Here is a 57,671-nt window from a genome sequence, read left to right on the forward strand (position 1 = left end):
AATCATCTATGCTTTTAATTTTATTCATAGATAAATTTTTATCCACTTCTTTAACTGATAGTGTTTTATCATTATCTCTAACCTGTACATCCATATTTTCATAAAGCCCTCTAGATTTAACTACTACCTTATCTGTATTACTTTTCACAATTTTTGTATTAACATAATTAGTGTTTATATTTAACTCATCTACATCTATACTTTTTTCATATATTGTATTTTCCATATTCACTTGTTCATCAAAATCTTGTAATTTATTTATAAAATAAGGCATAGAGAAAAAACCTGACCAAACAGTTCCAATTAATCCTACTATAATTAAAACTATGGCAAATATTGATAGTTTTTTATTCATTATCTCTGCCTCCTTTATCTTCTTCCATATTTATATTTCCTTTTGACTCATTTGCATTGATATATATTTTTCTTGTTTTAATCCAGTGGTTATATGTTTTATAAGTTTTCTTCATATATTTAACTATAAATATGAATATTTGCCATGCAAGAATTTGAAATCCTATAAAGGCAATTGACAAAAAAATAAAGAAAAATGCTATTTGTGGTGCAGACCAAGAAAAACTAATCATTAGTGGTATTGCTATAAAAAAAGTAATTAAAGATAAAGATAACATGCCTGCTATAAATGCCATAAAACATACAACCATAAAAGCAGGTACAATTAATACTAAAGATAACAAAGTCAAAATTACTCTCACACCTTTATTTGATAATGAATTATTATTATTTAAACTGGGTGTTAACTTTTCATCTAAAAAATCTTTAAATTTAAAACAATATTCTTTCATTTTTCTTTTATATTTAATAAATATATCTTCTATTTTATCTTTTTTATTAATTTTACTTTCATCATCTTTGGTTTGATTAGTTAAGTCTCTAACTATTAATTTGGGTGAACCAAGAGCTGCAATAGTCTCCAAATCACTTTTTCCTTCTATTTCGCCATTTACAAAATACTCTTCATAGTCTCTTATTATGTCATTAATTTCATCTTCTGAAAAATCTTTTTTTAAATAATCTCTTAAAATATCTAAAAACTCTTTTCTATTCACAGTCTGTACCTCCTTCATCATTCAAAATCAAACTTACTGCACTTACAAAATCATTCCATTCATTAATCATTTTATTTAAATAATCTTTTCCAGTAGTTGTTATTTTGTAATATTTCCTAGCTGGGCCCTCATTTGATTCTAGTATATATGCCTCAAAAAACTCATCTTTTGTTAATCTTCTTAATATAGGATATATAGTCCCTTCATTAACATTAATAACTTTTGATATATTTTGCACTATTTCATATCCATACATATCCTTCTTACTTATTAGAGCTAGGACACATATTTCCAGTACACCTTTTCTAAACTGGGTATTCATATGTCTTCTCCTTTCAATTTTTTACAAATAAATTATTAACTATAACGCAGCTACTGTGTATAAAACAATACTATGTTAAACTTATTATTTGTTAATATTAGCATAGTACTGTGTAAAGCACAATAGATGTTTTATTAAGATTTACTTACAAAAAAATTACAAGTTATTTCACTTGTAATTTTAATCTTATTAAGTTAAAGTACATATCCTAAATAAAAATTATATGAAACAAAGAAAATAAAGAGCATTATTAAGAATCTTTCAATTGCTACTAAAAATAGTTCAACAATATTTAAATCAATTATTGATGTTTTAATAAAAGGTATTAAAAAACTCACACTTATACATTGAAGACTTATAAATAACCCTATCATTATCCTGCTTAAATAATAAGTGTTATTATTTATGAATTTTATCGCCAAAATGTTATTAAAAAAGTTTAAATTAACTATTTTAGATATTAATACACTGTTTGGAACATTGAGTTTTGTAATGATAATACAAATAAAGTTGTTTATTATACCCATTACAAAGGTTATATTATACACAATATTTCCTATAAAAAAAATAATTATAATTATAGGAATTAGGTCCATCAATATATATATTACATCATTTAAATATGCCAAAGATAAACTAATAAATTTTTTATTGGTTTTATTTTCATAATATTTTTTAACTGCTATATTTAGCTTATGCTTTTTACAATTAACATTTTTATGACCAGATTTAAAATAATAGCTTTGTTTTTTCTTCTTTAAAGGATAAAGCCTACTTATGATAACATTGCATATAACTAAAACTATCATTTCAATGATTAAAAATTTACCCATATTTATATCTATCTTGTTGCATAAATCACTAGTTAAACTTAATGATAAAACTGAGAAGTTTAAAATTGTAATCACACACTCTCTTTCTCGAAGTTTTCCAGCCTTATAAAGGCTATACGTGACAAAAGCCCCACATACATTATCTACTAAGAAATACACTAAAAAATTTAAAAATACCTTTCCACTTACTCTAAATAGTTTCTTCATAATTTTATGAGTAAAAGCTTCTGTAATTTCAACTAATCCATAATCTAATAAAAGCGGCATAAATAAAGATGCAATAGGAAGAACGATACTTAAATTTAATATTAAATCTTTTAAAATAAATATAAAACTGTCGTCTATAAAAAAAATTTTGCCTTTTCCAACTGATATAAAAACAAGTATTATTAGACTAAATATTTTTGTAAATACTAAAAATTTGTTTATGCTTGATTTGTTTACATTTATTATATTTTTCAAAATAGATAATGAAATAAAAAACAGAATGCTTATATTTATAAATATGGATGCTTTATTCTCTAAAAAATAAGACATATGATATAATAATGTTTGAGTTTGGTTATTAATTTTTATAGGTATGAAAAAAATAATTATGCCTATTAGTGAAAATACATATATTTTTATTTTTTTTAATAAATCTTTACCATTACGCGAGTTATTTTTATTATAACTACCATGCTTAATATCTTCCATAATTTCACCTCTTTTTCTATGTTTTACATAAGAGGTTAACTTTCCTTTATAATTTTAAAATTTATTATCAAAATCATTGTCATTGATTATAATTAAATACAAAGGTATAATACTATAAAAGAAACTTTCTTTTCGAGGTGATATTTTGAATGAAACAGAGAATAAAAAAACTATACTAATATTAACAGCTCAGTTTGGTGCTGGTCATATTAGTGCAGCAAAGGCTATAAAAGAATATATTCAAGAAGAAGATGATAATATAAATATTTTAATAGAAAATTTTATTAGTGCAAGCGTTCCTCGTATAAATAAACCTATGGTAAAAATGTACGAAAGCAATACTAAGTATGTTCCTGGACTATATAATTATTACTATTATATAAAAAAATCTTTTGATGCTAAATACGATATATCTTATAAAATATATATGCCAAAACTTGCTGAATACATAAAAAGCATTGATCCAGATTTAATTATTTCAACATTTCCATGTGCCGCAGCATGTGTAAATGATTTTAACTCAAAACATCCACACAAAAAAATACCGTCTATAACTGTAATAACTGATGTAGTAGATAGCTTAGAATGGATATTTAAAACAACGGATATGTATTTTGTGCCATCCTATGAAATAAAAAATAGATATGTACAAAAAGGCTTAGATCCTAGTATCTTTAGAGTTACAGGTGTTCCTGTAAGTAAAAACTTCATTTGCGATAAAAAAATGCGTAGTGATAAAGTTAGACTACTTCTTATAGGTGGCGGTCGAGGTTTATTTGATTTTGATGAAAGTTTTATGCACTGGCTTGATGATTACTTAAATGAATATAACGATGTACTAGATGTAACTATAGTCACTGGTAGCAATAAAAAACTATACGATACCTTAACTATAAAAAAACCTCTTCAAAATATTGATGTAAGAGGATTTGTTACTAACATGCCTGACTTATTAAAGAATTACGATTTAATGTTAACTAAATCTGGTGGCGCAACATTATTTGAGGCAATTAGCTCAAATACTCCAGTAATAGTAAAAAATCCAAAAGTTGGTCAGGAAATAGAAAATGCTAAATTTATCAGAGATAAGGGAATAGGTATTTTATATGATAACGATGAAGATTTAAAAGATTTAATAAAAGATTTATTAAACAATAAATTGGATTCAAGAGTTGAATTTATGGATGAAAATATTACTTATTTCAAAAAAAGCATACATCCTGATAAAATAAGTGATTATGTTTTTGAACTTCTTAAATAACAAAAAAATCATGTTTGCATATTCAAACATGATTTTTTAATGCTTTTATAAACAACTATTTAAAGGAATTAAAATTAATTACCTTTCCTTTTGTATTATCTTCATTACTTATTCCCTTATTATTTTTATTAATATTCAGCTTTTTAGATTCACAAACAACTTTTATAATCTTATAAATAATAAATACCGTAAATATTACACCTGCGCAATTTGTTATAAAGTTTAAATATGAATTGCTTCCCCCTCTATAAATTAGAATATTAATAATTCTTAAAAGTGATACTAATATTAAATTTGTTTCTATCATTGAACATATTTTATTAACTTCAACTAACATTGACTTTTTCTTTAATAACCTAATCATTGCCAAACTATTTCTATTTAAAGATTTTAATATATCCTTTAGTACTATTATACTAATATCTTTATTAAATACCTTTAGTCCTGGGATTATTAGCGCTAAAGATAAAAAGATACACGTATTATAAAAATATACATCATCTAGATCTGGATTTTTACTTGATAGAAAATAAGCAATTATTATAAAAAATATAACTAAACCAGTAAAATTCACTCTAATCTCTTTAATTCTAGTGTAAACTGAATAAACTATTGCAATAGCACACGAAACTTGAAAGGCAACTACTATGTTACTTATAAGAGTAGCATTAAAAAGTAATACAGGAACTACAATATATGCTAATATATCCTTTAACAACCTAGACTTCATACAACCCCTCCCCCATTCCTTCTGTAAGCCATTATTTTTATACTAAATTATATTAATATTACTTTCTATACATTAATAAATAAATCCTTTTTATTACACCATAAAATTTTCATTTTATACTAAATATTCTAAATTGTTTTAAAATTACAATAATTAACAATAAAAAAAGCAAAGACTTAATCTCTGCTTTTTTATTTATATATCATTGCTTATTCCATATAGTGGATTTATTCTCTCTTCATTAATTCTAACTTCAAAGTGAACATGATTTCCCGTTGAATTTCCTGTTGATCCTACCTTAGCAATAACTTGTCCTTTTTTAACTATTTGACCCACTTTTACTACTACACTATTATTGTGAGCATACAATGTTTTTTTATTATCAAAATGTTTTATTTCTACTACATTCCCATATCCACTTTTATAACCTGCAAAACTCACAATTCCATCATCACTTGCAAGAACAGACGTATTTTTTGGTGCAGGAATATCAATACCATTGTGAAAATTTATTTTTTTTGTTATTGGATGTATTCTATATCCATATCCAGAACTAATATACCTGTAATTTTCTAAGGGCCATTCTCCTTTTATGTAACTAGCATTACTATTTTTCAGAACTTCTTCTTTTTCCTCTTTAATTTCTTTTATTAATAAACTTTCACTATTTTCACAACTTATTAATTGTCTCTCAAAAAACATTTTAAAAAATTTAATTTGACTATATTTCAAAATATCTATATTAATTTTTTTTCCTAATAAACTACTTTCTATATATTGATTTTCATTTTTTAATATACAGTCCAAATCTTTTATTCTATTATTTAGATCTTCTTCTTGTTTTGTTATTGATATTAATATATCTATGTTATTACTTTGGCCATAGGAAATATTACTTTGAAAGCTAAACATTAAGCTTATAAATAAAAGAGTATTAATAGCTAATACCTTTAAATATTTATTCATTTTATTCCTCCTTTTCCTATAAACATTATTATTGACCAAGTTTAATTTTTTTATAATTCTATCTATAATTTTCATTTAAATTAAATAAAATATATTAAGGGCAAAGGGGGAATTTTTATGGATATAAATTTTAAGGATTATTTATCTCTAAGTATTTTTGTATTTTCATTTTTATATTGCTTACTTTACATACTTAGAGACTGCTACTTTGCAACACAAAATTTCCAAATGAAAAAATATATAAATAAAGTATTGCCTTTTTTTACAAAATATAATGGATTCTTTCTTATACTCACATTTATATTTTTAATTTTCAATCTTTATAATGCATATATTACAAAATTATTATTCTATATAATTGTAATGACTATTATTTTAAGTCTCATATTTATTTATATACCAATAAAAAAACTTACATCTACAAAATATTTGAGATTTTTATCTTATATTTTATTTATAGGTGTATTATTGATACCTCTAATATAGTTTTCTAATAAATAAAAAATACTGTGGACTTTTAATCCACAGTATTTTTTATAGTAGAGATATTTATATTAAAATATATTTTTTGCATAATCTACATATAAAGATTGAAGTATTTTCATATCATAGCTAAGCTCTTTTTGAAGATTTGACACCGTTTCATAATCTTTATTTTCTAAAGCTTCTATAATATTTGTAAATAGACATTTACTTGTTAAGGTATCTTTCATTACTTTTGTTTTTAACTCTGTAATTGCATTCCAATTTACTTCATCTAAAGCATCCATATTTTCTTTTGTATGTAATTTTACATAACTTCTTAATCTATCCATATGATCATGAATAATTCTAAATCTTAATTCTTTTTTCCATTTATCAATGGCACCTGTTCTAAAAGAGTTAATTATACTGTCACTAAACACATTTCCATTTTTTAATGATTTAAGTCTTTCTTCATATTTTTTAAAGTTTTGCATATTTTCATATACTGTCGCAGGTGGCTCACCAAATCTTATTCTTCTTTCTTCTTCATTGTAATGTTCAAACACATCATTTTCATCTCTATACACTCTATTTTTATCTAAGTAGAAACTTTCTTGTCCTAGGTCCTTAGATATTTCTTTTTCTAATGCTTTAGTTGTTAAATTACTTTTTGCAGTGGCTATAATTCCATCTAACATAGTTTGATAGCAACCTGCTATAACTAAATAAGCATTAGAAAGAGGATTCGGTGATCTAAGCTCAAACCTTAAAGTTTTAGGATTTTTTGCATCTCTCACAAGTCCAACAAGAACTGATCTATTTCTTGATGGCATTTCATAAGTATGACCAAGAGATGTTACTATACAAACAGGTGCTTCAAAACCTGGCACTAATCTTTCAAATCCGTCATTTGTACAAGTTGCTATTGGATTTAAAACTTCATAGTTATGAAGTAATCCCATTAAAGCTCCATATCCTATTTCATTTAAGTAGTCTTCTTTCATATTTTTTGGAGCAAATAAGTTTTGGATTTTTCCATTTTTTAACTTTACACTTGCACCAATATGAGCATGACCTCCACTACCTGCTACACCATATATAGGTTTAGCCTTAAAAGTTACTTCTAGTCCGTTCATTGTAAATATATCTTCTATTACTTCTCTTACTATTAATTGATTGTCTGCCGCTCTAAGTGGTGAATCAAACTTCCAAGACACTTCTAATTGTTCCATCGCATGATTTGTTTTACCTTCTATACTTATAGAACTTTGTATTCCTCCAACTTCTTTATGAGCCATTTCTGGACTTATTCCTAAGTTTTGTAATTTAATTAATGATTTTTCTAGGCAAGTTCTTATTATTCCATGAGTTCTTTTCCAATATTGCTCTTTTAAACTTTGAGATACCGCTAATTTTTCTAAATCTGCCTTGTCTTCTGGTGTATTCACCCAAAATTCCAATTCCGTAGCTGCTGTCAAAAGTATATCTTCTATATCATCTACACTTTCTATTCCTATGTTATTTATTAAATGCGGATATTCCTTAAATAAATCAAGCAAAGATTTTTTAAAATGTCTTTCAGCTTTTTGTAATATGCCTCTCGAACAAACTTTCTTATTATCATGAATTAAAAATGCTGGAATTTTCAGTGTTCCTATTGGTAAATTAGTGTTTTCATCTATATGTTCTAAATTATAATCAACATACCATTTTGAGTTAATATCCGGCATTAAATCTACCTTTGCATTATTTAACGTTGCTATATCATATAATTCAACAGAGGATCCATCTGTTTGTATTGCTGATTTTAAAAATCCTTCAACATCTTCTAAGAAAAACTCTATAGGAATTTTCTCGTCTGTTGCGTTTCCTCCTAAATCTACTCCAACTAAAGATACAAATCTTATATTTTTATGTCTTGACATTAACTCTTTAAATTCTTCGTCATTATAATTATTTTTATTAACATAGTATAGCATGTCATTAAAGTTTTTCATTTTTTATTCCCTCCAAATTTAGGTCAAATGTATTCCGTATCATTTTTTATTTCATCGCCGAAATAATTCGTAATTTCATTTATTTTATTATAAACAATTTAATAATTCTTCGCAATATATTTTTTATTCATATTCATTATATAATTAATAATAATATAAATAATATAAAAAGTTTAACTTTTTATTAATAATAGGTTATACTTAAAAATAGATATTATAGTTTATTTTAATTTTATATTCTTTAATTATAGTATTACACAATTATTATTTAGGAGAAAGATTTTATGGAATATATAGTTTTTGATTTAGAGTTTAATCAAGGATTTGATAGAAAGCTAAATAAGACAGTTTCTAATGAAAAATGCCCTTTTGAAATTATTCAAATAGGCGCTGTCAAGTTGGACTCTAACTTAGAAATAATTGATACTTTTAACACTTTTGTTAAACCTCACATATATAAAGAAATTCATCCCTTTATAAAAAAAATGACTAACATAACTAATGAAGATGTAAGAAATGCACCTTGTTTTTCTGAAGCTTTTAATATGTTTAAGTCTTTTATAAATAATGAAAACAATATACTCTGTGTTTGGGGCAGTGGAGATTTAAAAGAATTATATAGAAATATCAATTATTATAATTTATCTATTGATAATTTATCTAGCACTTATATTAATGTCCAACATCATGCTTCTGTTTACTTTAAAAATCCAAGTGGAAAAAGCATTGGTCTTCAAAATGCTATTACTCTTTTAGAATTAAATGAAGATAAATCTTATCATAACGCTTTAAATGATGCTTATTATACATCTTTAGTATTTCAAAATATTTTTAACGATGAAATAGAAACTAAAAAATATAATTTCGATAATGATGATAAAAAGATACCTGTTGCAAAAAGAAAAGTAAATTATGATAGTATTTTCGGTGAATTCAAAAAGATTCTAAATAGAGATTTAAACAAAGAAGAAAAAAAAATTATTCATCTGGCTTATAAAATGGGGAGAAGAAGTAAATCTTCTACCGAAAAAAATAATTTGAAAGATTAAAAAATCCTTCCTTTATTATTTGGAAGGACTTTTTATATTATTTGATTACTAATTCCACCGGACAGTGATCTGACCCTAATACTTCTGTATGTATTTTAGCACTTACTAACCTATCTTTTAGTTTTTCAGATGCACAAAAATAATCTATTCTCCATCCTGCATTCTTTTCTCTAGCCTTAAATCTATAAGACCACCATGAGTAGATATTTGCTTCATCTGGATAGAAATACCTAAATGTATCAATAAAACCTTCATTAATTAGCTGTGTAAATTTATTTCTTTCTTCATCTGTAAACCCAGCATTTTTTCTATTAGTTTTAGGATTTTTTAAGTCTATTTCTTTATGAGCCACATTTAAATCACCACATACTATAACAGGCTTTATTTCATCAAGTTTTTTTAGATATTTTCTAAAATCATCTTCCCATTTCATTCTATAATCTAGTCTTTTCAATTCACTTTGAGAATTCGGTGTATATACTGTCACCATATAGAAATCTTCAAATTCTAGGGTTATTACCCTTCCCTCTTGGTCGTGTTCTTCAATATTTATTCCATAAGTTACACTTAACGGTTCCTTTTTTGTAAAAATAGCCGTTCCTGAGTATCCTTTTTTCTTTGCGTAATTCCAATATTGGAAATATCCTTCAAGCTGTAAATCTATTTGATTTTCTTGTAACTTTGTTTCTTGCAAGCAAAATATATCTGCATCAACTTCATTAAAGAATTCCATAAAATTTTTACTCACACAAGCTCTTATTCCATTCACATTCCATGATATAAGTTTCATATTTTTCTCCTTTTTATTAGTCATATTTTAATCTATTTGCTATATCCTCTGATTTAACTGATGATACATACATACCAGTGCTTAATTCAAATCCTCCAAAGTTAAACTTTCTTGGGACAATATGAATATGTACATTATACTTATCTTTGTAATCTTTTTCTATATTTACAGGGTGAGTATGAATATATAAATTAAATGGACTGTTTCCATACTCTTCATATATTCTTTCAAATAATTTTTTTAATATAATGGATAATTCTTTTAGATTATCATCATTTAAGTCATAAAAATATGTATTACTTTTAAATAAAACAACCGTATCTCCTGTAAACCTGCAAACCTCAGGTACAAAAACTAAAAAATTTTCGCTATCATGTATAACCCTTTTTTTATTTTTAATCTCTTGTATAATAAGATGATTATACATATTTATACCCATTTTTTTATAAAATTCCTCACAAACTTTATATTCATTTTCTAAATCTGGAGGAATAAATGGTAGAGATAAAATTTGAGAATGAGAGTGCATTAATGAAGCTCCTGCTTCTCTTAGATAATTTTTAAATAAACATATATATTTAACATTTTCATCTTTTTTAAGCGAGTTAAACCTAGCTTTATACATTAGTAGCAAATTATAAAACTCTTCTTCTATCATATTATAAAAATTTCCGTTATGTTTATATGTATCTATTATTACCTCATGTTCTCCTTTTATTTCATTTAGAGGGTTCTCATCTATAATAGGATATTTATTCTTAACTGATTTAATTATCCATTTACTATCTTTATTTATGACATAAGTTTCATCAGATATATTATCTTCATTCCCTCTACAAAATGGACATGATTTGCTATACTCATTATTTTCAATGGTTTTATTACTTTTACTATTCATTTTATCCAATGGCCTATTGATTCTTTCTCTTGCAATAATAACTTTACTATTATTTAATGTATCCATTCCAAGCTCTTTCATTATAAACTCCTCTATCATATAGCCTTATTTATAAACTATTATTTTAAAAAAACACCTTACATAAATTATATTTTAACAAAGTTTCTTTGTAAATGCTTTATATTATTACTTTAATTATTATTGTACTATTGGAATTTCACCATATGCAATTAAAAAGATTGTATAAAAAATAATTAAGATATTTATTAAATTTTTTGGAAATATTTTTTTTTATAATACTGCAGTTTATTCGCCATTATGCTAAGATTAAGGTAGATTGAGATTAAATAATCAATTCATATGTTTATAAGGGGGAATATTCAAATGAAATTTTCAAAAAGACTTAGTTCAATGCAACAATCACCAATAAGAAAGTTAGCACCATTCGCTTCAGCTGCTAAGGCTGAGGGAGTTAATGTATACCACCTAAATATAGGCCAACCAGATATAATAACTCCAGAAGGATTTTTTAACACAGTTAAAAATTTCGACAAAAAAGTTTTAGAATATGCAGGTTCTCAAGGAATGCCTGAATTAATTGAAGCTATAAGAAAATACTACACTACATACGACATGAATTTTGCAAGTGAAGATATTATAGTTACTAATGGTGGTAGTGAAGCTTTATTATTTGCTTTTATGGCTGCATGTGATCCAGGGGACAATATATTAGTTCCTGAACCATTCTATACAAACTACAATGGTTTTGCACAATGTTTAAATGTTGAGGTAAAATCTGTTACTACAGTAGCAGAAAACGGTTTCCACCTACCTTCTAAAGAAGAAATCATCGCTAAAATAGATGATAAAACTTCTGCTATACTAGTTGTTAACCCAGGAAATCCAACTGGATGCGTATATACTAAAGAGGAAGTTCAAATGATAGCTGAAATAGCTAAAGAAAAAGATCTATGGATAATAGCTGATGAAGTGTATAGAGAGTTTGTATATGAAGGACTTGAGTATACAAGCTTTGGAAATATTAAAGAAGTTGAAGATAGAGTTATCATTATTGATAGTGTTTCTAAGAGATACAGTGCTTGTGGTGCCAGAATAGGTTCTATAGCTTGTAAAAATAAACAATTCATGGCTGAAGTAATGAAAGTTTGCCAAGGAAGACTTTGTGTTGCTACAATAGAACAATTAGGTGCTGCAGCTTTATATAATACTCCAAAATCTTATTTCAAAGAAGTTAATGATGAGTATAGAAACAGAAGAGATACTTTATATAATGAATTAATGAAAGCAGAAGGCGTTATATGTGAAAAGCCTATGGGTGCATTTTATATAGTTGCTAAATTACCAGTTGAAAATGCTGAAGATTTCGTTGCTTGGACATTAAAAAAATTCAGAAGAGATAATGAAACAGTTATGTGTACTCCTGCTGAAGGTTTCTACTCTACTCCAGGTCTTGGTAAAAACGAAATTAGACTTGCTTACGTGTTAAAAGAAGAAGACTTAAGAAGAGCTGGTCAATTATTAAAAGAAGCTCTAGAAGAATATTCTCAATTAGAAAAAGAAAAATCTGCTTTAGCTAATGCTTAGTATATAATTTTAAGCGCAATTAAAAACCATCTTACTTTTGTAAGATGGTTTTTTTATTAATTTAATTCTTCTTTATTTAGTATGTACTGAAGAGTTTCTAGAGCCTCTTGATATCTTAATCTATCACTCTCATCTAGTTTATATAGTTTTTGTTCTAGCTCATCACTTAATTTGCTAGTAAAGTTTATAGCTAATTTTTCCCCTTCTTCTGTAATAACTATCATGTATTTTCTTCTATCTGCTAAATCCTTTTCCCTGTAAACATAGCCTTTTTTAGTTAAGTCATCTATCATACTTGTTAGACTTCCTTTTTCTATATTTAGTTTAGCACATAGCTCTGTCATACTTATACTACCATGATTTTTTATGAATACTAAAGCTCTTAATTGCGTTTTATTTACATTGTATAATGCCGAATATTTCTTTAGGTATTCTAAGTAAAGACTTGAGTAAATTTTAGGAAAGGTTTTTGATAAAAAACCAATTGTATTTGTTACTATACCGTTCATTTAATCACCTCAGATGCTTAATTTATTGACTTTTTCCCACTTCTATAGTTTACAATAAAAATATTTGTAGTACAATACTTTTTGTAAATATCCCCCTTTTAATTTTCTAATATTATTATAGCTTACTATAATATTACTTTTTATGAAATTATTATATTAAAACTTATAAATATCCAGTTCAATTTAATTTTAGTTAAAATAAAATAAAGAGCCAATATGGCTCTTTATTTATAATTAGACTCTTAAGTCTACTTCTATACCTATACAATCTTTATAATCGCTTATAGCTGGCTCTAAATATTCTTCTACAAACTCTACAACTTGCTGAGGAGCTCTTCCTACAAAGTTCATAGGATCTAGTATAGATGTTATTTCTTCTTTATTTAACATTTTGAACGCTTTATCTTCAATTATTAAGTCTATTAAGTTATTGTTTAAGCCTTCATGCTTGACTCTGTAAGCCGCTTTCATAGATAACTCTCTTATTACCTCATGTAATTCTTGTCTATCTCCACCTCTTTTTACAGCTTCCATAAGTATATTTTCTGTAGCCATAAATGGTAATTCTTCATCTATATGCTTTCTTATCATGTTTTCATATACAACTAATCCATCAGTTACATTTATACCTATATCTAATATTGCATCTGCAGCCATAAATGCTTGTGGTATAGAAAGTCTTTTGTTAGCTGAGTCATCTAAGCTTCTTTCTAACCATTGTGTTGCTTCAACTAATGCTGGTGATATTGATTCAGAAATTATAAACTTAGATAAAGAAGCTATTCTTTCACTTCTCATTGGATTTCTCTTGTATGCCATAGCAGATGATCCTATTTGATTTTTTTCAAATGGCTCTTCTAATTCTTTTAAGCTTTGTAATAATCTTATGTCATTTGTCATTTTATGCATACTTTGTGCTATTCCTGCTAGTACATTTAGTACTTGAGAATCTAATTTTCTAGTATATGTTTGGCCACTTACTTTATAAGATTCTTTGTATCCCATTTTTTCACATACTATTTTGTCTAATTCTTTTATTTTATCTGTGTCATTTTCAAATAAGCTCATGAAACTTGCTTGAGTTCCAGTAGTTCCTTTTACTCCTCTAAGCTTCATATTTTCTAATCTATAGTTTAAGTCTTCTAAGTCTATTATTAAGTCTTGTGCCCAAAGAGTAGCTCTTTTTCCTACTGTTGTAAGCTGAGCTGCTTGAAAGTGTGTAAATCCTAATGTTGGAATATCTTTGTATTTTAAGGCAAAGTCTTTAAGATTATCAATTAAGTTAACAAGTTTAATTCTTATTAATTTTAATGCTTCATTCATTTGAATAACATCTGTGTTATCACCAACATAAGCTGATGTTGCACCTAAATGAATTATACCTTTTGCTTTTGGGCATTGAAGTCCATAAGCCTTAACATGACTCATTACATCATGTCTTACTTCTTTTTCTATTTTTTTTGCTTCGTCAAAATTTATATCATCTATATGAGCTTTTAATTCTTCTATTTGCTCATCACTTATGTTTATTCCTAGTTGTTTTTCACCCTCAGCTAATGCAATCCATAGCTTTCTCCAAGTTGAAAACTTAAATTGAGGAGAAAAAATATAACTCATATTTTTACTACAATATCTTTCTGTTAAAGGATTTGAATATATTGTGTACTTATTTTCTATCATTTTTTGCACCATCCCTAAATCTTTTTATTCTACAAAGATTATTATATATAATTCTACGAACAATAACAATACTTTTTATAATTTTTGTTCATATCATTTTTTGTTTAATTTAAAATTATCTTTGCCTAGTATGTAATCAATACTTTCACTATCAACAAAATTTAATACATGTTTATATCTTATAGCATAGTACTTATCACTCCATCCCAACTGTTTCTTTATATCTTCTTTATCAGCTCCAAGCATTAAAGAAATAGCTGCATATGAATGCCTTAAATCTTTTGCTGAGTATTGGGGCAATCCCGCCATATCAAAAGCTTTTTTTACTATTAATCTTACATTCCTATCTGTAATAGATTGACTTTTTTGTGTTGTAAATATGTAATCCTCAGAAGGTATTATTATTTCACTAAGTCCAGAATAATATCTATAACTTTCTATCAGTCTGAAACAATATGGATGAAGTTTTATAACCCTTCCTTTTTTACCTTGCCCAAGTCTTACATAAAAATTATTTTCTTCATCTACAATTAAGTCTTTCCATTTGACTCTTACTAATTCATTTAATAAACATCCTGTTGTAACTAGAAATACCATTATTAACCTATCTCTGGCATTGAGCTTATCTAGAGAATCTATTAGCTGATTTATTTCTTGTATACTTAGCACATCTTTTTTACATTTTTCTCTTGTAACTATTGGCTTTTTAACAAAAGTAAATGGATTCAGTTCTATATATTTTTCTCTTTTCATAAAAGCATAAAAACTATGTAAATAACTAAAAATCTTCTCACTAGTTGATGTGGCATATTCATCTTCTACAAAAGATATAAAGTCTCTACATTCATTTTTTGTTACTTCTAGTAAGTCTTCAACTTTTGTTTTCTCTTTGAATAAAATTATTTTACTTAAATAGTCTTTTTTTGTTGCTGGTGTCATTTTTATTGAAAATAATTTAAATATTTCAAATTCTCTCTCGTTCAATATATAACTATTATCCATAAGGTCTCCTTTCATTATTATTTTAATCACTTTTTGACTTTATATATTATTAATTTATTTAAAAATAATTAAGAAGCACATAAGTGCTTCTTTAAGTCATTACTTATTTACAGAATTAACTAGTATATTAATTAATTCACTGGATTTTTCATTAAAAGTAGTTATAAACGTTAAATATTCACTAGCTCTATTCATAACCATATATATTTTATTAAGATCTCCTATAAAGTCATTTACTTGATAGTCTTGATCTTCCTCATTTATAGTTTGATTATACAGCATTTCTAATTCGCAAAATACAACTGCCTTATATTCCAAACTTTTAATAAAGTATAAATTCGATATCGTTATACCACTTTTTTTACCATATTTAGTTAAATTATCATCTCCAACAATATATGGAATACTTACATCATCCAATGCTTTTTTAAGAAGATATTGAAAATATATTGTTTTTCCATTTTTCAATTTCTTTTTGTTATATGGAAATACAATAGCTATATCGCTGTAATTTAATCCTTTGTTATTTACAAGGTATTCAATTTCCCATAATATTGAGTTAATTTGTTCTTCTAAATCTTCCACTTTTACAATTTGAGCTGAAATTCCGCCTTCCACAAGAATATCACCAGGTATATATATGTCTCGATTTACATTACTTCTCAAATCTTTTATATAATCATTGCTATTTCCACAAAATTTATTAGAAAATTCGATAATTGATTTTTTCTGTCTATAGTTTTTTGTAAGTAATATTTTTTCATCAAAGTCAACACACTCTAAAGGGCTTTTAAATATATTTACACTATTATATATATTTAAAGATTCACAATAATACATGTTGAATATATGTTTCGTTTCGTATAAAAATTCTTGAATAAATTCAATATCTCTTTTATCAAAACTTTCACTCTCATCTATAAATATACCTTTAAACATTTTTTTATTTTTTATAACATTTTTAGCTTGTTTTATCAAATTATTAAAAGTTTTTTCATAATCTTTTTTTAATAAACCATAATCTAGTATTAAATTGTACTTTTTAGATAATTTAAATACAAAAGATGAAATTGTATGTATCTCTAGGTTGTTATTATCTTTATATAATAGTTTAAGACTTTCTCTAAGTTGATTACAAAGTTGTTTCGTATGAGTAAAAATTATAAAATTATGGTGTGGATATATACGTGCTAATTTTATTGCTCTACTCATCATAATAGTTGTTTTACCACTACCCGTAGGGCCTTCTATTAATATTTTTCCATAATTAATAGAAAGTGACTTTTCTAATTGTTCGTCTGTAATCATAGTAGCACTATAATTGTAATCCCCTTGAGAAAAAGTTATTTTTTTAAACTCTTTGTTAATATGATAAGCTCCATTTAACTCATAGTATTCTGGACATATATCTAAAATATATAAATTTAACTCTATTTCATTATTTTCTTCCTTTAAATAATTGTCCATTTCTTCCCTATTATTAATTATATTTTCTAATTTTCTCTTATCTATTATATTGTGACTAACAAAATCTTCTAAGCCATATGTATCTTCTATATCCACATAAGGCATGACAAATACGTAATTAAAACTAATATTATTATGAAACTGAGCCATTTTCAATTTTAACAACTCATATTCTTCGTTCATTACTTCAATTAACTCTTCATCTAATATACAAAATAAGTCTTCACTTGTATCCATAAATTTGACAAAAAGTATTTTATTATTTTTTATATATAACAAATCTGTGTTAATTCCTCTAAAAGGAGTAACCTTTGGCACTACATTTGTATTGTCATAGTTCTTTTCGTAAAAAATTTTTTCAACTTCTTTTACTTTTAATGCATCTAATTGTGAGTTAATATTAATATTTTGTCTCAATTTGCATTCCCCCTTTATAGTAATTATATCATTTAAACATATATTTTACTATATTATCAAATATATACATTTTATTATAGTAAAATTCATTTTACATAATCATCCAAGCAGTTGCTATACTTACTGTATAAAGTAAGTAATGTTTTACATATATTTTAATTAAAAAAGGAGAGTTAAAACTCTCCTTTTTATTATTTAGCATATTCTATTGCTCTTGTTTCTCTTATTATACTTACTTTTATTTGACCTGGGTATTCAAGCTCGTCCTCAATTTCTTTGGTCATCTTTCTAGCTAATAAGTGAAGTTCTTCATCATTTACACTATCAGGTTTGACCATTATTCTAATCTCTCTACCAGCTTGAATTGCATAAGATTTTTCTACACCTTCATAAGAGTTAGCTATTTCTTCAAGTTTTTCTAATCTCTTAATATATGCTTCTAAAGTCTCTCTTCTTGCACCTGGTCTCGCTGCAGATATAGCATCTGCTGCTGTAACTAATACAGCCTCAACTATTTGTGGCTCATAATCTCCATGGTGTGTACTCATTGCATGTATAACATCCTTAGATTCTTTATATCTTCTAAGTAAATCCATACCTATCTCAACATGAGTTCCTTCCATTTCGTGGTCTACTGCTTTACCTATATCATGAAGCAGCCCAGCTCTCTTAGCTAGTTTTATATCTGCTCCAATTTCTGCAGCCATAATTCCTGCTATATGAGCAACCTCTATTGAATGTTTTAATACATTTTGTCCATAACTTGTTCTATAATTCAATCTACCAAGCAGCTTAACTAATTCAGGATGTAATCCATGTACACCAGTTTCAAAAGTAGCTTGCTCTCCAAACTCTTTGATGATATTATCAACTTCTTTTCTTGCTTTTTCTACCATCTCTTCTATTCTAGCTGGATGTATTCTTCCATCTGATATTAGCTTTTCCAAAGCTATTCTTGCTACTTCTCTTCTAATAGGATCGAAGCCTGATAAAATTACAGCTTCTGGAGTGTCATCAATTATAAGATCTATCCCTGTTAAAGTTTCTAGAGTTCTTATATTTCTTCCCTCTCTACCTATTATTCTCCCCTTCATTTCATCATTTGGTAAATTTACAACAGTTACTGTTGTTTCTGCAACATGATCTGCTGCACATTTTTGGATAGCATAGCCTATTATTTCTCTAGATTTCTTTTCAGCTTCTTCTTTAGCTTGCGTTTCAATATCCTTAATCATTATAGACATCTCATGTCTTACTTCTCTTTCAGCATTTGTAAGAATTATATCTTTAGCTTTTTCACAAGTAACCCCAGATATATCTTCAAGCTTTTCAAGTTGCTTAACTTTTATTTCTTCTACTTCTTCTTCTTTTCTTTGTACTACTTTTAACTTTTCATTTAAAGTTGTTTCTTTAGTTTCTAAGTTTTGTTGTTTTCTTTCTATTGATTGCTCTTTTTGAAGAACTCTTCTTTCGTAATTTTGTACTTCCTTACGTCTTTCTTTTTGTTCATTTTCAGCGTCAGTTCTCCATTTGTGAATTTCTTCTTTTGCTTCTAATAATTTTTCTTTTTTTATTGTTTCTGAGTCTTTATTTGCTTTATCTATTATACCTTTGGCTAAGTCTTTAGCTTCACCAATTTTAGTTTCAGATATATTTTTTCTAACAAAATATCCAACTATAATACCAATAGCTAAACCAAGTATGCTGGCTATTATTTCTATGACATCCACCTCCTTTTGTAATAATCCCAAAATATCAATATTATTCTTTAGCATCATTTAAATTATGCCCTTTTTCACTATAAGGCCCAAGTTTTAAATTTAATAAAGTTTCTTTATCTATATTCTTGGAATACTTTAAATAAAATCATCATAATTTAAAATATTTTATCCTCATTTAATTTTATAATTTTTTCTAATTCATGTCAAGTTTATAGGAGGGGTGTATTCATTTTTATTCTTCACTTTCACTATCTTCTTCCACAGCTGTTTTATCAAGGTTATAATGTTCTCTAACTTTAGTATTTATTTCATCAGTTAAGTCCATATTATCAGCTAAGAATTTCTTAACATTTTCTCTACCTTGTCCAAGTTTTATATCATTATAAGCATACCATGAACCTGATTTTTTAACTATGTCAACATCTGCTGCTATATCTAATAAATCACCTATTTTTGATATACCCTCTCCATACATTATATCAAATTCAGCTTGTTTAAATGGAGGTGCAACTTTGTTTTTAACAACTTTTACTCTTGTTCTATTTCCAAGTATCTTATCCCCTTGTTTAATACTATCTATTCTTCTTACATCAAGTCTTACTGATGAGTAGAATTTAAGAGCACGTCCACCTGTTGTAGTTTCTGGGTTACCAAACATTATACCTACCTTTTCTCTTAACTGGTTTATAAATACGGCTACACAGTTTGATTTTTTTATTGAACCAGTTAACTTTCTTAAAGCTTGAGACATAAGCCTTGCTTGAAGACCAACGTGAGAATCTCCCATTTCACCTTCTATTTCTGCTTTTGGAACTAAGGCTGCTACTGAGTCAACTACTATTATATCTATGGCTCCAGATCTTATTAAAGCTTCTGTTATTTCAAGAGCTTGTTCCCCTGTATCTGGTTGTGAAATTATTAAGTTATCTATATCCACACCTAAAGCTTTAGCATATACTGGATCTAGGGCATGTTCTGCATCTATAAATGCAGCTATACCACCGTTTTTTTGTGCTTCAGCTACTGTATGTAGAGCAACTGTTGTTTTACCTGAAGATTCTGGTCCATATATCTCAACAATTCTTCCCTTAGGAAGTCCACCAATACCTACTGCAATATCTAATCCTATAGATCCTGTAGATATTACGTCTATATTCATTGAAGTAGCTTCCCCAAGTCTCATAACAGATCCTTTACCAAAGTCTTTTTCTATTTTTCCTAAAGCCTGATTAAGAGCTTGTAATTTTTCTTTTTCTATACTCATATTATTTCATCCTTCCTTTTCGCAAACATTTGTTCTATATATCACTTTTATTATATCTTATAAAACTTTCTTAGTCAATTGAATTTAAGCTTTATCTTCAACATATATTATAAATTAGTTTAAATATAAAGACATACATTTATATTTATAAACTTATATATAAACTTTTATACGAATATTTTTTATTTTTTAAAAAAATCCTTCCTGAATTTAATTCAGAAAGGATTTATAATTTATTTACTATTCATAAATAATTCTTTATTTTTATATAAGTAGTCGGCTCCAGAGTATAAAGTGAAAAATGTTGCAATTAACATAAATATTGTTCCAACCTGTAATAATAGGCTATTATCTATATTAGCTCCAAGAAGTAATATTATTATTGCCAACATTTGACTTATTGTCTTTATTTTTCCTCCGCCACTGGCTGCTATAACTTTTCCATCAGCTGCAGCTATAGCTCTTAGGATACTTACTGTAAGTTCTCTTGCAACTATAATAATTACCATCCAACCTGCAACTAAATTTGATTCTATCATACATATAAGAGCTGATATTACTAATAGCTTATCTGCTAAAGGATCCATAAATTTTCCAAAGTCAGTAACTAAATTATTTTTTCTTGCAATATGACCATCTAGAGCATCTGTTATTGATGCAATAATAAATATTAAACAGGCAATTAAATAATGGTTTGTAATGTCTAACATCATTATAATTACAAATACCGGTATTAACAAAATTCTAAGTAATGTTAATTTATTTGGTAAATTCATCTTGTATATCCCCCATTAAATCATACTCTAGGGCAGTGTTTATTTTAACATTCACAAAATCTCCTGGCTCTAGATCAGTATGTGATTTTACATATACTATACTATCAATTTCTTCTGCATCTAGTTGAGTTCTTCCAATATATACATTATCCTCAATTTGCTCTTCTATTAAAACTTCATATGTCTTTCCTATTTTGCTTTGGTTTATTTCTTCTGAGATGCTTTGTTGAACCATCATTATAACATCTCTTCTCTCTTCTTTAACTTCTTGTTCTAAATGATTAGGAAGGTTATCTGCTGCAGTTCCTTCTTCTCTCGAATAAGGGAATACACCCAGCTTATCAAACTTAACTTCTTTAACAAATTCCACAAGTTCTTCAAAATCTCTTTCGTCTTCTCCTGGGAATCCTGTTATTAGTGTTGTCCTAAGTGTTGCATCAGGTATTACAGTTCTAATCATATTTATTTTATCTAATAATTCTTCTTTAGTAGTTTGTCTATTCATTAATTTTAATATTTTATTACTTGCATGTTGTATTGGCATATCAAAGTAAGAACAAATATTATCATTTCTTTTTATAACATCTATTAATTCTTTTGTTATTGATTCTGGATATGAATACATTATTCTTATCCATTTTAATCCTTCTATTTTAGCCAATTCTTCTAATAATTGTGGTAATCTTGCATCTCCATATATATCAGAACCATACATTGTAGAGTCTTGTGCTATAACTACAAGTTCTTTCACTCCACCTTGTGCTAAGTTCTTAGCTTCTGCCACTATATCTTCTATTTTTCTACTTTTTTGCTTACCTCTTAATTTAGGTATTATACAGTAAGTACAATGCTTATCACAACCTTCACTTATTTTTATATAAGCCATATACTCTGGTGTAGAAACATATCTTGGTAGATCTTCATTGTAGACAACCTCTATATCATTTAAGCTAACTACTTGTTTTTCTTTTTGTAAATTTTCTAAGATTTCGTCAATACTTTGGTAACTTCCTGTACCTACTATTGCATCTATTTCAGGAATTTCTTCTTTTAATTCGTCTGAATATCTTTGAGCTAAACATCCTGTAACAATAAGTAATTTTAAATTTCCAGTTTCTTTAAGATTTGCAAATTCTATTATAGTTTCTATAGATTCTTGTTTTGCTGATTCTATAAATCCACATGTGTTTACTAATATTATATCTGCCTCATCAAAATCCCCTGTAAGTTTGTAACCCTTTTTATTTAATATACCCATCATTATTTCTGCATCTACTAGGTTTTTCGAACAACCTAACGATTCTAGTGCTATTTTTAACATTGTTTAACTCCTTCCTTTGCTGTCTTATGAAAACTTATTAATTTTTCTGTTATATCATTTATGTCTTCAAATTTCATTATGTCGTTATATTTATATTGGTTTACTGAATGCATATAAAGAGGATCATAGTAAAATACTAAAAACTTTTCAACTAACTCTTCATAATTTTCATTATCTAATAATTCTAAGTATTCATCTACAGTTTTATTTCCAAGTCTTTTTCTAAATGTATTTATACATTGTCTTAAGGCTTGTATATTATCTTCATTTCTATCATAAATATAATCTTTACAAAGTCTTTTTACTCTGTCTTTTATATCACATTCTATAAGTATGTGATACCCATCTCTTATTATTGCTTCATATATATCACTTGGCACTAATGAATGACCTACTCTTTTACTTTCACTTTCTATAAATAAGTAATCACTCTTTGAGAAAAATAAAGATTCAAATATTCTAGAGTCAAAAGTTTTTTGAGTTGGTGGCTTTTCATCATAAGTTATAAATCCAAATACAGAACCAGTATTTCTGGCCATATACTCCAAGTCTACTACGTCTATATTGTTTTTCTCTAATTCTATTAATAACTCTGTTTTTCCAACTCCAGTTAATCCATGAAGAACTATAAATTGCTTTTTATTCATTATATTACTTAAATAATTTTGTACATAATTTCTATAAGATTTATAGCCTCCTTCTAATTTATACATATCTATGCCAATGGAGCTAAGTAAATTGGCTACAGAACCACTTCTCATTCCACCTCTTGCACAATATATTACTATATGTTCATATTCACTTGACAATTCTTTTGCTAATTTGTACATATCTTTTAACTTTGGAGAAACAAAGTCAAAGCCTTTATCTATAGCTTCATGTTTCCCCTCTTGTTTATATATAGTTCCAACCTCACAATACTCATCATTATCAAATAATGGCATATTGTAAGCATTTAATATATGATCATCTAAATATTCTTTTTCTGTTCTAACATCTATAAAAATTGTTTTTTCTAATTTTAAAGCATTTTCTATTTTAATTGTTTTCAAATTTTATTCACCTTCTAATTTTGCTAATTCTTCCATTGTTATTAATACTTTTCTAGGCTTGCTTCCTTCACTAGGCCCAACTATTCCTCTTTCTTCCATTGAATCAATTAGCCTAGCTGCTCTGTTAAATCCTATTTTGTACTTTCTTTGCAACATAGAAGATGATCCTTGCCCACTTTGTACTACAAAGGCAATAGCATCTTCTAAGAATTCATCCACATCATCATTTTTAATATTAGCAGTTTTTGAAATAGTTTGTATTATTTCTTCTTCATACTTAATTTCTTCTTTTACTTGTCCTTTTACAAAGTTTATTACTTTTTCAGAGTCATCTTCTGATATATAAGCTCCTTGCAGTCTTACTGGTTTTGCGGCTCCTAATGGATAGAATAACATATCACCTTTTCCAAGTAGTTTTTCTGCTCCACCCATATCTAGTATAGTTCTTGAATCTGTTTGTGATGAAACTGCAAAGGCAATTCTAGATGGAACATTAGCCTTTATAACTCCTGTTATTACGTCAACAGAAGGTCTTTGTGTTGCTATAATCAAATGCATTCCTGCTGCTCTAGCCATTTGAGCGAGTCTACATATATAGTCTTCTACTTCGTTAGCGCATGCCATCATTAAGTCAGCTAACTCATCTATTATTATTACTACTTTCGGAAGTTTTGTTTCACTTTTTTCGTTGTAACTAGTTATATCTTTTACTCCTAAATCCGCAAACAACTTGTATCTTTTATTCATTTCTACTACCGCCCAGTTTAATGCATTTGCTGCCTTTTTAGGATCAGTAACAACTGGTGACAATAAATGAGGTATGCCATTATAATGAGCAAGCTCAACTACCTTTGGATCTATAAGCAATAGTTTTACTTCATCTGGTGTTGCTTTGTATAACACAGAATTTATTATTGTATTTATACAAACTGACTTACCTGAACCTGTAGCCCCTGCTACAAGTAAATGTGGCATTTTACCAATATCTGCAATAACTGGATTGCCACTTATATCTTTCCCAAGCCCTATGGCAAGAGATGATGAATCATCTTTAAATTCTTTACTTCCAATAACATCTCTAAGTCCTACAACCTGTGGTTCATCATTTGGAACTTCTATTCCTATGGCGCTTTTACCTGGAATTGGAGCTTCTATTCTTATGCTTTTTGCAGCTAAAGAAAGAGCTATATCATCTGATAAATTTACAATTCTACTTACTTTAACTCCTGGATTTGGTTGTACTTCGTATCTTGTTATAGTAGGTCCTAGAGTTACTTGACCCATTTTTGTATCAACACCAAAATTAGATAATGTTTTAATTAATAAAGATGCATTTTCTAATGCCTTTCTTTTATCATTTTCATTACCTTTGTGTCCAATTTTAGTTAATAAATCTAAGCTTGGCTTTGTATAGTTTTCATAATTTGATTGACTATTAATCTGTAAATCATTTGTATCTCCTAAGTTTATTGGAGCAGTTTTTTCAATACCAGTATTAGCCTTAGTTTTAGTATTATTCATTGTATCGCTCATTTTAATATTAGGATTTGTATTTTGAAGATCCTTAAGTACATCTAATTCTGGCATACTATTTGTACCTTCTAAAATTTCTAAATAATCATCGTCACTTTTGTTGAAACCTACTATTTTTATTGTTTTATCTTCGTCATCATAATTATTAGGCTCAACTAAGGTATTTTCTATTTCTTCATTTTTATCATTTTTATTAAAAATATTCTTTAAGAAACCTTTTTTATTTTTACCAACTTGAGTAGTTTCATCAACTTCTTCAGTTACTAAATTAATTGCAGACTCTTTTAAGTTCGATACCTTATCTTTTACATTTATATTTCCGCTTTTTATTTTATTAGACTTATTAGTAATACCTTCTATTAGATCTTTTAGGGATATATTAAATGTGTACATAACTGTAATGAATAGAACAAATATACTAATTAACCATCCTCCTGTTAATCCGAATACTGCTTTAATAAAGTATGCTATTGTTGATGTAATTAGACCGCAACCACTTCCATCAATCCCCATTTGCATAACATCTCTATACATATTTGCTTTTAGAGGATTATCCACTGGAATTTTTCTTGCATTAAATAATCCATAAAAAATAAATAAAAAGACTATAAAAATATAGACTGTCTTACTTTTTTTCATTCTATATACATATTCATTTCTCTCAAAAAATCCAAGCATACCTATAATTATTATCAACAATGGAATAATTACGGCAAGAGCTCCAAACAATCCTTTAAAAGTGTCTTGTATAAATTGTCCTATAAGGCCCATGGAATTTGAGTTTAAACTATATAATAAAAATATCCCTATAAATACAGTCACTAGATTGTAATATTCCCCAGATACTATTATTTTATCTTTGTTATGCTTTTTATTCTTAGCGCCTTTACTTTTTTTCTTAGCCACCAATCTCACCTCTTATTTCTTATACCTTATCAATTCAAATTTATAATTTATCCACAGACCAAATCAATTATAAATTCTTTAAAAGTTAAAAGTGTTAATGTATACATTAACACTTTTAATTATTAAATCATTATATCACATATTACTTATTTTAAACAAATCTTATTTATTTCCTTCATTTTTGTTGTCTTCTTTTATTAACTCTCTTAATTTTGCTAATGCTTCTTTTAATCCACCAACTTCATCTATAAGCCCACATTCCACTGCTTCTTTACCTATTAAAACACTTCCCACATCACTTACAAGCTCATCTTTTGCATGCATAAGCTTATTTAACTCTTCTCTTTCTATATTAGAAGTTCTTGTTATAAATTCTACTATTCTTTCTTGCATTTTCTTGAAATATTCAAAAGTTTCGTTAACACCTATAACTAGCCCATTTGTTCTTATTGGGTGAACAATCATTGTTGCAGTTGGAGCAATATAAGAATAATCTCCTGCTGTTGCAAGGGGAACTCCTATGGAGTGACTTCCTCCAAGTACAAGTGTTACAACTTTCTTAGATATACTCTTAATTAATTCTGCCATGGCAAGACCTGCTTCCACATCTCCACCTACAGTATTTAAGATAACTAAAATACCTTTGATTTCATCGCTTTCTTCCACTGAATATAATAAAGGTATTATGTGTTCATATTTCGTAGATTTTTTCTGTGGGTTTCCTACAAAGTGACCCTCAATTTCTCCTATTATAGTTATACATTGAATTTCTTTTTGTGCATTAGAAGGCATATTTGGAACTCCCATTTGTTTTATATCTTGAACTTTATCACTGTCTTCATCTTCATCTTCACCTTCATTATCGCTATTGTCAGCATTATCACTTTCATTGTTTTTAAGTTCATTTTTTTCTTCATCTTCTGTTTCATCTTCAAGTCCCAACTGATTCAAATCATAGTTATTATAATTATTATCATTTATGTATTCATTCATATTGTTTTCTTTTTTTATCATTTATTTCACCTCATATAATATATTTAATTTTATCTTTCCCAATGAGAATGAAATAATTCTTAAGTTTCTTATCTTAAGTTTTGACCACTAAAAAAGCAAGATAAAATATATCTTGCTTTTTTAATCTGATATTAATCTGCAAATTCATTATGAATAGCATGAACAGTTTCTATCATATCTTCTTCTTTTACTAAACAAGTAAGACATGTATATGAATCTGATGATTGTAAAAGAGTAATACCTGCCTTTGATAAAACTCTAACTACTTTTGCAATAACACCAGGAGTCTCTGTGACTTTTGAACCAATTAAAGTTACTTTTGCACAATGCTTTCTAATTTCATATTTTACATAATATTTTTGTAAAATTTCTTCTACAGCAGAAATATTATTTTGTTCCAATGCAAAGGCCTTTTCTTCTGTAAAGAAGTTTATCATATCTAAGTTTATATGCTTTTCTTCCATTTCATTTAATATTTTTGAGAACAATTCTTCGGATGATTTTACTTTAACTTGAGCTATATTATCTTTATGGGCTACTGATGTCATAAATCTAGGTTGGAAGTCTTCGTAATCACTTATTATACCACGAGTTAAACCGATTCTAGTTCCTTTACATGTAGGATTTAAAGTATTTTTTATTTCTAAAACAATTTCTCCATTTTTAGCAAGTTCTACTGCTCTTGGGTGAATGACTTTTGCTCCTTTTTCTGCCATTTGGAATACTTCTTCATAATCACAGTAATCAAGTATTCTTGCTGATGGCTCTATTCTTGGATCAGCAGTCATTATACCATCCACATCTGTGTATATTTGTACAGTTTCACTTCCCAGTGCTTTTCCTATGGCAACTGCAGATGTATCACTACCTCCTCTTCCCAAAGTAGTAACTTCTCCATCCTCTGTACCCCCTTGGAACCCTGCTATAACAACTACTTTGCCTTCATCTAGCTCTCTATGAATTCTTGTTGGATTTATTTCCTTTATTTTTGAATTTGAATAAACCTTAGTTGTTATTATTCCAGCTTGCAATCCTGTTAGAAATATTGATGGTATTCCCCTAGCTTCTAACATAGATGATAGTATTGTTCCTGATATTATCTCTCCACAAGACATTATTAAGTCAAGTTCTCGTTTTTTAGTTTTTTTGTTAACATTAGTACATAAATTTATTAGTGTATCAGTCGCATAGGGCTCTCCCTTTCTTCCCATGGCTGAAACTACTATTACTAAGTCACTTCCCTTTTCCTTGTATTGTTCTATTATATTACACACTTCATTCATTTTTTCAACTGATGCTACTGATGTACCACCAAATTTTTGTACTAGAATCCCCATATATGCCTCCTAAAATATTCCATCGTATTCAATGATTATCATATCATTGCCAATTTTTTTTACATTCCTCCACGGAATTTCTAAGTCTCCTCTATCCCTTTTTATACCAAAAAATCCTCTTTCTCTTGGTATTGAAAGTGCCAATATTTTCCCTGTAGTTTCATCTATTATAATATCGCACTCACCAATTATTCCAAGTCTTTCTCCACTAACTAAGTTTACTATTTCTTTTCCAGCTAATTCAGATAAATTCATATTTTTCACCCCGATAAATTAAAATTCACTTCGTTCATATCGTCAACGATTTATCCTCGTTATTACTTGGGATAAATTCGTTACTCAAATTGAATTTTTTACAATTATATCTGAACACCTTCTACGTTTTTTCCTACTATACACACTCCTAAGTTCTCTATATTAAATACTTTATTAATAACTGCTTCAACTTGTTCCATATTTACGCTATTTATATGTTCAATAATTTCATCTTCGTTTTTGATCTTATTATTAAGCAACATAGACTCACCATGAGATAGCATTTTTGAACTAATACTTTCTAAGCTTAATATATAATTACCTTTTAACTGTTCCTTACTTTCTTTAAGTTCTTCTTCAGTAACATAGTTTTCTTTTATATTTTTTATTTCTTTTATTATTAAGTTATAAACTTCTTTTAAGTATTCTTCACTGGTACTAGCAAATATACCCAACTCTCCACATTTTTTATATAGAGTTTGAGATGAGTATATGGAGTATACTAATCCTTTGTCTTCTCTTATATTTTGAAAAAGTCTAGAACTAGTACTTCCACCAAATATATTGTTTATAACCGCTAAAGCATACGCTTCCTTTTCATTTTCTTCTGGTATAGCTTTTAAATTAATTGCTATATTAACTTGTTCACTATCTTTATTTCTAGTTATAAAACAAGAATGAAACTTAGCTTCTTTTACTTCTATGTCTACTTCCTTTTCTTCCCATTCACTGAATCTTTCTTCTATAAGCTTTACTACTTCTTCAAAATTAAAATTACCACAAATTGATATGACTGCATTATTAGGAACATAATACTTATTATAATGATTTAAAATGTCTTTTCTTTTTAAACTTTTAATAGTCTGTCTATTTCCAAGTATGTTCATACCTAGCCCATCATCAGCATATATATTTTCTACTAATAAATCATAAGACAAATCATCTAAAGAATCTTCATACATTTTTAATTCTTCTAGTATTACTGCTCTTTCTCTGTCTATATCATTATTATTAAAAGTTGAATTTAATATCATATCACTTAAAACATCTATACCTATGTTTATGTGCTCATCTAAAAGATGAACGTAATAGCATGTACATTCTTTATTTGTAAAAGCATTTATTTGTCCACCAATATTATCTATATCTCTTGCTATATCTTTTGCGCTTCTATTTTTAGTTCCTTTAAACAACATGTGCTCAATAAAATGAGACACACCACTTTCCTTAGGTGTTTCTATCCTAGATCCTGTATTTATCCAAATCCCAAGAGATACGGATTTTAAATAAGGTATTTCCTCTCCCACAATGGTAAGACCATTTTTTAGGGTTTTACATTTATACATATCGTCCTCCAAATTCTTCACTACGTCATTATATACTTTAATTTTTACAAGTTAAAAAAATTTATAGTATTAATTATAGTTTAGGAGCTTAATTTAATCAACAATAAACACATCACTAAGTTTTCCTGGTTTTAAGTTTTTTTCTCTTATAATTTGAATAATATCATCTATACATTTTGTTGTGGCATCTGTTGGATGCATTAATACAATACTTCCATCTACTATATTTTTATTCTTTACTCTTTCAATAATTTTCTCAGGATTGTCTCTGTCTTGCCAATCAATAGTATCCACATCCCATTTGAAACATATGTAATTTAAACGTTCTGCCGCTTTAACTGTATTTGATCCAAAAGAACCTGCTGGAGCTTGAAAAAATTTAGTTTCCTCTCCAATAGCATCATCAATTATTTTCTTAGAAGTACTTATTTGATTATAATTATCATCGTAGGAAAGATTAGCATAGTCTAAGTGTTTATACCCATGATTACCTATCTCATGTCCTTCATTTTTAATTCTTAAAAGCAAGTCCTTTTTATTTTCAGCCCATTTTCCTGTAACATTGAAAGTAATATGTACCTTCTCCTTTTTTAAGGTTTCCAAAATAGATATTACATACTCATCCTCCCATCCCAGGTCTACGTTGCAAGTTAATGCAACATAGCCACTATTTTTTTTAGTCCCCTGGGTATAGGGGGCTTTTGCCAAGTCTAGAATATTAATACTTGGAATTGCTTGGTTTTTCTTAAGTGTAAAAGCAATTCCACATATTATAAGCAGAATGATTAGAATAAAAGTTATTATTTTTTTTAGTTTACCTTTGTTTAGCACCATCATTATCATATTGGTTTCCTCCTAATATGTACAAATTATTTCTTATTTTAAGTTTATTATTACAACTTATAATTTATTCTTAGGAATAGGACTTGTTATCTAAAAATTCGCTTCGTTCATGTTGCCAACGATATGCCTTTGCTTACACTTCAATCAAATATGTTGATTAAAATTCAATACCTTTAAGCGATGCATGGACGAAGTTCTTTATAATAAAAAAAACGAGACTATGTCTCGTTCCCTTATTTTATAAATGAATTATTATTTATTTTTTCTTTCCGGTCTAGGTAATAATACTTTTCTAGATACATTCACTCTACCTTTGTCATCTATTTCAGTAACCTTAACTTCTACTTCATCTCCAACGTTTAATACATCTTCAACTTTTTCTATTCTTTCGTGAGCTATATTTCCTATACGAAGTAATCCTTCTTTTCCTGGAAGTAATTCAACGAAAGCACCGAAGTTAACAACTCTTGTTACTTTACCTTTGTATATTTCATTTAACTCAACTTCTGCAACTATATCAGATATTTTTTGCTGAGCTAATCTTATCATATCAATATCTATACCAGCTATGAATACTTCACCATCTTGTTCTATATCTATTTTAACACCAGTTTCATCTATTATCTTAGTTATTACTTTACCACCAGCACCGATAACGTCTCTTATCTTATCTGGTTTAATTCTCATAGTAACTATTTTTGGTGCATATTTAGATAATTCTTCATTTGGCTTATCTATACATTTTCTCATTTCATTTAATATATGAAGTCTGCCAACTCTAGCTTGAGCTAATGCTCTTGTTAATACTTCTTCATCTATACCAGCTATTTTTATATCCATTTGTATAGCAGTTATACCTTTTTCAGTACCTGCAACTTTGAAGTCCATATCTCCTAAATGGTCTTCCATACCTTGTATATCTGATAGTATAGCCATTTTTCCATCATGTTCTATAAGTCCCATTGCAATACCTGCAACCATATCTTTTAAAGGTACACCAGCATCTAATAAAGATAATGTAGAACCACAAACAGAACCTTGAGATGTAGAACCATTTGAACTTAATACTTCAGACACAAGTCTTATAGCATAAGGGAATTCTTCTTTTGAAGGTATTACTGGAAGTAAAGCTCTTTCAGCTAAAGCTCCATGACCTATTTCTCTTCTTCCTGGTCCTCTTGATGGTCTAGCTTCACCAACAGAGTATGCAGGGAAGTTGTAGTGGTGCATATATCTCTTGTTTTCTTCTTCATCAAGTCCGTCAAGTATTTGAACATCACCTAATGCTCCAAGAGTTGTAACTGTCATTACTTGAGTTTGTCCTCTTGTAAATAACCCTGAACCATGAGTTCTTGGTATAAATCCATGGTCACACCATATTGGTCTTATTTCATCAGTTTTTCTAGCATCTGGTCTTCTACCTTCATGAACGATAGCTTTTCTAACTTCTTCTTTTATTATAGAATCTAGCGCAGCTATTATATCATTTCCAAACTCTTCTAAAGTTTCTTCATCAAAACTATTTATAGTTTGTTCTTTTACAGCGTCCATAGCTTCTTGTCTTTCAAGTTTTTCAACAACTCTAACAGCTTCCTTCATTCCTTCAGTAGCTATTTCTCTAACTTTAGCTTCTATTTCAGCATTTGGTTTAGTTTCAACAAATTCTATTTTTTCTTTTCCAACTTCAGCTTGAATTTGTTCTATAAATTCAACTATTTTCTTAATTTCTTCATGCGCTTTTAATATTGCTTCAAGCATTAATGATTCTGGTACTTCATCAGCTCCAGCTTCAACCATCATTACCGCTTCTTTAGTTCCTGATACTACTAAGTGTAGTGAACTTTTTTCTCTTTCCTGCGCTGTAGGGTTTACTACAAGTGCTCCATCAACTAAACCTATGCATACAGAACCTGTTGGTCCATTGAAAGGTATTTCTGATATTGATAAAGCAACTGACGAACCTATCATTGAAACTATATCAGGAGTACAATCTTGATCCACTGATAAAACTGTAGCAACAACTTGCACGTCATTTCTAAAAGTTTTTGGGAATAAAGGTCTTATAGGTCTATCTATAAGTCTTGATGTAAGTATAGCTTTTTCTGATGGCTTTCCTTCTCTTTTTAAGAATCCACCTGGTATTTTACCAACTGAATATAATTTTTCTTCATAATCAACACTTAGTGGGAAAAAGTCTACACCATCTCTTGGTTGAGCTGATTTTGAGCAGTTTACCATAACCATAGTCTCACCATATCTAAGTATTGCACTACCACTAGCAAGTTGTGAAATTTTGCCTATTTCAACAGAAAGTTCTCTTCCTGCTAAATCCATTGTAAAAATTTTATGTTCAAACATTAATGCTTGTACCTCCTCTTATACTGAAACCACTATTTCTTCTATGTACTATATTAACAAAATTACTACTAATTAACAATATAATTATACAATGTAAAGAATTAGTGTTGTAGTATACCCTCTTATTTATTAATTAGAAGAACTTATTGCTAAAATTTGAGGCCCTGTGTGTGCACATATACAAGATCCACCTCTAGTAATAAAGACTTCCTTTGCTTTTATTCTTTTAGCAACTTCTTCTTTAAGTTTTTCAAAATCTGATTCATTAGAACCATATCCTATTGTAAGAACTTTAGATTCTAAATCATGATCATTAGCTTCTAAAATCATGTCTACTAGTTTAGAGGCCACTTGTTTAGCTCCTCTAACTTTTGTTACTATTTTATTTTTACCATCTTCCATGGTGCATATAGGTTTTATATTTAACATATTTCCTACAAAAGATACTACACTTGGTAATCTTCCACTTTCTTTTAAATAATCTAATGTAAAGGGTACGAAAAATAGATTTACACTTTCTCTAATGTCTTCTAATTTATCAACTATTTCATCAGCACATAAATCACTATTTTCGACTAATTCACACGCCTTTATTACATATTGTCCACTTCCTAAAGATAAAAATAATGTATCAAAAACATATATATTTCCAGAAACATCATTTTGGGCCATCATTGCGCTTTGATATGTTCCTGAAGTTTTTGATGATCCAGTTAAGCAAATCACATCATACCCTTCATTTACATATTTTTCAAAAGCCTCTTTGAACTGAATGTATGTCACTTGAGATGTTTTAGGTAAAGTTTTACTACTTTCTAAAACATGATAAAATTCTTGCTTAGTAAAATCTATACCGTCTTTATATTCTTTCCCATTTATGCTGATAGTAAGCGGAATCATATCAAAAAAGTCTTTTTGTTTTATTTCTTCAGGAATGTCGCACATGCTGTCACTCAGTATTTTAATCTTCATGGCTACTGCCCCCTTATAGAAATTAATTATTCATTCTTTTATCAATACAAAAAAAGCAGATACCATAAGTATACCTGCTTTTTAAATAAAGTAATAAGATTATTTTCTTAATCCTAATTTAGCTATTAATGCTCTGTAACCTTCTAAGTCTTTTTCTTTTAAGTAACCTAATAAGTTTCTTCTTCTACCAACCATTTTTAATAATCCTCTTCTTGAATGGTGGTCTTTTTTGTGAACTTTTAAGTGCTCGTTTAATTCGTTTATTCTAGCTGTTAATAAAGCTATTTGAACTTCTGGAGAACCAGTATCTCCTTCTTTTCTTCCGAATTCTTTTATTATTTCTGTTTTATTCATTTGATGTACCTCCAAATAGTTTAATATAATCGCCATTTACTAAGCATTGATTGGAGTATTCATATGCCGAGTAATGGTTACTTTGATTATTTTATCATAACTTAGCTACTTTTGCAAATATACTTTTTATATATATAATTAGTATCCATCTTTAATTGTATTTTTAATTCGTTTAAATCTTTAAACTTCTTTTCATCTCTTATTCTTTCCAAAAACTCAAGTTTTATAGTTTTGCCATAAATATCTTTGTCAAATTGTAATATATTTGTTTCTACTGACATTCGTTCTCCATTTACTGTAGGATTATAACCAATATTTGTAGCTCCAACATATACTTCATTGCCTATATATACTTTTGTAGCATATATACCTCTTTTAGGTATAATAAGATTTTCTTGTAGCCTAAGGTTTGCCGTTGGAAATCCTAAAGTTCTACCTAGTTGCTTTGCATGAATTACTGTACCTTCAATTGTATAGTTTCTTCCTAAATAGTTCTTTATTTCATCCACTCTTCCTGCATATATTAAATCTTTTACATGAGTACTACTTACTCTTATGTTATTGATAACTACAGGCTCAATTACCTCCACTTCAAATCCATATTTTTTACCTAGTATTTTTAATATTGGCGGAGTACCCTCTCTCTTTCTTGCAAAAGCAAAATCATGTCCTATAATTAGTTTTTTTGCTCCTAATTTATCAACTAATATTTGTTTTACAAAATCTTCTGCTGATATTTCTGCCATATCTTTATTGAATGGTATATCTATAACTACCTCTACACCTAATAACTTAAGCTTATTCATTTTTTCCACTTCTGTTATTATTTCTCTAGTTAAAATGTTAGAAAAATAACTAATAGGACTGTTTTGAAATGTAAAAACTATACTTGTTAATTGTTCTTGTTTGGAATAATCAATAGTTTTTTCTATAAGAACCTCATGTCCTTTATGAATTCCGTCAAATTTACCTATAGTAACAACACTTTTATCAAAACTTTCTATTTCATTTAAAGAATTTATAATAATCATGTCTTTTCCCCACTGATATAAAAATTATTCTATAAAAATTTTATCACTCTTTAGACTAATAGTGTTACTATTTTTTAATAATTTTCCAGTTCCTATAAATTCATCATTACAATATACTCTGACATATTCATCATTTTGTGATAAATTATCATTTGTAAATCTTTTAGAATCTATTATTCCACCATTTCTATAGTATTTAAGAGCAGTATCTTTTAATTCAACTTTTTTAAAATTATCTAGAACATAATCAATATCATATAAGTAATTTTCTAAGATGTTATCATTATAATATTTTTCTAATTCTTCTAGTGTTATTGCATTCTCTAAGTTAAATTTTCCAGAAGATGTTCTAAGTAAAAAGGACATATGTCCTCCACATTTTAAGTACTGTCCAATATCATGACATATACTTCTAACATAAGTACCTTTTGAACATTTTACTAAAAATAATACTTTATTTTCAGTTATATTTAAAATTTTTATTTGTTCTATGTTAATTTTTCTAGGCTTAATTATAATAGTGTCTGCTTTTCCTTTTCTAGCTAAATCACACATTTTCTGTCCATTAACCTTCAAAGCTGAATAAACAGGAGGATATTGATTAATTTCTCCTTTTTGTGTTTCAAAAGCTTTATATATATCCTCATGTGTAATATTTGAAGCGTCACCTTCAAATGTTATTACTCCAGAAGAATCATAAGTGTCTGTAGCTGCACCTAATGTTAATTCACATATGTATGATTTTTCTTTATTTAAAATAAGCTCACTTACTTTTGTAGCCTTATTTAAACATATAGGAAGAACTCCAGCTGCATCAGGATCTAGTGTTCCTGTATGACCAACTTTTTTCATGCTTAAAATTCTTCTCACTCTACTTACAACATCGTGAGATGTCATACCTGTAGGTTTTAATATATTTACTATTTTATTCATTAAAAATCATCCTTAAATTTCTTTTAATGCTTCTTCTAATATTTTTATTTTTGCATTTTCCATACTATCATTTACAGTACAGCCAGCAGCCCTTATATGTCCGCCTCCACCAAATATCTTGGCCAAGCGACTTACGTTTGCATAGGATTTAGATCTTAAGCTAACTTTAATTTCATTATCACTTTTTTCTTTAAGTAGAATTCCTATTTCAACATTTTCTATATCTCTAGCATATGGGACAATACCATCTATATCCTTAAAATCAACATTGTATCTTTTAAGCATATCTAGTGTAACCATCATTATAGCTACTTTTTCATTAATAATTTCCAGTGTATTTAGTGACTCTCCCAATAATTTATAAAAGTTAAAAGGATTACTACCAAAAACATTTTGAACTACTTTTTGTGTTTGCGCTCCATTTATTAATAATTGCTTTGCCATATCAAAACTACTTGCATGAGTATTTGAATACGTAAGTTTTCCAGTATCCGTCATAAGACCTGTGTAAAGAGCTGTAGCTATATTTTCATCTATAGATTTATAATTGTTTATTTCTTCATTTCTTATAAGTAAATTATATACTAATTCACTAGTTGAAGATGCTTCAGCAACTACATAGTTTAAATCCCCATAAAAATCATTACTTGCATGATGATCTATATTGATTAATTTTATACAATTACCTTTGATATCATCATCTACACAAATTCTGTTTTTATCTCCACAATCTAAAGTAATCAAAGTATAGTTTTCTATTTTCAACTCTTTAAATTCACTAGAGTTTATTATGTTTACATCTTCAATAAGAAACTGCATATTTAAAGGCATATCATCATTCATAACATAATAAACATTTTTATTAATTTTTTTTAAGAAATAATAAATTGAAAGAGTTGAACCTATATTGTCTCCATCTGGATTAACATGAGAAGTAACGACAAAATCGTTACTTCCATGTATATATTTTATAATATTATCTAGACTATTCATTGTCATTTTCCTCAACTTGTGTTTGAGGCTTATCTTGTTCTTTTTGTGATACTTTTTTTATAAGGCTGTCCATGTACATACCTTTAATTAAAGAATCATCTACTTTGAATATGATTTGTGGGATATGTCTTATTTTTATACTTCTACCTATTTCTCTTCTGATGTAGCTTTCTGCGTTTCTTAAGCCTTCTAAAGTAGATTCTTCATCTCCACCTAAAATACTTACGTATATGTAGGCATAGCTTAAATCGCTAGTAACTTCCACATCTGTAACACTTACCATAGAGTTTATTCTAGGGTCTTTTATTCCATTAATAAGCATAGTACTTACTATTTTTCTAATTTCTTCGCCTATTCTACGTGTTCTATTATATGATGCCATAATATCAACCCTCTTTACCTGTAGTTAATTGTTTATAATTTTCTTTCTATTTCTTTTGTTACGTAAGCTTCTACTATATCTCCAACTTTTATATCGTTGTAGTTTACGAAACTCATACCACATTCGTAACCATTATTTACTTCTTTTACGTCGTCCTTAAATCTCTTAAGAGCTTGTATTTCACCTTCATGGATGATTATACCATCCCTTACTATTCTTACTTTACCGTTTCTGAATATTTTACCACTTGTTACATAACATCCTGAAACTGTTCCAACTCCAGATATCTTGTAAACTTCTCTTATTTCTGCTTTACCTGTGTCTTCATCTCTATATTCTGGATCTAACATACCAGTCATAGCTGCTTGTATATCTTCTATAGCTTTGTATATTATAGTGTAACTTCTTACGTCTACACTTTCTTTTTCTGCAAGAGATTCTGCACTTGGTACTGGTCTAACGTTGAATCCTATTATTATTGCATTTGATGCAGCAGCAAGCATAACATCTGATTCAGTTATAGCTCCAACACCACCATGTATTACTCTAACTGCAACTTCGTCGTTAGATAATTTTTCAAGTGATTGTTTTACTGCTTGAGCAGAACCTTGAACATCTGCTTTTATAACTATATTAAGCTCTTTAACTTGACCTTCGTTCATTTGCTCGAAGAATTGGTCAAGTGACATTCTTTGGTTAGATTTTAACATTTCTTCTCTAGCTATTTGTTGTCTTTTTTCTGCAACATTTCTAGCTATTTTATCTGAAGGTACAGCTACAAACTGATCTCCACCTTGCGGAACTTCTGAAAGTCCTAATATTTCAACAGCTGTTGATGGTCCAGCAGTTTTAACTCTTTTTCCTTTTGAGTTTATCATTGCTCTTACTTTACCTGAAGCAACTCCACAAACTATTGGATCTCCAACGTTTAGAGTACCACCTTGTACAAGTACTGTAGCAACTGGCCCTCTACCTTTGTCAAGTTCAGCTTCTACAACTGTACCAACAGCTCTTTTATCTGGATTAGCTTTTAACTCTTCCATTTCAGCAGCTAAAAGTATCATTTCTAGTAATGTGTCTATTCCTGTTCTTTGTCTAGCTGAAACTGGAACTGCTATAACATCTCCACCCCAGTCTTCAACAAGTAAGCCTTGCTCAGATAATTCTTGCTTAACTCTATCTTGGTTAGCTGCTGGTTTATCTATTTTATTTATAGCAACTATTAGTGGAACTCCTGCTGCTTTAGCATGGTTTATTGCTTCTATTGTTTGAGGCATTATACCATCATCTGCTGCAACTACTAATATCGCTATGTCTGTAACTTGCGCACCTCTAGCTCTCATTGCTGTGAAAGCCTCATGCCCTGGAGTATCTAAAAATACTATCTTTTGTCCATTTATTGATACTTCAGATGCACCTATATGCTGAGTAATTCCACCTGCTTCACTGTTAGTAACATGTGTACTTCTTATAGCATCTAGTAAAGATGTTTTACCATGGTCAACGTGTCCCATAACTGTTACAACTGGTGGTCTTGGTTTTAAATCTTCTTCTTTATCTTCTTCTATTTGCATTAATTCTTCTATTTCTTCCTCAGCTTCTTCATCATTTGAACCTGCAACTAATGTAAATCCATATTCACTTGCTAAATGAGAAGCTATTTCAAAGTTAACTTCTTGATTTAAAGAAGCCATAGTTCCCATTTTCATAAGCTTCATTATAACTTCTGTAGCTGGTTTTTCTAAAGCTTCAGCCAATTGTTGAACAGTTAAAGTTCCATCAACTTTTATTACATTTTCATCAGATTCTTCTAAAAGATCCATAAGTAATTCTACTTCATCTTCTTCTAATTCAGATTTTTCGTTTTCTACTTCAATTCCTAATTCTTTTATTTTTGCTAAAATGTCCTTATTTGACATTCCTACTTCTTCTGCTATTTGGTAAACTCTTGTTTTATTCACAAGATCACCCCCTATTATTATTTGTTAATCCATTAACTGTATGATTTTATTTACGAATCCTATATCTTTAATTCCTATAACTGCTCTAGAATCTTTGCCAATAGACATTCCTAAATCACTCTTTGTAGATATCTCTACACAATTTACTTTTCTAAAAGATGTTTTATCATTGAATAATTTTTTCGTATTATTCGATGCATCACCTGCAACTATAACTAAATTTAGCTTTCCTTTTTTTAGATCTAACATAGTTGCATCTTCTCCAGATACTAATTTACCGGCTCTCATTGCAATGCCCAATAATGAGTGTATTTTATCCATATTATTTTTCATATGATTCTAACTCCGCTAATAATTTTTCGTATACCTCATTTGGCACGTCCATTTTAAATGCTCTATTTAAAGCTTTGCTTTTTATAGCTTTTTTTAAACATTCAGAATCCTTGCATATGTATGCTCCTCTTCCATTTGCCTTTCCAGCTAAGTCTATAAAAATTTCGCCTTCTTTATTTTTTACTATTCTAATAAGTTCTTTTTTATTGTCTCTATCTTGACAAGCAATACACTTTCTTTGAGGCACTTTTTTTGTTTTTTTCAAAGTAATCCCTCCTTATTCTTCGTCATTTAGTTGAGATTCACTTTTAATGTCTATCTTCCAATTCGTAAGTTTTGCAGCAAGTCTAGCATTTTGTCCTGCTTTACCTATAGCTAAAGATAATTGATAATCCGGCACTACAACTAATGCTGATTTTTCTTCTTCATTAACATCTACTTTAACTACTTTTGATGGGCTAAGTGATGCGCATACAAACTCAGCTGGATTTTCACTGTAGTTTATTATATCTATTTTTTCTCCACCTAATTCATCAACTACATATTTAACTCTAGTTCCTTTTGGTCCTACACAAGCTCCAATTGGATCTATTTTTTCGTCTATTGAATGAACAGCCATTTTAGTTCTTGATCCTGCTTCTCTAGATACAGATTTAATTTGAACTATACCTTGGAATATTTCTGGTACTTCTGATTCAAATAATCTCTTAACAAGATTTGGATGGCTTCTTGAAACCACTATTTGAGGTCCCTTATTAGTTTTCTTCACTTCTAATATATATACCTTTATTTTGTCTCCAGCTTTGAAATGTTCTCCTGGAATTTGCTCAGTTTCAGGCATAGATGCTTCTATTTTTCCAAGTCTTACATAAACAACTTTTTTATTATCAGATACTCTAGCAACTTCTCCAGTTACTAATTCTCCTTCTTTTTCAATAAACTCATTGTATATTATTTCTCTTTCAGCTTCTCTTATTCTTTGAACAACTACTTGTTTAGCTGTTTGTGCTGCTATTCTACCAAAATCTTTTGGAGTCACTTCATTTTCTAATACATCTCCAAGTTCGTACTTTGGATTTATTTGTCTAGCCTCATCAAGTTCTATTTCTAAAAAGTTATCATATAAATCTGACTCATCAACAACTCTTCTTTGTGAGTAAACTCTTACTTCTCCCTTTTCTGGGTTAAAGTCTATTCTAACATTTTGTGCTGAACCAAAGTTCTTTTTGTATGCAGTAAGTAATGCTTGTTCTATAGTATCTATAAGTACATCTTTGTCGATACCTCTATCCTTTTCTAATTCATCTAGTGCTTCCATGAATTCGTGATTCATTTTTTTATCCTCCCTATATTAATGTTACTACTAAAACTTAATAGCTAACCTAATAAGCGCAACATCTTTTTTATTGAATTCAACCTCTTTATTATCTATTATAACTTTAATATTTTTCTCTTCTGTTAAACCAACAAGCTCTCCTTCATGTAGTTTAGAACCGTCAATTGATTTATAAAGCTTTATTTCCACATCTCTACCTTGGTATTTCACAAAGTCCTTATCTTTTTTAAGTGGTCTATCAAGACCAGGAGATGACACTTCTAAATAATAATTATCTTTAATTGGATCTTTTTCATCTAGAATTGGATTTAATGCCCTTGTAACTAATTCACATTCATTTAAAGAAACTCCGCCTTCTTTATCAATGTAAACTCTAAGGAAGAATTCTCCACCTTCTTTAACGTATTCAACATCTACTAACTCTAAATCGTTGGCTTCTGTTATAGGTAACACTATTTGTTCTATTTCAGTAGCAATGTTCTTTTTCATATTGTTTACCTCCTATTCAGTTGTATTTATAGTATTTAAAATAAAAGAGTGAGCACAGATGTCTCACTCTTAGTTTCTGCAAATATACTATTTTATATATCATATTATCATAAAAATGTTATGTTTACAAGCTTTTGTATTGATTTTATATTTGTTCTAGCATTCTTTCATTAATAATAAATTATTTATTTTAACTTTTATTATCTGATCCTCTTAGTTTATATAAGTTATAAATATTTATAATAATTATTATAGCATTAGCTAAAGCTACAGGATAAGCTCCAACATTTAAACCATATATAACAAACATTAAACACCCTATGGAGTTTATTATTCTTAATTTATACATATCTGTCATTGTAAGAGATATGACAATTAGAATGGATGCTGCATATCCCACTAGTTCTATAGGCTGAAAACTAAACATATTAATTCCTCCTTATAATTATAAGTACATTAATATACTTAGTTTGTTCATTTTTTATACTATAATTCACTTATAATTTACTAAAATAATGAAAGTTGATTTTTATCACTCATATTATCTAAAGAACCATGATTCGTTAGAGTTTCAATTACAGTTTTTGAAATTTTAGTTCTCTTCCTTAGGTCTTCTTTAGATATAAACTCTCCATTTTTTCTTTCTTGCTGTATGTGTATAGCTGCATTCTCTCCCACACCTTGTAGCGCTATCATTGGCGGTAGGATTTGTTTTTCTCCCACAACTTTAAATTCTGTCGAATCTGATTTATAAATATCTACTGGAAGAATTTTTATATTCCTTGCATGCATTTCATAAGCAACTTCAAGAACTGTAAGCATATTTTTTTCTTTTGCCGTTGCATCATTACCTAGGGAAATAATTTCATCCATTTTATTTCTTATGGTATCTAACCCTTTTACAATTAAGTCAGCATCAAAATCTTCTGCTTTAGTTGTAAAGTATGTGGCATAAAATGCTTCTGGATAATGAACTTTATAATATGCCAACCTAAAACTCATCATTACATACGCAACTGCATGAGCTTTAGGGAACATGTATTTAATCTTTTGACATGAACCTATATACCAATCTGGCACATCATTTTTCTTCATTTCTTCTATAAATTCAGGTTTTAATCCTTTACCCTTTCTAACACTTTCCATTATAGTAAAAGCCATTTTTGGTGGAAGTCCTTTAAATATTAAGTAGTTCATTATATCATCACGCGTGGATATAACTTCTTTAAATTCAACTGTTCCTTCAACAACTAAGTCTTGCGCATTGTTTAACCAAACATCAGTCCCATGAGATAATCCTGATATACGTACAAGTTCTGCAAATGTTGTTGGCTTTGTATCAAGAAGCATTTGTCTAACGAACTTTGTCCCAAATTCAGGTATTGCAAGACATCCTATTGGACAATTAATTTCCTCTGGAGTTACACCTAAGGCGTCTGTAGATGTGAATAAAGACATTGTTTCTTTATCATCTAGAGGTATTTCTGTAGCAATCTTACCTGTAATATCTTCTATCATTCTGATTATGGTTGGAACGTCGTGTCCTAGTATATCAAGTTTTAGTATCCTACCACTTATCGAGTGATAGTCAAAGTGCGTAGTTATAACTCCACAACTTGTATCATTGGCTGGATATTGTATAGGAGTTATATCGTAAACATCTTTGTAATCTGGTATAACCATAACCCCACCAGGATGTTGTCCCGACGTTCTTTTTACTCCTGTGCATCCATTTGCAAGTCTTAGTACTTCCGCTGATGTAGAATTTAAATCATTTTCTTCCACAAACTTTTTGGCATAACCAAAGGCTGTTTTTTCTGCAACTGTTCCTATAGTTCCTGCTCTATATACATGACCTTCTCCGAAAAGTTCTTCCGTATATTTATGAATTACTGGCTGATAGCTTCCTGAGAAGTTAAGGTCAATGTCCGGCTCCTTATCTCCTTCAAATCCTAGGAAAACCTCAAAAGGTATATCATGACCGTCTTTTTTTAATGGTTTTCCACATTCAGGACAGTCTTTTGCAGGTAAATCTACTCCAGAACCCCATTCACCTATTTCATAGAAATAAGAGTACTTACACTCTGAATTTTCGCAAATATAATGAGCTGGTAGTGGATTGACCTCTGTTATATCACTCATGGTAGCCGCTAGTGAGGAACCAACAGATCCTCTCGAACCAACTAGATATCCATCTGCAAGAGATTTTGTAACTAGTTTTTGGGCTATTATATACATCACTGCATAGCCATTGCTTATAATTGAGTTTAACTCTCTATCCAATCTCTTTCTAACAACCTCTGGAAGAGGAGAACCATAAATTCTTTCTGCCTTAGCATTACACATATCTCTAAGCTCTTTATCTGAACCTTCTATTACTGGAGGAAAGGTTGCATTAGGTATTGGGAGGATATCTTCTATCATATCAGCCACCTTATTTGTATTTTCTACTACAACTTCATATGCTAAATCTTCTCCTAAATACTTAAATTCATCTAGCATTTCGTCTGTAGTTCTAAAATGAAGATAAGTCTCTTCTTCATCTACTTTAAAACCTTGTGAGTATTTAAGCACTTTTCTGTATATAGCTTCATGTTTGTCTATAAAATGTACATCTCCTGTAGCTACAGGAATTTTTCCAAATTTCTTTGCAGCTTCAATCATTCTTCTATTTAAATCTCTTAATTCTTCCTCGTCTTCAACTTCACCTTTATCAATCATAAATCTATTATTATCAATTGGCATAACTTCAATATAATCATAAAGAGATATTATTCGCTCTAAATCTTCATCACTTTTGTTTTGCTTTATAGCCTGAAAAACTTCCCCAGCTTCACAAGCTGAGCCAACTATTATTCCTTCTTTATATTCTTCTAAAATACTTTTTAGAATTCTAGGAGCTCTATAAAAATGATTTACATGAGCATCAGATACTATCTTATATAAATTTTTTATGCCAACTTCATTTTTAGCAATTAATGCTACATGATTTGTTCTTAATTTAGTATAATCTATGTCTCCTAAAATTGTATTTATATCGCTTAATTTTTCTGCACCCCTCTTTTTTATCATTTCTAAAAATTTAATAAATATATGGGCAGTAGCTTCCGCATCATCTACGGCTCTATGGTGATTAAGCAGTGGAATTCCTAGTTCCTTAGCTATAAGATTTAATCTAAATCTTTTCATATGAGGAAGTAAAGTTCTCGCTAATGTTAAGGTGTCTACTGAAGTATTTTTAAATTCAATATTTTGTTCTCTACATTTTTGTTGCATAAATCCCATATCAAAGTCTGCATTATGAGCAACTAATACACTATCGCCTATAAATTCAATAAACTTTGGTAATATTTCTTCAATAGCAGGTTTATCTTTTATTAAATCATTTGTAATTCCAGTAAGTTCTTGAACTTTGTAAGAAATATCCTTTTCAGGATTTACCAATTGACTAAATCTATCAACAATCTTAAAGTTTTCTACTTTTACTGCACCTATTTCAGTAATTTTATCATTTTTATTTGAAAAACCTGTAGTTTCCAAGTCAAATACTATGAATGTCTGAGATAAATGTTCATCGTTAGCTTTTTGTATTACAGGTAGATCATCTTCTACTAAATAACCTTCAACTCCATAAAGTATTTTTATATTGTTAGCTTTTCCTGCATCCATCGCCTCTGGGAAAGCTTGAACAACACCATGATCTGTTATAGCGATTGCCTTATGCCCCCAATCAGCTGCTTGTTTAACTAATTTTTTTGTAGGACATAAAGCATCCATTGAAGACATTTGAGTATGAGCATGCAATTCAACTCTTTTGCCTTTTTCACAAGTATCTTTTCTCTTAGGTTTTTCTTCTTGTCTAATACCGCTTATAGTCATGGTGATTTCTCTTTGATAAGTATCGTATAATACATCACCTTTAATTTTTACATAAGACCCTTCTTTTACACTATCTAATACCTTGTCCTTATTTAAGTCATTTAAAAACAGTTTACAGTTAATAGAGCTTGTATTGTCTGTAATAGACATAATTGAAAGTATTTTACCATTTCTTAATTCTTTGTTTTCTATATTAAATATTTCTCCTACAATTGCTACTGTCTTAGATTTTTGATTAAGGTCTTTTATTTGATGTACTAAACTATTAACATCCTCTCCATAAATTAAATGTTCATCATGCTCATCATTGATAACATAACCTTGTTCTTCATTATCTTCATCTACTACTTCAAATTCCATTTCCTTAATTAAGTCTTCAATTTCTTTATCTGTTCTTTCTATTAATTTTTTTCTATCTGTCTTTTCACTAACTGCTTTTTCAACTTTAACTTGATAATCAATTCCCAATTCTTCTAACAATACATTTCTTATAACATCCTCTATATTGTTCTTTTTTAGTTTTTCATAAAAAATATCTTTAGGAATTTTTATTTTTAGCATATTATCTAAACACATATACTCTACTTGTTTCTTCCATCCTTCAATAGCTGGACAGATTTTTTTTAATATATATAAAATATTATGCCAATAGACTTTTACTATATCTTTTTCTGATTTTCTACCAAAACCATTAAACTTAATTTTAAGTCTAATATTTTTAAAGTATTTCAATTTACCTAGTAACTCTTCTCTAAGTTCATCTAAAATCTCATGAGATATCATATCCTTTGACATTAAATACATATAAAAAATTTTCTCTTCTTTAAAGTACACAACCTTAGATACTTGCACTTCTTTTAGTTGCTTTTCCAACCTACTATTTTTAATTTCTAGCTTTTCTAAATAGTCTTTAATATTATCCATGAGATTATCACTTCCTTTCCTAGATAAATTATTATATCACATCTGAAAATAAATTTATTACCATGTTTTATAAAATAAAATTTATTTTTTTGGGATTAGCTTCAAATTACCACTTAGTTAATATTATATAATATGACCACAATTCAAACTAAGGCGGTGTTTAATATGGCATGCGATAATATTTTTGACATAAATTATATGTCCACATATTATGATAACCTAGGAGGAAAAAAGTTATTTAAAAGCTGCGTAAAAGAATTTAATTCAAAAATAGATAAAAATGTACATCTTTATTATTCTAATAAAAGAGATACACCCATATGTGCGCTGCCAAAACTAAGAATGTTGTTAGTAACTAGAATTGGCTTTCTATCCTTTTGTTATAATTTTTACTTTTATGTTAATACTTTCAATTATTATAATATAAATATATCTGAAGAAAATTTAAAAATAATAGCAAAATGTGTCTGCTCTCATGAGGTAGGCCATATACTAGACGATAGTATTTCAAACAATAAATGGGAGCATTCCAAAATACTTACTGATATTATAGAAAAAATGATATATTACAATATTGATATTTCCAGGGAGGATTATTATAAGAACAATTTACCTAGAGATTTGGAGGAAAGTGTAGTAATTTTTAAGAAAAATTTAATAGAAAGAGAGTCTATTGCCTGGGAAATTGCAAAAAACATTATAGATTTCAAAAATGAAAAAGAAAAATTTCTATTTTCAAAAATTAGGGAGTACGCTCTTGCAACATATAATTATGGAGATCTTAAAACCATTGTAAAGGAAAATAACCTAGAAGTTTTCTTTAAGTATAAAAGATATTTTATTTAATAATATAAAAGCTTTCTTGAAATAAGAAAGCTTTTATATTATTTTTTAACTTATCTGAAGCATTTTCCTTGAAATATATACTTTTTAATATAATTTAGCTCAAAATAATTAAAATAATTACATTTTTTTTCATACTTATATTTATTTTTGTGAATATTTGGTATTATAATATTATAAATATTATTTTAGGAGGTATCTATGTATGGATGATAATATTAAAAGATTAAAAGAACTTATAGATAGTCATAATAATATTGTATTTTTTGGTGGGGCAGGTGTGTCTACAGAATCTAAAATTCCAGATTTTAGAAGTTCCTCTGGTTTATTTAACGAAAAATCAAATAGAAATTTTACTCCTGAGCAATTAATATCTCATACCTTTTTTATGAGATATCCAGAAGAGTTTTTTAAATTTTATAAAGATAAATTAATTTATGAAGATGCTAAACCAAATAATGCTCACATAGCTCTAGCCAAATTAGAAGATATAGGGAAATTAAATGCTATAATCACTCAAAATATTGATGGTCTACATCAAACGGCTGGTAGTAGAAATGTCTTAGAGCTTCATGGATCTATACATAGAAATTATTGCACTAAATGTGGAAAGTCCTATACATTGCAAGAAATGTTAAATTTAGATGGAAATATCCCTTACTGTGATGCATGCGGTAGTATAGTTAAACCTGATGTAGTTTTATATGAAGAACCCTTAGATAATTCCGTTGTAAACGAAACTGTTAATGCTTTAAGTAATGCAGATTTATTAATTATTGGAGGAACTTCATTGGTAGTTTATCCTGCTGCTGGTTTTATTGACTATTTTAATGGTGATAGTATAGTTCTTATAAACAAAAGTAGCACAGGCTATGATACAAAGGCTTCTGTAGTCATTAATGACTCTATTGGAGAAGTACTTTCACAAACAGTATTATAAAAATTAAAATATAAAATTATATAATATATTAAAATAAGGTAAGATACAATCTTACCTTATTCTTTTTCTTTTTTCTTTTCATATACATCCTTATATATTAAAACAGCTTCATAATATGCTTCTTCTTCGCTTATCCCTTTTTCTTGTGCTATTTTCTCAGCTGAGTCTTTTATAATCGATGCAGCTTCAAGTATGTTCATAGAAACACCTTCCCATTAATTATCCTACTACTTCTTAACATATATTATTCCCCCAAAAAACTATAAAATTACCTTAATTTATTAAAAATTACATTTATTTATAAAAAAAATAAGCTCTTTGACATAAAACGTCAATAGAACTTATTTTTTATTATTTATTCTTCTTTATGTATTTTCACATTATTGTCCATATCTTCTTGAAACTTTACATTACTATCGTGTTTTAAAATTCTTTGAACTTTGTCTATTATTCTTGGCGTTACCGTTAAAATATTATCTACTAAATTAACATTGTCCTCCAAAGAAATTAAACGTGTTTCTCCATTTTCAACAACAACAAAAGCTACAGGTGATATGGTAATTGCTCCACCACTTCCTCCTGCAAAGTTAGTATCGCATTTCGTATCAGTTTTACAATTTTTATTATATTCTCCTCCGCCAATACCAAATCCTACAGTTACTTTTGATATAGGCACAATAACAGATGCCTCTGCTTTTATAGGGTTGCCTACTATGGTATTAGAATCTATGGAATTTTTTATAGTCTCAAGAGTTGTCTCCATAATGCTTTGTATTGAATTTGTAGCTGTCATTTTTGCCACCTTCCTTAGACTTAAGTTTTATTATTCTTATAAAAATTGGAATAGATCTAAACATGGTATTTAATCTAAATTTTATATGTGCTTTTACACTTCCTTTAATATTATTTTCATTAAACTTAGGTACTATGTTTAAATATATTTTCTCACATTTACATATATTTGTTATGTTTCCATAAATCCCATTAATTAATGCATTAATATATATAGTTACATATGGATTAACATCACTAAAATATATATTTGAGTATAACTCTATTATTTTTACTTTTTTAATCAAATTTAAAATATTATCCAACTCTTTCTCTAATATTTTTAAATCTTTTAAACTTCCTCTTTTTTTCTTTTTCTTTTTCTTTGGCGGATATAATTGAATATTAAATCTTATCAACTTGAATAATAATTTAATTTTTAATTTTATAACTATTTTTTTATTATTAAAATTAATCTCAAATATAAAATGAGAATATGATATTAATAATAAACTCAATATAAGAAAAATACATATACATATATATTTCAAATTAAAATATCTCATATTATATATTGTTAGCAAAACTTATGGATATATACTAATTAAAAGGAGATAGGCCCTAGGGGCAAAAAAATCATAGGCAATATGCCTATGATTTATATTTATCTAGATTTTGATTTATTTTTACTTTTTTTACTCGTCATGGCACTTTGTCCAGAATGTGCTATTCTTTGCTTTTGTCTTCTAGCTGTTCCACTATTGTTGTAAATACACATTCCCCAACATGCAACTGCAACCATAAATAATATACCTCTTAGTGTATCCCCCATTTTAAACATATGTACTCCAAAGAAAAAACTCGCTATAGCAAATAATATATATATGATCATTGCTAGTTTACTTTTCATACGTTTTCCCCCTTAAATTATTATCATCTTACTAAAATAGTATCACATTTTAAAATAAATAATAATTTTTTATTAAATTTCTTCTTCATTTTCAAAACTATCTATTGGTGGCAATTCTTTTAAACTTTCAATTTGTAATAATTTCAAAAATTCCTGTGTTGTCTTATATATAATGGGTTTTCCTATTTTATTTAATCGTCCTGCTTCTCTTATTAATTCATGTTCTAAAAGTGTTTGTAAAACTTTATCACATTTAACACCTCTAATACTTTCTATTTCCACCTTAGTAATAGGTTGTTTATATGCAATAATAGTTAAAGTTTCTAGTGTAGCTTGACTTAAAGATTTTCTTTTCTTTGGTTCTAATACCTTTTTTATATAGTCAGCATACTCTTTATTTGTACACATTTGATATTTATTTTCTAGTTTTATAATTTGAATTCCTCTATTATTTTGTCTATATTCATCGATCAATGAATTTAACATAAATTCTATTTCTTTATGTGAAAGTTCTTCATTAATAACACTATTAAGTTCTTTTATGCTTATAGGTTCTCCATAAGCGAACATAATTGATTCAATTATATATTTTATTTCTTCTCTATTCATTTTCCACTCCACGCTTTATTATAAGAATATCATCAAAAAATTCATTTTGAACTACAACTATTAACTTTTCCTTTATTAATTCAAGAATAGCTAAAAATGTAGCTATAGTTTCATCCTTATCATAAGGCCCTACTAATTCGACAAAGCTTACTTTATCTTCTTTTTTCATTAAATCTCTTAAGTATGACATTTTTTCTTCAGAAGATACTACTCTTTTTTTAACTATCATGTCTAATTCTTCTGTTTTATCAAAACCTTCTATAACTTTTGTTTTTAGTATCATAGGAAGAATTGTTCTGATAGCTTCTATAGATATTTCGTCTAAGTCTATTTTATTTTCTACAATTACTTCTTCTTTTGCTCTAAAGAAAGTATCACAAGTATAGTGAACATTTTCTTTAATACTTAAAGAAGCTTCTTTAAATCTCTTATACTCTTCTAATTTTTCTACTAATTCTAACCTTGGATCTTCTTCATGCTCTTCATGATGCTGTTTATATAGTAGATACTTGGACTTTATCTCAACTAATTTAGAAGCCATTATTATAAACTCACTGGCAACTTCCAAATCCATTTCATTTAACATATCAATATAAGCTAAATATTGGCTCGTAATTTCTGAAATTGATATATCTTTTATATCTATTTTTTGTTTTGAAATTAAATCACAAAGTAAATCTAAAGGTCCATCATAAACATTTAAATGTATATTATACTTCATTAAATTACCTCTTATACAAATATACTTACTATAGCATAAAATGCCATCATTATTGGCCCTGTTACATAAGAATAAATGCCCGTAAAAATAGAAATTAATAACACTATATATCCTACATTTTCATATTTGTAAATAAATTCATTATATTTATATGGTAATAACGATGATATTACTCCCCAACCATCAAGTGGAGGTATTGGAAGTAAGTTAAAGGCTCCAAAACCAATATTAATCCACATCGCTTGTTCAAATATTATTTGTATGGCATACATATCAATGTATTTAACTATTAATGCACAAATAATTGCACCAACTAAATTTCCTAGTGCTCCTGATAAGGATACTATTATATTACCTACTCTATAGTTTTTAAAGTTATTCGGATTAACTGGCACTGGTTTAGCCCATCCTATATGAAATAACAATAAAGTTATCAATCCTAAAGGATCAACATGCTTTGCAGGGTTTAATGTCATTCTGCCATTATATTTAGCAGTATCATCTCCTAATAAATGTGCTGAGTATGCATGACCAAACTCATGAATAGATATGGCTATTGCAATACCAACCAACGATACTAACATGTCACTTAAATTAAACATATGTATTCTCTCCTACTAATTTTTTTGTAATACTATTATTATATCAATTAATAAAATTATAATCAAAAGATTTATGATTTTATTAATTATAAAAGCTATGCAGTACATAAAAATATGTACTGCATAGCTTTTTAGCATTATAATAAGTTGTCTACTATTCTTCTTAACATTTGTAAGTAAGATGCCTTATTTATATCTTCATTATTTATTATTTTAGTTTCGCCCACAAGCTCTTTTCCTCTATAAACTTTTACAACTCCTAATTCTGTATTTTTCTTTATTGGAAGTTTTAAATCTTGTTTTATTTCTACTTTCTTTTGGAAATCTTTTTTGTCACCTTTTTTTACTAATACACTTAAATTATCTTTTGCTACTAAATCAACATTTTCTTTTTCACCTTTTTCAAATTTAACTGTTGCTACCTTATCTTTCGCTCCACAAATTTTGACACTTTCATAATTTGCAAATCCATAATTTAAAAGACTTGTAGCATCTTTAAATCTTATTGGAGAAGTTTCTGCACATAATGTAACAGCTATTAAATGTGTATTATTTCTCATTGCAGATGCTGATAAACAATATTTTGCTTGTTGAGTAAAACCTGTTTTTACTCCTGTAGCTCCTGCATAGTGCTTAACTAGCTTGTTAGTATTAGAAATTCCTATTTTAGCTTGCTTTTTACCAACTACAACTTCATCCATCCATGTAGTTAAATACTTGGAAATTTTCTTATGAGAAAGAAGTTCTTTAGACATTAGTGCTATATCATAAGCTGAAGTATAGTGATCATCCACAGGGAGTCCATTTGTATTGACAAAATTTGTATCTTTCATTCCCAGCTCTTTAGCTCTTTTATTCATAAGGTCTACAAACTCTTCCATGCTTCCACCTACATATTCTGCCATAGCAACACAGGCATCATTGGCAGATGCAACTGCTATAGATTTTACAAGTGTATCTACCTTTTGTATTTCTCCTGGTTCTAAGAAAATCTGACTACCTCCCATACTAGCAGCATTTTCACTTATTTGAACATCATCTTCTTCTTTAATTTTTCCATCTTCTAATGCTTCACAAATTAGAAGTAGTGTCATTACTTTTGTTACACTGGCTGGTGGTAATTTTTGATGAGAATTTTTCTCGTACAAAACTTTGCCTGTAGATGCATCCATCAGTACTGCTGATTTAGAAGCTATATCTAGTTTAGCTTCTTTGGTATTGGCAAAAATAAAATTTCCTTGACTTATTACAATAACTAATGCAAGTAGAAAGCTAATAAACTTTTTCATATCGTCACCTCTTAATTGTATTTAATTTTATTAACTTTTGTATTATTTCTCTTATATTATTTTTTACCAATACTTCTAATTTATAATTAGTATCTTTTACATATTATATTTCTTAATAATTGATAATTTCACTTTCTATATCAATTATTTCAGCATCACAGTTTTCTTCAATAAAATTTATAATTTTTTCCTTTGATTGATCACTGTCCTTACTATTTAAATCAAGCTTTACCATACCAATACTTATTCTTTGATGTAGATCTTGATTTTCAACTTCTCTTATACTAATATTAAACTTGTTTTGTAATTTGCCTATTATACTTTTCACAATCATTCTCTTCTCTTTTAAAGAGTGCGCAAAAGGTGCCCTTAAATCAACTTTAATAACTAGTATTTTCATTTAAATTCCTCTTTTCTATTTATAATCTTCTTTTATTGCCTGTGCTATTATTTTATTTATATTATCCATCATTTTATTAAATTTTTCTTCAGCTAATATATAATTATATATTTTTTCATTATATCTTATTTTATTCTGAATTTCTTCCATTTTCCTTATGGATTTTTTATCTATTTTTTTATTATTCATAGTGGCATATTGAAGATTGTATCCTGTCTTTTTATATTCATTTAATAAGAATTCATTATTTTTATCGCTTTTCATTACTTTCATATTGTCTACAAAATCTTTATACTCTTTACTATTTTTTATTTCACTAGCCAACTTTGTAGCTGTATCATATACACTCATATTACCCTCCTAATTCATATTAAAATTTTTAGGTGTTATAAGTATATATGCATTATGAATGCGTTTTTGTTTATAGTTACAAAAAAATACCTCAGTATTTTTAATTCAAATACTGAGGTATTTCTAATTATACTTCCATGATTATTGGTAATATCATTGGATTTCTCTTAGTTTTTATATATAAATATTCCTTTAAGTTTTCTTTAATATTATTTTTTAAATATGCCCATTCTTTTATATTCTTTTCTTCACATTCAGTTAAAACATCTTTTATTACATTCTTAGCTCCATCCATTAAATCTTCTGATTCCCTAACATAAACAAATCCTCTAGATATAATGTCTGGCCCAGCAAGTACTTTACCATCTTCTTTAGATATAGTAACAACTACTATCATAAGTCCATCTTCAGATAAATGTTTTCTATCTCTTAGAACTATGTTTCCTACATCTCCTACTCCAAGTCCATCGACAAGTACATTTCCTGTCGGTACTGTAGCAGTAACTTTTGCAGAATGTCTATCTAGTTCTAAAACTTGACCAGTTTGCATTACAAATACATTTTGATCTGGCATACCAAGCTCATTAGCTAATTCTGCATGACGTTTTAACATTCTATATTCTCCATGAACTGGCATAAAGAATTTTGGCTTAACCATTCTATTTATAAGTTTTAAATCTTCTTGAGCTGCATGACCTGATACGTGTATATCAGCTATATCGTTGTAAACGACTCTCGCTCCTCTTTCAAATAAAAGATTTATCACTTTCGAGATTAGCTTTTCATTTCCTGGTATTGGATGAGCTGAAATTATTACTAGATCTCCCTTTTTAATTTCTACTTTTTTGTGTTCGCTACTTGACATTCTAGCAAGAGCCGACATTGGTTCTCCCTGTGTTCCTGTAGTTATAATTACTAATTCATTGTCATCATATTTAGATATGTCATTTAAGTCAACTAATGTATCGTCTTCCATCTCTAAATAGCCAAGTTCTTTAGCAACACCTATTACATTAACCATTGATCTTCCTGAGACAGCAACTTTTCTATTAAATTTAACCGCCGTATTTATTATTTGTTGTAATCTATGAATATTTGATGCAAAAGTAGATACTATAATTCTACTACCATTTGCTTTTCTAAATAAATCATCAAGACCTGCTCCTACTGTTCTTTCAGACATAGTAAATCCTGGTTTTTCCACGTTTGTACTATCTGCTAACATTAAAAGAACTCCCGCACTTCCAAGCTCACATATTCTGTGAATATCCATAACATCTCCATCTATCGGTGTAAGATCAATCTTAAAGTCTCCTGTATGGAAAATAACCCCTTGCTCTGTGTGTACAGCCAGCGAACAAGATCCTGGTATACTGTGGTTATTTTTTATAAATTCTACACTAATATTTTTAAGCTTAATTATTTGTTTAGGAGTAACAACATTTAATTTTACATTATTAAGTTTATGTTCTTTTAATTTAACTTCAATTAGCCCAATACTAAGTCTAGTTCCGTACACAGGTACATCGATTTTTTTAAGTATATATGGAAGAGCTCCTATATGATCCTCATGTCCATGTGTTATGAATATACCTTTTACCTTATCCTTATTTTTTAATAAATAAGTTATATCAGGTATAACTATATCAACACCTAACATTTCATCTTCTGGAAAACTTAAACCCGCATCTATTACAACAATCTCATCCTTATACTCTATTACGGTCATATTTTTGCCTATCTCGTTAAGACCACCTAAAGCCATTACTTTAACCTTGTTGGTGTTTTTCTTAAACAATTGCATCATCTCCTCTGTCTATTCAATTTTCAATTTAATGTTGCATATAAAAATAATATTAAATCACGCACTTTTTACCAACTAAGTTTATTGTATCATAAATTTCCTTATATTTTAAGTATATTTAAAATACTTTTATCCATTATCTAGATAAAATACCTTTTTAATGTACAAAATCAACAAAAGTAAAAAGATATAAGTTCTATTTAGAACTTATATCTTTATTGCAGTCTTGGCATAATCCATAAAATTTAACATCATGGTCTAATATTTTAAACTTATAAGCACTTTGTATTTCATTTTCCACATTGTCCATTAAATCATCTTCAACTTCAATTATTTTTCCACATTTTTTACAAATTAAATGGTGGTGATTATGAGTTTCTGATTTATTTAAATTAATTTCGTATCTAATACATCCATCATCTAAGTTTAATTTTGATATTACTCCAATTTCATCTAATAACTGCATTGTTCTATAAACTGTTGCAAGGCCTATTTCTGGACAATTCTCCCTAACTAAATCATAAATTTCTTCACTGCTTAAATGTCTGTTTTCATTATCAAGAAGTATATTTATTATAGCTCTTCTTTGAGGAGTTATTTTTAGTCCTGATTCCTTTAATTTACTTTTTAAATTTTCCATTGTATTACACATAATACCACCCGTTTTCAATTGATAATCTTTTGTAATTATTGTAAATGATAAATTCACTCATGTCAATATTTAGAAAATTATTAATATATTTATTTTTTTATAACAATATTTATTATACTTAATTATATATAAAATCATGTAATATTTTTAAGTTTTTGTCTTTTTCCCATTTAATTACATATTGTGAATTGCGTTTTAATCTTCCATCTTCTCTATATTCATTACTCGGGAATTCCAATTGTTTTATTTTATAATTAGTTAAGTCCCTTGATATTATTGCTAAGTCTAAAATTTTATCTGGAGATACGCTAACATTTACATGTTTAAGTAGTATTTTTATCAATTCTGGATATTTAAAAACTGATACTTTCGATAGTTTATAAGCTAAGCTTTCTAGTATTTTTCGTTGTCTAGCATCTCTATAGAAACAGTTGTCTATTTTTCTAAGTCTACAATAAGCTAAAGCTTGATATCCATTTAGTAAATGATTGCCACTACTAGTTATATATTCTATATTATTACCCTTATTTTCAATTTCTAATCCATAACATGCATCTATTACTTTATTTAGTCCTTCAACTTCTCTATCCTCAATATTAACTTCTACTCCTCCTAGTACATTTATAACATCCACAAAACTTTTAAAGTCTACAATAGCATAGTCTTTTAAGTCAAGATTAAAATTATTATTTATTGTTTTAAGTAATAA

56 protein-coding genes (2 of these 56 only partly in view) are annotated in these 57,671 nt (G+C 28.1%); 5 read left to right on the forward strand and 51 right to left on the reverse strand.

Features of this window, described 5'->3' with window-relative positions; translation table 11 throughout:
• The 4 genes from K0039_RS02850 to K0039_RS02865 form a co-directional block, all read right to left on the reverse strand.
• Window positions 1-355 carry the 5' portion of a DUF4097 family beta strand repeat-containing protein gene (locus K0039_RS02850; protein WP_228103541.1) on the reverse strand. 647 nt of this gene lie to the left of the window's left edge, so 355 of the gene's 1,002 nt are visible here — the first part of the coding sequence; it begins with the start codon at window positions 353-355; the stop codon falls past the left edge of the window.
• On the reverse strand, window positions 348-1,070 hold the full coding sequence (locus K0039_RS02855; RefSeq protein WP_228103542.1) for a DUF1700 domain-containing protein: 723 nt from the start codon (window positions 1,068-1,070) through the stop codon (window positions 348-350). Before K0039_RS02855 ends, K0039_RS02850 begins: the two co-directional genes overlap by 8 nt.
• On the reverse strand, window positions 1,063-1,392 hold the full coding sequence (locus K0039_RS02860) for a PadR family transcriptional regulator (RefSeq protein WP_228103543.1): 330 nt from the start codon (window positions 1,390-1,392) through the stop codon (window positions 1,063-1,065). The genes K0039_RS02855 and K0039_RS02860 overlap by 8 nt, the downstream gene beginning before the upstream one ends.
• Window positions 1,393-1,586: 194 nt before the next feature.
• On the reverse strand, window positions 1,587-2,921 hold the full coding sequence (locus tag K0039_RS02865) for a hypothetical protein (protein ID WP_228103544.1): 1,335 nt from the start codon (window positions 2,919-2,921) through the stop codon (window positions 1,587-1,589).
• A 145-nt stretch (window positions 2,922-3,066) separates the two neighbouring features.
• On the opposite strand from K0039_RS02865, the gene K0039_RS02870 reads away from it, so the two are divergent.
• Window positions 3,067-4,182, forward strand: coding sequence for an MGDG synthase family glycosyltransferase (locus tag K0039_RS02870; RefSeq protein WP_228103545.1), 1,116 nt, complete (start codon window positions 3,067-3,069; stop codon window positions 4,180-4,182).
• 55 nt (window positions 4,183-4,237) lie between these two features.
• Here the strand turns inward: K0039_RS02870 and K0039_RS02875 are convergent, their stop codons facing one another.
• The 3 genes from K0039_RS02875 to K0039_RS02885 form a co-directional block, all read right to left on the reverse strand.
• Window positions 4,238-4,912 carry a hypothetical protein gene (locus tag K0039_RS02875; protein WP_228103546.1) on the reverse strand — a complete coding sequence of 225 codons (675 nt, stop codon included), beginning with the start codon at window positions 4,910-4,912 and terminating at the stop codon, window positions 4,238-4,240.
• A gap of 195 nt (window positions 4,913-5,107) precedes the next feature.
• On the reverse strand, window positions 5,108-5,878 hold the full coding sequence (locus K0039_RS02880; protein ID WP_228103547.1) for a M23 family metallopeptidase: 771 nt from the start codon (window positions 5,876-5,878) through the stop codon (window positions 5,108-5,110).
• A gap of 554 nt (window positions 5,879-6,432) precedes the next feature.
• Window positions 6,433-8,340, reverse strand: a complete 1,908-nt coding sequence (locus K0039_RS02885) for a type I glutamate--ammonia ligase (protein WP_228103548.1) — start codon at window positions 8,338-8,340, stop codon at window positions 6,433-6,435.
• 284 nt (window positions 8,341-8,624) lie between these two features.
• Here K0039_RS02885 and K0039_RS02890 point away from each other — a divergent pair, with 284 nt between their 5' ends.
• On the forward strand, window positions 8,625-9,389 hold the full coding sequence (locus tag K0039_RS02890) for a 3'-5' exonuclease (RefSeq protein WP_228103549.1): 765 nt from the start codon (window positions 8,625-8,627) through the stop codon (window positions 9,387-9,389).
• A 37-nt stretch (window positions 9,390-9,426) separates the two neighbouring features.
• Here the strand turns inward: K0039_RS02890 and K0039_RS02895 are convergent, their stop codons facing one another.
• Window positions 9,427-10,179 (reverse strand): exodeoxyribonuclease III, encoded by a 753-nt coding sequence (locus K0039_RS02895; protein ID WP_228103550.1) that lies wholly within the window; start codon window positions 10,177-10,179, stop codon window positions 9,427-9,429.
• 16 nt (window positions 10,180-10,195) lie between these two features.
• Entirely contained in the window at window positions 10,196-11,158 is a 963-nt protein-coding gene (locus K0039_RS02900; RefSeq protein WP_228103551.1) for a galactose-1-phosphate uridylyltransferase, read from the reverse strand.
• 303 nt (window positions 11,159-11,461) lie between these two features.
• Here K0039_RS02900 and K0039_RS02905 point away from each other — a divergent pair, with 303 nt between their 5' ends.
• Window positions 11,462-12,682: a pyridoxal phosphate-dependent aminotransferase gene (locus K0039_RS02905; RefSeq protein ID WP_228103552.1), complete on the forward strand. Its 1,221-nt coding sequence runs from the start codon at window positions 11,462-11,464 to the stop codon at window positions 12,680-12,682.
• Between the two features lie 56 nt (window positions 12,683-12,738).
• Here K0039_RS02905 and K0039_RS02910 read toward each other — a convergent pair whose 3' ends face one another.
• The 29 genes from K0039_RS02910 to K0039_RS03050 all read right to left on the reverse strand — a co-directional run bounded on the left by K0039_RS02910 (window position 12,739) and on the right by K0039_RS03050 (window position 47,070).
• The gene (locus K0039_RS02910; RefSeq protein ID WP_228103553.1) at window positions 12,739-13,191 is read right to left on the reverse strand and encodes a MarR family winged helix-turn-helix transcriptional regulator; all 453 of its coding nucleotides are present in this window, start codon (window positions 13,189-13,191) and stop codon (window positions 12,739-12,741) included.
• Between the two features lie 234 nt (window positions 13,192-13,425).
• Window positions 13,426-14,871 carry an adenylosuccinate lyase gene (purB, locus tag K0039_RS02915; RefSeq protein ID WP_228103554.1) on the reverse strand — a complete coding sequence of 482 codons (1,446 nt, stop codon included), beginning with the start codon at window positions 14,869-14,871 and terminating at the stop codon, window positions 13,426-13,428.
• A gap of 93 nt (window positions 14,872-14,964) precedes the next feature.
• A complete protein-coding gene (locus tag K0039_RS02920; protein ID WP_228103555.1) occupies window positions 14,965-15,873 on the reverse strand; it encodes a tyrosine-type recombinase/integrase in 909 nt (302 codons plus the stop codon).
• Between the two features lie 99 nt (window positions 15,874-15,972).
• Window positions 15,973-17,757 carry a DEAD/DEAH box helicase family protein gene (locus K0039_RS02925; RefSeq protein WP_228103556.1) on the reverse strand — a complete coding sequence of 595 codons (1,785 nt, stop codon included), beginning with the start codon at window positions 17,755-17,757 and terminating at the stop codon, window positions 15,973-15,975.
• A 191-nt stretch (window positions 17,758-17,948) separates the two neighbouring features.
• Window positions 17,949-19,532 carry a ribonuclease Y gene (gene rny, locus K0039_RS02930; RefSeq protein ID WP_416390110.1) on the reverse strand — a complete coding sequence of 528 codons (1,584 nt, stop codon included), beginning with the start codon at window positions 19,530-19,532 and terminating at the stop codon, window positions 17,949-17,951.
• Between the two features lie 178 nt (window positions 19,533-19,710).
• Window positions 19,711-20,742, reverse strand: a complete 1,032-nt coding sequence (gene recA / locus K0039_RS02935; RefSeq protein WP_228103557.1) for a recombinase RecA — start codon at window positions 20,740-20,742, stop codon at window positions 19,711-19,713.
• Window positions 20,743-20,975: 233 nt separating this feature from the next.
• A complete protein-coding gene (gene pgsA / locus K0039_RS02940) occupies window positions 20,976-21,518 on the reverse strand; it encodes a CDP-diacylglycerol--glycerol-3-phosphate 3-phosphatidyltransferase (RefSeq protein WP_228103558.1) in 543 nt (180 codons plus the stop codon).
• Window positions 21,502-22,839: a 30S ribosomal protein S12 methylthiotransferase RimO gene (gene rimO, locus K0039_RS02945; RefSeq protein WP_228103559.1), complete on the reverse strand. Its 1,338-nt coding sequence runs from the start codon at window positions 22,837-22,839 to the stop codon at window positions 21,502-21,504. The genes pgsA and rimO overlap by 17 nt, the downstream gene beginning before the upstream one ends.
• Window positions 22,833-23,891 carry a tRNA 2-selenouridine(34) synthase MnmH gene (gene mnmH / locus K0039_RS02950; RefSeq protein ID WP_228103560.1) on the reverse strand — a complete coding sequence of 353 codons (1,059 nt, stop codon included), beginning with the start codon at window positions 23,889-23,891 and terminating at the stop codon, window positions 22,833-22,835. Before mnmH ends, rimO begins: the two co-directional genes overlap by 7 nt.
• A gap of 3 nt (window positions 23,892-23,894) precedes the next feature.
• Entirely contained in the window at window positions 23,895-26,330 is a 2,436-nt protein-coding gene (locus tag K0039_RS02955) for an FtsK/SpoIIIE family DNA translocase (RefSeq protein ID WP_228103561.1), read from the reverse strand.
• Between the two features lie 162 nt (window positions 26,331-26,492).
• Complete coding sequence (locus K0039_RS02960) at window positions 26,493-27,344, reverse strand: ClpP family protease (RefSeq protein ID WP_228103562.1); 852 nt, start codon at window positions 27,342-27,344, stop codon at window positions 26,493-26,495.
• Between the two features lie 131 nt (window positions 27,345-27,475).
• Window positions 27,476-28,681: an aspartate kinase gene (gene dapG, locus K0039_RS02965; RefSeq protein WP_228103563.1), complete on the reverse strand. Its 1,206-nt coding sequence runs from the start codon at window positions 28,679-28,681 to the stop codon at window positions 27,476-27,478.
• A 9-nt stretch (window positions 28,682-28,690) separates the two neighbouring features.
• A complete protein-coding gene (locus K0039_RS02970; protein ID WP_228103564.1) occupies window positions 28,691-28,936 on the reverse strand; it encodes a YlmC/YmxH family sporulation protein in 246 nt (81 codons plus the stop codon).
• Between the two features lie 104 nt (window positions 28,937-29,040).
• Window positions 29,041-30,282: a M16 family metallopeptidase gene (locus K0039_RS02975; protein ID WP_228103565.1), complete on the reverse strand. Its 1,242-nt coding sequence runs from the start codon at window positions 30,280-30,282 to the stop codon at window positions 29,041-29,043.
• 93 nt (window positions 30,283-30,375) lie between these two features.
• Window positions 30,376-31,125, reverse strand: coding sequence for a polysaccharide deacetylase family protein (locus K0039_RS02980; protein WP_228103566.1), 750 nt, complete (start codon window positions 31,123-31,125; stop codon window positions 30,376-30,378).
• Window positions 31,126-31,377: 252 nt separating this feature from the next.
• Window positions 31,378-33,483, reverse strand: a complete 2,106-nt coding sequence (gene pnp, locus K0039_RS02985; protein WP_228103567.1) for a polyribonucleotide nucleotidyltransferase — start codon at window positions 33,481-33,483, stop codon at window positions 31,378-31,380.
• Window positions 33,484-33,612: 129 nt separating this feature from the next.
• On the reverse strand, window positions 33,613-34,455 hold the full coding sequence (locus K0039_RS02990; RefSeq protein WP_228103568.1) for a DegV family protein: 843 nt from the start codon (window positions 34,453-34,455) through the stop codon (window positions 33,613-33,615).
• A 99-nt stretch (window positions 34,456-34,554) separates the two neighbouring features.
• Window positions 34,555-34,809 carry a 30S ribosomal protein S15 gene (gene rpsO, locus K0039_RS02995; protein ID WP_018589639.1) on the reverse strand — a complete coding sequence of 85 codons (255 nt, stop codon included), beginning with the start codon at window positions 34,807-34,809 and terminating at the stop codon, window positions 34,555-34,557.
• Between the two features lie 101 nt (window positions 34,810-34,910).
• Window positions 34,911-35,840 (reverse strand): bifunctional riboflavin kinase/FAD synthetase, encoded by a 930-nt coding sequence (locus K0039_RS03000; RefSeq protein ID WP_228103569.1) that lies wholly within the window; start codon window positions 35,838-35,840, stop codon window positions 34,911-34,913.
• A gap of 24 nt (window positions 35,841-35,864) precedes the next feature.
• The gene (truB, locus tag K0039_RS03005) at window positions 35,865-36,773 is read right to left on the reverse strand and encodes a tRNA pseudouridine(55) synthase TruB (RefSeq protein ID WP_228103570.1); all 909 of its coding nucleotides are present in this window, start codon (window positions 36,771-36,773) and stop codon (window positions 35,865-35,867) included.
• A gap of 12 nt (window positions 36,774-36,785) precedes the next feature.
• A complete protein-coding gene (locus K0039_RS03010) occupies window positions 36,786-37,766 on the reverse strand; it encodes a DHH family phosphoesterase (protein ID WP_228103571.1) in 981 nt (326 codons plus the stop codon).
• Window positions 37,759-38,148, reverse strand: a complete 390-nt coding sequence (rbfA, locus tag K0039_RS03015; RefSeq protein ID WP_228103572.1) for a 30S ribosome-binding factor RbfA — start codon at window positions 38,146-38,148, stop codon at window positions 37,759-37,761. The genes K0039_RS03010 and rbfA overlap by 8 nt, the downstream gene beginning before the upstream one ends.
• Before the next feature lie 32 nt (window positions 38,149-38,180).
• The gene (gene infB / locus K0039_RS03020) at window positions 38,181-40,109 is read right to left on the reverse strand and encodes a translation initiation factor IF-2 (protein WP_228103573.1); all 1,929 of its coding nucleotides are present in this window, start codon (window positions 40,107-40,109) and stop codon (window positions 38,181-38,183) included.
• Window positions 40,110-40,133: 24 nt separating this feature from the next.
• Window positions 40,134-40,442 (reverse strand): L7Ae/L30e/S12e/Gadd45 family ribosomal protein, encoded by a 309-nt coding sequence (locus K0039_RS03025; RefSeq protein WP_228103574.1) that lies wholly within the window; start codon window positions 40,440-40,442, stop codon window positions 40,134-40,136.
• Complete coding sequence (gene rnpM, locus K0039_RS03030; RefSeq protein ID WP_228103575.1) at window positions 40,432-40,707, reverse strand: RNase P modulator RnpM; 276 nt, start codon at window positions 40,705-40,707, stop codon at window positions 40,432-40,434. Before rnpM ends, K0039_RS03025 begins: the two co-directional genes overlap by 11 nt.
• Window positions 40,708-40,719: 12 nt before the next feature.
• Window positions 40,720-41,775, reverse strand: coding sequence for a transcription termination factor NusA (gene nusA / locus K0039_RS03035; RefSeq protein ID WP_228103576.1), 1,056 nt, complete (start codon window positions 41,773-41,775; stop codon window positions 40,720-40,722).
• A 30-nt stretch (window positions 41,776-41,805) separates the two neighbouring features.
• Complete coding sequence (rimP, locus tag K0039_RS03040) at window positions 41,806-42,267, reverse strand: ribosome maturation factor RimP (protein WP_018589648.1); 462 nt, start codon at window positions 42,265-42,267, stop codon at window positions 41,806-41,808.
• 190 nt (window positions 42,268-42,457) lie between these two features.
• The gene (locus K0039_RS03045) at window positions 42,458-42,694 is read right to left on the reverse strand and encodes a YgjV family protein (protein WP_228103577.1); all 237 of its coding nucleotides are present in this window, start codon (window positions 42,692-42,694) and stop codon (window positions 42,458-42,460) included.
• A gap of 80 nt (window positions 42,695-42,774) precedes the next feature.
• Window positions 42,775-47,070 (reverse strand): PolC-type DNA polymerase III, encoded by a 4,296-nt coding sequence (locus tag K0039_RS03050; protein WP_228103578.1) that lies wholly within the window; start codon window positions 47,068-47,070, stop codon window positions 42,775-42,777.
• Window positions 47,071-47,235: 165 nt separating this feature from the next.
• Between K0039_RS03050 and K0039_RS03055 the strand changes: the two genes are divergently transcribed.
• Both K0039_RS03055 and K0039_RS03060 read left to right on the forward strand, forming a co-directional pair.
• Window positions 47,236-47,916, forward strand: a complete 681-nt coding sequence (locus K0039_RS03055; RefSeq protein ID WP_228103579.1) for a hypothetical protein — start codon at window positions 47,236-47,238, stop codon at window positions 47,914-47,916.
• Window positions 47,917-48,118: 202 nt separating this feature from the next.
• Complete coding sequence (locus K0039_RS03060) at window positions 48,119-48,853, forward strand: NAD-dependent protein deacylase (RefSeq protein WP_228103580.1); 735 nt, start codon at window positions 48,119-48,121, stop codon at window positions 48,851-48,853.
• Between the two features lie 56 nt (window positions 48,854-48,909).
• On the opposite strand, the gene K0039_RS03065 is transcribed toward K0039_RS03060, so the two are convergent.
• The 13 genes from K0039_RS03065 to K0039_RS03125 all read right to left on the reverse strand — a co-directional run.
• On the reverse strand, window positions 48,910-49,053 hold the full coding sequence (locus K0039_RS03065; RefSeq protein ID WP_018589653.1) for a hypothetical protein: 144 nt from the start codon (window positions 49,051-49,053) through the stop codon (window positions 48,910-48,912).
• Window positions 49,054-49,208: 155 nt separating this feature from the next.
• A complete protein-coding gene (ytfJ, locus tag K0039_RS03070) occupies window positions 49,209-49,646 on the reverse strand; it encodes a GerW family sporulation protein (RefSeq protein ID WP_228103581.1) in 438 nt (145 codons plus the stop codon).
• Window positions 49,600-50,043, reverse strand: a complete 444-nt coding sequence (locus tag K0039_RS03075) for a DUF2953 domain-containing protein (RefSeq protein WP_228103582.1) — start codon at window positions 50,041-50,043, stop codon at window positions 49,600-49,602. Before K0039_RS03075 ends, ytfJ begins: the two co-directional genes overlap by 47 nt.
• 245 nt (window positions 50,044-50,288) lie before the next feature.
• Window positions 50,289-50,534 carry a hypothetical protein gene (locus K0039_RS03080; RefSeq protein WP_228103583.1) on the reverse strand — a complete coding sequence of 82 codons (246 nt, stop codon included), beginning with the start codon at window positions 50,532-50,534 and terminating at the stop codon, window positions 50,289-50,291.
• 72 nt (window positions 50,535-50,606) lie between these two features.
• Complete coding sequence (gene scpB, locus K0039_RS03085) at window positions 50,607-51,143, reverse strand: SMC-Scp complex subunit ScpB (protein ID WP_228103584.1); 537 nt, start codon at window positions 51,141-51,143, stop codon at window positions 50,607-50,609.
• Window positions 51,136-51,864, reverse strand: coding sequence for a segregation and condensation protein A (locus K0039_RS03090; protein WP_228103585.1), 729 nt, complete (start codon window positions 51,862-51,864; stop codon window positions 51,136-51,138). Before K0039_RS03090 ends, scpB begins: the two co-directional genes overlap by 8 nt.
• A gap of 11 nt (window positions 51,865-51,875) precedes the next feature.
• A complete protein-coding gene (locus K0039_RS03095) occupies window positions 51,876-52,466 on the reverse strand; it encodes a site-2 protease family protein (protein ID WP_228103586.1) in 591 nt (196 codons plus the stop codon).
• Between the two features lie 137 nt (window positions 52,467-52,603).
• Entirely contained in the window at window positions 52,604-53,755 is a 1,152-nt protein-coding gene (locus tag K0039_RS03100) for a D-alanyl-D-alanine carboxypeptidase family protein (RefSeq protein WP_228103587.1), read from the reverse strand.
• Window positions 53,756-53,867: 112 nt separating this feature from the next.
• Window positions 53,868-54,155, reverse strand: a complete 288-nt coding sequence (locus tag K0039_RS03105) for a DUF503 domain-containing protein (RefSeq protein WP_228103588.1) — start codon at window positions 54,153-54,155, stop codon at window positions 53,868-53,870.
• Between the two features lie 15 nt (window positions 54,156-54,170).
• The gene (locus tag K0039_RS03110) at window positions 54,171-54,506 is read right to left on the reverse strand and encodes a YlbF/YmcA family competence regulator (RefSeq protein WP_228103589.1); all 336 of its coding nucleotides are present in this window, start codon (window positions 54,504-54,506) and stop codon (window positions 54,171-54,173) included.
• Window positions 54,507-54,633: 127 nt separating this feature from the next.
• Window positions 54,634-56,310: a ribonuclease J gene (locus K0039_RS03115; RefSeq protein WP_228104178.1), complete on the reverse strand. Its 1,677-nt coding sequence runs from the start codon at window positions 56,308-56,310 to the stop codon at window positions 54,634-54,636.
• A gap of 196 nt (window positions 56,311-56,506) precedes the next feature.
• Window positions 56,507-56,962 carry a Fur family transcriptional regulator gene (locus K0039_RS03120; RefSeq protein WP_018589664.1) on the reverse strand — a complete coding sequence of 152 codons (456 nt, stop codon included), beginning with the start codon at window positions 56,960-56,962 and terminating at the stop codon, window positions 56,507-56,509.
• Window positions 56,963-57,080: 118 nt separating this feature from the next.
• Window positions 57,081-57,671 carry the 3' portion of an LCP family protein gene (locus K0039_RS03125; protein WP_228103590.1) on the reverse strand. 300 nt of this gene lie beyond the right edge of the window, so the window shows 591 of its 891 coding nt (coding positions 301-891); its start codon lies off the right edge, out of view; the stop codon is at window positions 57,081-57,083.

Source organism: Terrisporobacter mayombei (genome assembly GCF_020748465.1).
In the GTDB taxonomy this organism is placed as follows: domain Bacteria; phylum Bacillota; class Clostridia; order Peptostreptococcales; family Peptostreptococcaceae; genus Terrisporobacter; species Terrisporobacter mayombei.

Coding starts and splice junctions, on each gene's coding strand:
- rbfA (WP_228103572.1), bottom strand. CDS start 38,148: ATGGCATCATATAATAGAACACGTAGAATAGGCGAAGAAATTAGAAAA.
- purB (WP_228103554.1), bottom strand. CDS start 14,871: ATGATAGAAAATAAGTACACAATATATTCAAATCCTTTAACAGAAAGA.
- K0039_RS03060 (WP_228103580.1), top strand. CDS start 48,119: ATGGATGATAATATTAAAAGATTAAAAGAACTTATAGATAGTCATAAT.
- K0039_RS03010 (WP_228103571.1), bottom strand. CDS start 37,766: ATGAATAGTCTAGATAATATTATAAAATATATACATGGAAGTAACGAT.
- K0039_RS03055 (WP_228103579.1), top strand. CDS start 47,236: ATGGCATGCGATAATATTTTTGACATAAATTATATGTCCACATATTAT.
- K0039_RS03090 (WP_228103585.1), bottom strand. CDS start 51,864: ATGAAGTATAATATACATTTAAATGTTTATGATGGACCTTTAGATTTA.
- rpsO (WP_018589639.1), bottom strand. CDS start 34,809: ATGAATAAAACAGAAATAATAAAAGAATTCGGAAGAAAAGAAGGAGAT.
- rimP (WP_018589648.1), bottom strand. CDS start 42,267: ATGAAAAAGAACATTGCTACTGAAATAGAACAAATAGTGTTACCTATA.
- K0039_RS03025 (WP_228103574.1), bottom strand. CDS start 40,442: ATGAAAAATAATATGGATAAAATACACTCATTATTGGGCATTGCAATG.
- K0039_RS02905 (WP_228103552.1), top strand. CDS start 11,462: ATGAAATTTTCAAAAAGACTTAGTTCAATGCAACAATCACCAATAAGA.
- pnp (WP_228103567.1), bottom strand. CDS start 33,483: ATGTTTGAACATAAAATTTTTACAATGGATTTAGCAGGAAGAGAACTT.
- K0039_RS02885 (WP_228103548.1), bottom strand. CDS start 8,340: ATGAAAAACTTTAATGACATGCTATACTATGTTAATAAAAATAATTAT.
- K0039_RS02980 (WP_228103566.1), bottom strand. CDS start 31,125: ATGATAATGATGGTGCTAAACAAAGGTAAACTAAAAAAAATAATAACT.
- K0039_RS02970 (WP_228103564.1), bottom strand. CDS start 28,936: ATGAATTTATCTGAATTAGCTGGAAAAGAAATAGTAAACTTAGTTAGT.
- K0039_RS03115 (WP_228104178.1), bottom strand. CDS start 56,310: ATGCAATTGTTTAAGAAAAACACCAACAAGGTTAAAGTAATGGCTTTA.
- rny (WP_416390110.1), bottom strand. CDS start 19,532: ATGCTAAAGAATAATATTGATATTTTGGGATTATTACAAAAGGAGGTG.
- K0039_RS03100 (WP_228103587.1), bottom strand. CDS start 53,755: ATGAAAAAGTTTATTAGCTTTCTACTTGCATTAGTTATTGTAATAAGT.
- K0039_RS03065 (WP_018589653.1), bottom strand. CDS start 49,053: ATGAACATACTTGAAGCTGCATCGATTATAAAAGACTCAGCTGAGAAA.
- K0039_RS02860 (WP_228103543.1), bottom strand. CDS start 1,392: ATGAATACCCAGTTTAGAAAAGGTGTACTGGAAATATGTGTCCTAGCT.
- K0039_RS03000 (WP_228103569.1), bottom strand. CDS start 35,840: ATGATTATTATAAATTCTTTAAATGAAATAGAAAGTTTTGATAAAAGT.
- K0039_RS02975 (WP_228103565.1), bottom strand. CDS start 30,282: ATGTATAAATGTAAAACCCTAAAAAATGGTCTTACCATTGTGGGAGAG.
- K0039_RS02910 (WP_228103553.1), bottom strand. CDS start 13,191: ATGAACGGTATAGTAACAAATACAATTGGTTTTTTATCAAAAACCTTT.
- ytfJ (WP_228103581.1), bottom strand. CDS start 49,646: ATGACAGCTACAAATTCAATACAAAGCATTATGGAGACAACTCTTGAG.
- K0039_RS02875 (WP_228103546.1), bottom strand. CDS start 4,912: ATGAAGTCTAGGTTGTTAAAGGATATATTAGCATATATTGTAGTTCCT.
- truB (WP_228103570.1), bottom strand. CDS start 36,773: ATGAATAAAATAGTAAATATATTAAAACCTACAGGTATGACATCTCAC.
- K0039_RS02895 (WP_228103550.1), bottom strand. CDS start 10,179: ATGAAACTTATATCATGGAATGTGAATGGAATAAGAGCTTGTGTGAGT.
- K0039_RS03110 (WP_228103589.1), bottom strand. CDS start 54,506: ATGAGTGTATATGATACAGCTACAAAGTTGGCTAGTGAAATAAAAAAT.
- K0039_RS02890 (WP_228103549.1), top strand. CDS start 8,625: ATGGAATATATAGTTTTTGATTTAGAGTTTAATCAAGGATTTGATAGA.
- K0039_RS03080 (WP_228103583.1), bottom strand. CDS start 50,534: ATGAAAAGTAAACTAGCAATGATCATATATATATTATTTGCTATAGCG.
- scpB (WP_228103584.1), bottom strand. CDS start 51,143: ATGAATAGAGAAGAAATAAAATATATAATTGAATCAATTATGTTCGCT.
- nusA (WP_228103576.1), bottom strand. CDS start 41,775: ATGAATCACGAATTCATGGAAGCACTAGATGAATTAGAAAAGGATAGA.
- K0039_RS03105 (WP_228103588.1), bottom strand. CDS start 54,155: ATGAAAATACTAGTTATTAAAGTTGATTTAAGGGCACCTTTTGCGCAC.
- K0039_RS03045 (WP_228103577.1), bottom strand. CDS start 42,694: ATGTTTAGTTTTCAGCCTATAGAACTAGTGGGATATGCAGCATCCATT.
- K0039_RS02920 (WP_228103555.1), bottom strand. CDS start 15,873: ATGGATAATAGTTATATATTGAACGAGAGAGAATTTGAAATATTTAAA.
- pgsA (WP_228103558.1), bottom strand. CDS start 21,518: ATGAATTTACCAAATAAATTAACATTACTTAGAATTTTGTTAATACCG.
- K0039_RS03095 (WP_228103586.1), bottom strand. CDS start 52,466: ATGTTTAATTTAAGTGACATGTTAGTATCGTTGGTTGGTATTGCAATA.
- K0039_RS02900 (WP_228103551.1), bottom strand. CDS start 11,158: ATGAAAGAGCTTGGAATGGATACATTAAATAATAGTAAAGTTATTATT.
- recA (WP_228103557.1), bottom strand. CDS start 20,742: ATGAGTATAGAAAAAGAAAAATTACAAGCTCTTAATCAGGCTTTAGGA.
- K0039_RS03120 (WP_018589664.1), bottom strand. CDS start 56,962: ATGTGTAATACAATGGAAAATTTAAAAAGTAAATTAAAGGAATCAGGA.
- K0039_RS02865 (WP_228103544.1), bottom strand. CDS start 2,921: ATGGAAGATATTAAGCATGGTAGTTATAATAAAAATAACTCGCGTAAT.
- dapG (WP_228103563.1), bottom strand. CDS start 28,681: ATGGGGATTCTAGTACAAAAATTTGGTGGTACATCAGTAGCATCAGTT.
- K0039_RS02960 (WP_228103562.1), bottom strand. CDS start 27,344: ATGATAAAAAAAGAAAACAATATGAATGAATACATAAATGATAATAAT.
- K0039_RS03050 (WP_228103578.1), bottom strand. CDS start 47,070: ATGGATAATATTAAAGACTATTTAGAAAAGCTAGAAATTAAAAATAGT.
- K0039_RS02990 (WP_228103568.1), bottom strand. CDS start 34,455: ATGAAGATTAAAATACTGAGTGACAGCATGTGCGACATTCCTGAAGAA.
- rimO (WP_228103559.1), bottom strand. CDS start 22,839: ATGTTAAAAATAGCACTAGAATCGTTAGGTTGTTCGAAAAACCTAGTA.
- K0039_RS02880 (WP_228103547.1), bottom strand. CDS start 5,878: ATGAATAAATATTTAAAGGTATTAGCTATTAATACTCTTTTATTTATA.